Raw genomic sequence first — 50,527 nt, forward strand, 5'->3', positions numbered from 1 at the left:
TTAACTGAACGGCATTAGGGCTCGTGCCGGGTTTTTTTATCCGGCCGCCGCTCGCCCGCCGCCTACGCGAGCGCACCCAGTTCGCGCAGCCGCGCCTCGGTCGCCGCCGCGCTCGTGTGATGAATGCCGTGCCAGCCGAGCGCCGTCGCGGCCGCCGCATTCTTCGCGTTGTCGTCGATGAACACGAGTTCGTGCGGCGCGATACCCGGCAGGTGCGGGTCGATCCGCGCGTGCATCTCGCGGTAGATCGCCGGATCGGGTTTCACGAGCTTCACGCGGCCCGACACGACGATGTCCTTGAAACGCCGCAGCACCGGAAAGTTTTCCCACGCATACGGAAACGTCTGCGCGGACCAGTTCGTCAGCCCGAACAGCGGCATCCCCTGCGCGTCGAGCCGGTCGACGAGCGCGGCGCCTTCGTCGAGCACGCCGCCGATCATCTCGTGCCAGCGTACGTAGAACGCCCGGATCAGCGCCTCGTGCTCGGGAAACTTCGCGACGAGTTCGGCCGTGCCTTCCTCGATCGTCTGCCCGCCGTCCTGGCGGATCACCCAGTCCATCGCGCAGACGTGCGTGAGAAACCAGCGGCGCTCGGCGTCGTCGGGAATCAGTTCCCGGTAAAGGTACTCGGGGCTCCAGTCGATCAGCACGCCGCCGAAATCGAACACCACGGCCTTGATCGTCATGCGAACTCCGTGGCAAGCACGTCCGCGAGCGGACGCGGTGTCACCGCGTTGCCCGACAGTGAGTTGTTCTGCCAGACGAAGTGGTGGTGCGCGACGATCTGCGCGGCCGACAGGTGCGCACGCTCGTTCGTCGTGTGCAGGTCGGACACGACGGTCGTCCGGTAGCCGAGCAGCGCCGCACGGCGCGCGGCCGAATCGACGCAGAACTCGGTCGCATAACCGCAGATCAGCACCGATCGGATGCCGTGGCGCTCGAGCTGCGCCGCGAGCGGCGTATCGTGGAACGAGTCGCTCACCTGCTTGCGCACGCGCCAGTCGTCGCTCCCGACGACCAGCCCCGCATGCAGCTCCCAGCCCGACGTGCCGGGCACGATGTCGTCGTCCGCATCGCCGTCGTGCTGCACGAAGCATACGGGTGCGTTCGCCGCGCGCGCCGCCGCCGTCAACCGGTTGATGCCCGACACCACGTCGTCGAGCCGGTAAGCGGGCTGCGCCCGCTCCACCAGCCCGCGCTGCATGTCGACCACGATCACTGCGGTGTCCGCCATTTGTTGCCCTCGCTGTTGTTGTTCGGCCGTCGCCCGGCCGCTGAAGCGCGTTGCGTCAGATCGGCTGCGTGCGCGCGTCGAGCCACGCCCTGGCATCGCCGCTCAGATGCCGGCCGACGCGCTCGCGCACCGTCGCGTGATACGTGTTCAGCCACGCGCGCTCTTCGTCGTGCAGCATCTCGATCAGCACGCAGCGCGTGTCGATCGGGCACAGCGTCAGCGTCTCGAACGCGAGGAAATCGCCGAACTCGGTCTTCCCGGCCGCGCGGTTCACGACCAGGTTCTCGATCCGGATACCCCACTGGCCGGGACGGTACACGCCCGGCTCGATCGACGTGATCATGCCCTCTTCCATCGCCGTGTACGGCTCGGCCGGTGCGTAGTGCGAGATGACCTGCGGGCCCTCGTGCACGTTCAGGAAGTAGCCGACGCCATGCCCGGTGCCGTGGCCGTAGTCGAGCCCGGCCGACCACATCGGCGCGCGCGCGATCGCGTCGAGCATCGGCGAGCGGATGCCGCGCGGAAAGCGTGCGCGCGACAGCGCCATCATCGATTTCAGTACGATCGTGAAATCGCGCCGCTGCAGGTCGCTGACGGTACCGACCGGCACGACGCGCGTGATGTCGGTCGTACCCGTCGTGTACTGCCCGCCCGAATCGATCAGCAGCAGGCCGTCGCCGGCGATCGTCGCGTGCGACTCGGGCGTCGCGTGGTAGTGCGGCATCGCGCCGTTCGCGTTGAAGCCGGCGATCGTCGCGAAGCTCGGCGACACGTAACCGGGGCGCCGTGCGCGCGCGGCCGTGAGTTTCTGCTCGATCGTCAGCTCGGTGATCGTCTCGCGGTTCACCGCCTGTTCGAACCACGCGAAGAATTCCGCGAGCGCGGCGCCGTCGTGCTCCATCGTCACGCGCACGTGCTCGATCTCGGTGGACGTCTTGCGCGACTTCGCGAACGTCGACGGATTCACGGCCTCGATGAGCTTCACGCCGGCCGGCACGGCCTCGAGCGTGCCGAACGTCACGCGGCGCGGGTCGACCAGCAGCGTCGCGCCGTCGGGCAGGGCCGCGAGCGACGCGCGCGCGGCGTCGTACGCACGAACGTCGACGCCGTCTTGCGCGAGCGACGCGGCCAGCGCCGGCGACACCTTGCCGCTGGCGACGAACAGCGTCGCGCGATCGGCGCCGATCATTGCGTGCGCAACGAACACCGGATTGAAGTTGACGTCGGCACCGCGCAGGTTGAACAGCCATGCGAGATCGTCGAGCGTCGACACGAAATGCCACTGCGCGCCCTGCGCGTGCATCGCGCGGCGCACTTCGGCCAGCTTGCTCGCGCGCGTCGTATCGGCCTGCGGCGCGGCGTGCTCGAACACCGCATCGCCGGGCAACCCCGGCCGCTCGGGCCAGATCGCGTCGAGCAGGTCGAGATCGGTGCGCAGCGCGATGCCGCGTGCGCTCAGCGCGGCCGTCAACCCGCGCGCGGCCGCGACGCCGAGCACGGCGCCGTCGACGCCGACCGTCGCGCCCGCCGCCACGTTCTGCGCGAGCCAGTCGACGTGCGGCGCGCTCTGCTGCCCGCCCGTCATCTTCATCAGCTGCACGCCCGTGCCGGCCAGTTCGGCGTCGGCCTGCACCCAGTAGCGGCTGTCGACCCACAGCCCCGCGAAATCAGCGGTCACGACCAGCGTGCCGACCGAACCCGTGAAGCCGGACAGCCAGCGGCGGGCCTGCCAGCGCTCGGGCAGGTACTCGGACAGGTGGGGATCGGCGGACGGCACGAGATAGGCGGCCAGGCCCTCGCGGGCCATGGCGCCGCGCAGCAGCGCGAGGCGGGCCGGCACCGACGAGACTTCGGGGAGACGGGCATTCATGATTTCACCTGAGAGCATTCAGCGACGGGCCGACAGTGCGACCGTCACGGCTACGGCGAGGAACGCGACGCCGGTGCAGACCGGCCATTCGAGCGTCTCGCCATCGTAAAACAGTCCCGAGAGATTGCCGGCCATTCGGGCGGCGGCCGCGCCCGCGATGCCGACGAGTACCGCGATCCACCATGCCGGCCGGCTCGTGCGCCGCATCGGATGCAGCCATCGGCCGAACAGCCCGACGGCCGCTCCCAGGACAAGGATTCCAAACCAGTTCATTCGACGCCTTCGATAAATTCGGATTCGTCCCATAGGCGTGAACGTTGCCAGCGGCTAGCATCGATTCATCCATCGAACCCGAGACCAGCCGGGTGCCGCCAACATTCGAGTGTAGGGGCCGACTCGACGTTATGGCAAGCGCGCACCGGCTGCCGTAATGAAGAAATTCTCATGCGAATCGCTCTGATCGATCCGGAGGCGCGTCATGCCGCACTCCTGAATCGCCTGCTCTTTGCAGGCGGTCACGTGTGCCACGCGTTTTCGTCCAGTACGGCGTTCTTCGAATGGCTCGCCACCGACACCTGCGACATGCTGATCACCGGCAACTGGGCCGGCGACCAGCCGGCCGAGGAAGTCATTCCGCGCGCGCAGACGATCCTGCCCGGGCTGCCGGCCATCGCCGTGATGCAATTGCCGCGCGAAAGCGAAATCGTATCGTGCCTGCACGCGGGGGCCGACGATTGCCTCGTTCGCCCCGTGAGCGGGCCCGAGCTGCTCGCGCGCGTCAACGCGCTGAGCCGGCGCGCGGGCGTGCGCCGGCCGCCGACCCGCTCGCGCGAAATGTATGGGGAATACGCGTTCGACGCCACGCACGGCCTCGTGCGCTTCGGCGAAGCAATCGTTTCACTCACGCCCAAGGAGTTCCGCTTCGCGCAGCTGCTGTTCGCGAACCTGTCGCGGCCCGTGTCGCGCGCCCATATCCTCGAAACGGTGTGGGCATGCCGCCGCGACATGAAGTCGCGCACGCTCGATACGCACGCATCCCGGCTGCGCAGCAAGTTGCGGTTGCTTCCGGAGCGCGGCTACCGGCTGCTGCCGCTCTACGGCTACGGTTATCAGCTCGATCGCGTGCCGATCGAACCCCCAAATTCTCGCCCCCGCCACGCTGATGCCCGGTATGCATCGAGTGAGGAAATCGCTGAAACGCTATAATATGGGGCTAAACGATAGCCCTCGATATGCAACTCCTCACGATCGGAATCAATCACCACACTGCGCCTGTCGCCCTGCGCGAACGCGTGGCGTTTCCGCTCGAGCAGATCAAGCCGGCTCTCGTCACATTCAAGAACGTATTTCTCGGCCCCCAGGCACCCAATACGCCCGAAGCGGCGATCCTCTCCACCTGCAACCGCACCGAACTGTATTGCGCGACCGATGATCGCGCGGCACGCGAGGGCGCGATCCGCTGGCTGTCGGAGTATCACCGGATTCCGGTCGACGAACTCGCCCCGCACGTCTATGCGCTGCCGCAGTCGGAAGCGGTTCGGCACGCGTTCCGCGTCGCATCCGGCCTCGATTCGATGGTGCTCGGCGAAACCCAGATTCTGGGCCAGATGAAGGATGCGGTCCGCACCGCGACGGAAGCCGGCGCGCTCGGCACCTATCTGAACCAGTTGTTCCAGCGCACGTTCGCGGTGGCGAAGGAAGTGCGCGGCACGACCGAGATCGGCACGCAGTCGGTGTCGATGGCCGCCGCCGCGGTGCGCCTCGCGCAGCGGATCTTCGAAAAGGTGTCCGATCAGCGCGTGCTGTTCATCGGCGCCGGCGAAATGATCGAGCTGTGCGCGACGCACTTTGCCGCGCAGGGCCCGCGCGAACTCGTCGTCGCGAACCGCACGGCCGAACGCGGCCAGCGCCTCGCGGAACGCTTCAACGGCCGCGCGATGCCGCTCGCGGATCTGCCGGCCCGCATTCAGGAATTCGACATCATCGTGTCGTGCACGGCGTCGACGCTGCCGATCATCGGCCTCGGCGCGGTCGAGCGCGCGGTGAAGGCGCGCCGCCATCGGCCGATCTTCATGGTCGACCTGGCGGTGCCGCGCGACATCGAGCCCGAAGTCGGCAAGCTGAAGGACGTATTCCTCTACACCGTCGACGATCTCGGCGCGATCGTGCGCGAAGGCAACGCATCGCGCCAGGCCGCGGTCGCGCAGGCCGAGTCGATCATCGAGACGCGCGTGCAGAATTTCATGCAATGGCTCGACACGCGCAGCGTCGTGCCGGTGATCCGTCACATGCATACGCAGGCCGACGCGCTGCGCCGCGCCGAAGTCGACAAGGCGCAGAAGCTGCTCGCGCGCGGCGACGATCCGGCCGCCGTGCTCGAAGCGCTGTCGCAGGCGCTGACCAACAAGCTGATCCACGGCCCGACGAGCGCGCTCAACCGCGTGAACGGCGCCGATCGCGATTCGCTGATCGACCTGATGCGCGGCTTCTACCAGCACGCACCGCGCTCGAACGACCAATCCGGCCACTAGCGCCGGCCAGTCGCCCTGCCGCCGGCCGCGAGCCGGCCTATCCTTTCCGAATACCCTTGCCCGGGAGCGTCGCTCCACACCATGAAGACGAGCATGCAACGCAAGCTCGACCAGCTGTCCACACGGCTGGCCGAACTGAACGACCTGCTGAGCCGCGAAAACGTCACGGCCGATCTCGACCAGTACCGCAAGCTGACCCGCGAACATGCGGAACTCGGTCCGGTCGTCGAGCAGTACGCGCTGTGGCGCCAGTCGCGCAACGACGAGACGGCCGCGCAGGAACTGCTCACCGATCAGTCGATGCGCGATTTCGCCGAGGACGAGATCCGCAGCGCACGCGAAAGCATGACCCGCCTCGAGGTCGAGTTGCAGAAGATGCTGCTGCCGAAGGATCCGAACGACGACCGCAACATCTTCCTCGAAATCCGCGCGGGCACGGGCGGTGACGAATCGGCGCTGTTCGCGGGTGACCTGCTGCGCATGTACCTGCGCTTCGCGGAACGCCGGCGCTGGCAGGTCGAAATGATGTCGGAGAGCGCATCGGATCTCGGCGGCTACAAGGAAGTGATCGTGCGGATCGCGGGCCAGGGTGCGTATTCGCGCCTGAAGTTCGAATCGGGCGGCCATCGCGTGCAGCGCGTGCCGGCGACCGAGACGCAGGGGCGCATCCATACGTCCGCCTGCACGGTCGCCGTGATGCCGGAAGCCGATGAAATCGGCGAGGTCGAGATCAACCCGGCCGACCTGCGGATCGACACGTTCCGCGCGTCCGGCGCGGGCGGCCAGCACATCAACAAGACCGATTCGGCGGTGCGCGTCACGCACATCCCGACCGGGATCGTCGTCGAATGCCAGGACGACCGTTCACAGCACAAGAACAAGGATCGCGCGCTGAAGGTGCTCGCCGCGCGCATCAAGGACAAGCAGTATCACGAGCAGCACGCGAAGGAAGCCGCGACGCGCAAGAGCCTGATCGGCTCCGGCGACCGCTCGGAGCGGATCCGCACGTACAACTTCCCGCAGGGCCGGATGACCGACCACCGGATCAACCTGACGCTGTACCGGCTCGAGGCGATCATGGACGGCGATCTCGACGAACTGATCGGTGTGCTCGTCACCGAGCACCAGGCCGAACTGCTCGCGTCGCTCGGCGAAGCCGACTGAGGCCGCGATGCCCGACACCACCGCCGACGAACTGCTGCGCGCGTCGCCGCTCGACGCGGTCGATGCGCGTGTGCTGCTCGCGCACGCGCTCGGCTGGACCCGCACGCAGCTGATTACGCGCGGCGACACGCCGCTCGACGCGGCCGCGGTCGAACGCTACCGTGCGCTCGAAGCGCGCCGCGTGGCCGGCGAGCCCGTCGCGCAGCTCGTCGGAATGCGCGAATTCTTCGGCCGGCCGTTCGACGTGACGCCCGACGTACTGATCCCGCGCCCCGAAACCGAACTGCTCGTCGATGCCGCGCTCGATGCGATCGACGGGCTGCCGCAACCGGCCGTGCTCGATCTCGGCACCGGCAGCGGCGCGATCGCCGTGTCGATCGCCGCCGAGCGTCCCGATGCACGCGTGTGGGCGCTCGACCGTTCGCCGGCCGCGCTCGCGGTCGCGCAACGCAACGCGGACAAGCTGCTCGACGCGCACCGCCCCGGCGGCCCGCTGCACTGGCTGCAGAGCGACTGGTACGCGGCGCTCGACCCGGCGCTCGCATTCGACACGATCGTCAGCAACCCGCCGTACATCGCGCAGCACGATCCGCACCTCGCGCAGGGCGACCTGCGTTTCGAGCCGCGCGGCGCGCTCACCGACGATGCCGACGGCCTCAGCGCGATCCGCGCGATCGTCGCGGGCGCCGGCACCTATCTGAAACCGGGCGGCACGCTCTGGATCGAGCACGGTTACGACCAGGCCGAAGCCGTACGCGCGGTGCTCGTCTCACACGGCTTCGTCGCGGTCGAATCGCTTGCCGATCTGGCCGCGATCGAACGCACGACCGGCGGCCGCCTGCCGGGCTGATGCCCGGCCCGCCCGGTTGAAATCCGCTATCATTTCGATCTAACGCCCCGCAAACACGCAAGGTCAGTCATGGACACCCAACAACGTATCAAGCAAATCGTCGACGAAAACCAGGTCGTGCTCTTCATGAAGGGCAACGCGCAATTCCCGATGTGCGGCTTCTCGGGCCGCGCAGTGCAGGTGCTGAAGGCCTGCGGCGTCGACCAGTTCAAGACGGTCAACGTGCTCGAGGACGACGAAATCCGCCAGGGCATCAAGGAATTCTCGAACTGGCCGACCATCCCGCAGCTCTACGTGAAGGGCGAATTCGTCGGCGGCTCGGACATCATGATGGAGATGTACCAGTCGGGCGAACTGCAGCAACTGTTCGCCGCCGCGTAACGCTCCCCGTTCGATGGCATCTCCCAGCGCGCCGCCACGCCGGCTGATCGTCGCGATCACCGGCGCCACCGGCGCGATCTACGGCGTGCGGCTGCTCGATCTGCTGCGCGCCGCCGGCGGCGTCGAAACGCACCTGCTGATTTCGAACGCCGGCTGGCTCAACATCCAGCACGAACTGAAGCTGTCGAAGGCCGATGTCGAAAGCCGTGCGGACGTCGTGCATTCGGTGCGCGACGTCGGCGCGACGATCGCATCGGGATCGTTCGCGACCGACGGGATGGTGATCGCGCCATGCTCGATGAAGACGCTCGCGAGCGTCGCGCACGGGCTGTCCGACAACCTGATCACGCGCGCGGCCGACGTCACGTTGAAGGAACGCCGCCGTCTCGTGCTGATGGTGCGAGAAACGCCGTTCAACCTCGCGCATCTGCGCAACATGACCGCCGTCACCGAAATGGGCGGCATCGTCTTTCCGCCGTTGCCCGCGTTCTACGCGATGCCGAAGACGATCGAGGAACTCGTCGACCAGACCGTCACGCGCGTGCTCGACCTCTTCGCGCTCAGCGCACCGTTGACCACGCCGTGGGCCGGTATCCGGCACGCGCAATAAGCGGCCTGTCGCAGCCCGTTCTTCGCGCATCTTCGCCGATTCCTCCGGCAATTCATTCGAATTCACGCCTACGGACGCCTGCCCGCATCGGTGCGCGTCGCAGCGCCTCGATTATCAACAAATAAGCGTTAATCAAATTCCACGGCGTGGATTTATCAATACTCGGTGCGCGCCTATAGTCACAGGCAAATCCTTTTGCAGGCCACCACCATGAACCGCTTGCCTTCGCTCTACCTGTCCCACGGCGCCCCGACGCTGCCGATCGACCCGTCGCTGCCGTCCGGTGCGTTCACGCACCTCGGTGCCGAATTGCCGCGCCCGCGCGCGGTGCTGATGCTGTCCGCGCACTGGGGCACGCAGCAGCCGGTCGCGAGCGTCGCCGCGCACCCGGAAACGATCCACGACTTCTATGGCTTTCCGCGCGCGCTGTACGAGATTCGCTACCCGGCGCCGGGCGCGCCCGACGTCGCCGAGCGTGCGGCCGAGCTGCTGAACGCGGCCGGCATCGCGACCGCGACGAACGAACACGGTCTCGACCACGGCGCGTGGGTGCCGATGCTGCTGATGTTCCCGGAGGCCGACGTGCCCGTCGCGCAGTTGTCGATCCAGCCGCGCGCGGATGCAGCCCACCACTTCGCGCTCGGCCGCGCGCTGCGGCCGCTGCGCGACGAAGGCGTGATGGTGATCGGCTCGGGCCAGATCACGCACAACCTGCGCGCCGCCGATTTCGGCGCCGCGCCCGAGGATGCGGACCCGCGCGTCAAGGCATTCACCGACTGGTTCGAGGCGAAGCTTGCCGCGCGCGACGTCGACGCGTTGCTCGACTACCGCCGGCAGGCGCCGCATGCGGCGCTGATGCATCCGACCGACGAGCATCTGCTGCCGGTATTCACCGCGCTCGGCGCGGCGGACGACGACTACCAGCTCGGCATCCAGTCGCTCGGCACCTACCAGCGCGTGCTCGCGATGACGAACTACGTGTTCGCGAGCGCGGCCGCCTGAGCTCCGCGAGACAACCGGCGACCGCAAACAAAAAGCCCGCCCGAGCATTGCTCGGGCGGGCTTTTTTTGCCACGTTCCGCCACCGCCGAATCCGGCGACAGATCAGGCGTCAGGCACCGACCCCTTCGAGGATCTCGTCGTGCGACTCGCGCTCGTCGAGATACTTGGTCCGGTAGCCGGATTTCGCACCCCAGAAGTAGAACATCAGCGCGATTGCCGCGACGATCAGCATGTCCCAGCCGTACGGCAGGACGCCGTGACCGCCGAATTCCTTGCTGCCGATCAGCGACAGCACAGCCATCGTCGGCAGGTACGCGACCAGCCACCATGCGGCCCGCAGGTCTTCACCCCAACCGGTCCAGCCTGCCTTCGCCTGGAAGAAGAAGTACACCGGCAGCGCGACGATCATCAGCAGGATGATTTCGCCGGTCAGCGGCCACTTCGCCCAGTACAGGATCAGCGACGCGCAGACGAACGCGAACGGTGCAATCAGCTTCATGCCCGGGATCGACAGCGGCCGCTCGATATCGGTCGCCGCACGGCGCAGCGCCATCAGGCTGATCGGACCGGTCAGGTAGGAAATCACCGTCGCGACCGAAATCACCGCCGCAAGCGAACTCCAGCCGCGGAAGAAGAACAGGAAGATGAACGAGACCAGCAGGTTGAACCACATCGCCTGACGCGGCACGCCGTAGAGCGGGTGCACGTTGCCGAACATCTTCGGCATCGTGTTGTTGCGCTCCATCGCGTAGATCATCCGCGTCGTCGTCGCCATATAGGTCGTGCCGGTGCCGCTCGGGCTGACGAACGCGTCGACGTACAGCATGATCGCGAGCCAGTTCAGGTTCAGCGCGATCGCCAGTTCGGCGAACGGCGACTTGAAGTTGAAGTGCGACCAGCCCGCCGCGATGTCGGTCGGATTCACCGCGCCGATGTACGCGACCTGCAGCAGCACATAGATCACGAGTGCGATCAGGATCGACGTAATCACCGCGAACGGCACGCTGCGCGACGGATTGCGCGCTTCGCCCGCGAGGTTCACGGGGCTCTGGAAGCCGTTGAACGCGAACACGATGCCGCTCGTCGCGACCGCGGTCAGCACCGCCGACCAGCCGTACGGCGCAAAGCTTGCATTGGATGCGGTGCCGAGGTTTTCCGAGTGGAAGCTCGTCAGCATCAGGCCGAGGATCGTGAGGCCGGGGATCAGGAACTTGAAGATCGTGATCGCGGTGTTCGCCCGCGCGAAGGCCTTCACGCCCCAGTAGTTCAGCATGAAGTAGATGACGACCAGCACGGCCGACAGCAACAGGCCTGGTGTCGTCAACTCGCCGTTCACGAACAGCGCGTGCGCCCACGGATACGGCCACGTGCTCATGTACTGGATCGACGCTTCGGCCTCGATCGGGATCACGGATACGATCGCGATCCAGTTCGCCCATGCACTGATGAAGCCCACCAGCGAACCGTGCGAGTAGCGCGCATAACGCACCATGCCGCCCGACTCGGGGAACATCGCGCCCAGTTCGGCATACGTCAGTGCAATCGCGAGAATCACGACAGCGCCGATGATCCAGGCGCAGATCGCCGCCGGACCGGCGATCTTCGCGGCCTTCCAGGCGCCGAACAGCCAGCCCGAGCCGATAATCGAACCCAGCCCCGTCAGCATCAATGCAAACGGGCCGATGTTCCGTTGAATAGAACTCTTCACATCCTCTCCTGTGTCTCAAAAAGCATGGTCGGCCTGCGGTCCGGGATCGGCTCGGACAGCACCGCGCACGCATTCTTGGGGGGACGAGCCATCCGATCGGGGCAACCCGTCCACGCGGCGCGTAGTTTAACGGTTGCACCTCAAACGTGGCGCCTAAATCGTTCGGCCCCTACAAAAAATTCGCATCGCCTGCAAGCTTTGTAAACATGATCTACGCAATAACCCTGAGAGCATGGGATTACGGTTGACCATACGATCGATTAGCCGTATAAAGGACTTCGCAGGATTTCAAGCGGCGAGTGAATTGGTTCTTTCGTAGTTCGCCCATCAACGGTACTCCGGTTGGTCCTATTACCCCTTCCTTGATTTTCCGCACCCCATGGGCCTCGGCCCCGTTTTATCTTTTTAGGAACAAGTAACATGGCAACCGGTACCGTCAAGTGGTTCAATGACGCAAAGGGCTTCGGCTTCATCACCCCGGAAGGCGGCGGCGACGATCTGTTCGCGCACTTCTCGGAAATCCGCGTCGAAGGCTTCAAGACGCTGCAAGAAAACCAGAAGGTTGAATTCGAAGTGAAGACGGGCCCGAAGGGTCTGCAAGCTGCGAACATCCGTCCGGTCTAAGCTTGGCGCGATAATTCGTGTAAAAAAGCCCCGCTTCGGCGGGGCTTTTTGTTTTTCTGCGCTAATTCGGCACGGCGGTAATACCACCGCCTACGTTTAGCCAAACAGCCGCTGCGCGTGAATGCCGAGCCCCGTCGCGACACTCGCGAGGCGATCGCCGAACACCGGTTGCGCCTCCGGAAACGCGCCCGCAAGCGCGCCCGACAGGAACGCGAGGCCCGTCGAGCCGCCGGTGAAATACAGCGCGCCGACGTCGCGCGGCGCGATGCCCGCAAGCCGCACCGTCTCGCGCGCGGCGTCGACGATGCGCGCGGTGTCGTCGTGGCTCGCATCGACGAGGCGATCGGCATCGAACGCGATCAGCAGGTCCTCTTCCACGTCGTTCAGGTCGATCATCGTCTCCCCGCCCGCCGCGACGCCGATCTTCGCTTCTTCCGCGCGCGCCATCAGCGCATGCCCAAGCCGCTGCTCGACCACGCTCGTGAGCCGGTCGTACTGTCGCGCATCCTGGTACAGATGCTTCATCAGCTTCAGCTCGCCGACCCGCTTCGGCGTGTAGACCGTGTTGATCAGGTGCCAGGTCGCGAGATCGAAATAGATCTTGTTCGGCAGTTCGCGCCCTTCCGGGTCGAGCGAACGGTAGCCGAACGCGGGCAGGATTGCCGCCAGCTCGACACGCCGGTCGTAGTCGGTGCCCGCGACGTGCACGCCGTGGTGCGCCAGCACGTCGTCCTTGCGCTCGAGCCGCGCCATCCGTTCGGGCCCGACGCGCACCAGCGAGAAGTCGGACGTGCCGCCGCCGATGTCGGCGACGAGCACGAGGCGCTCGGCCTGCTGGCGCGATTCGTAATCGAATGCGGCGGCGATCGGTTCGTACTGGAAGTGAACGTCCGCGAAGCCGACCGATTGCGCGGCCGCCTCGAGCTGATCCTGCGCAAGGCGGTCGGCGCGCGGATCGTCGTCGACGAAGAACACCGGCCGGCCGAGCACCGCGCGGCCGATCGGCGCACCCGCGCGGGCTTCGGCCTTGCGCTTCAGGTGCGTCAGGAAGCGCGCGATGATTTCGGTGTACGCGATCGCGCTGCCGTCGCCGAGATCGGTCGTCGTTTCCGCGAGCGGCGAGCCGAGGATGCTCTTCATCGAACGCATCAGCCGGCCGTCGAAACCGTCGATATAGGAGGCCAGCGCCGCACGGCCGTATTCGACCGTCTCTTCGTCATTGTTGAAGAAGATCGCGGTGGGCAGCGTCAGGTGGTCGCCCTCGACGGGCGCGAGGCGCATGCCGTCGCCGTCGGGCAGCGCCACGGCGGAATTGGACGTGCCGAAATCGATCGCGCAGTAAGTCATGGGAAGTTGCCGCAGCAGGGCCGGCGCGAAAACGGAAAGGACGGGCTTTTTAACATGAAGCCCGCGGGATCACAACCGGGCCGGCCACCAGTGCCGCGGAACGGGCATCGGTGGCACCGGCGCGCGGCCTGGCGCGCCGGGGAGACGCACAGACGGGTTGCACGACGCAACCCGCCCGCCTGACGGATCAGGCTGCCGCGTCGAAACCCTTCTTCCACGCGCTCGCATACACGACCTCGCCGATCGCATGGCGCGTGCGCGGCGCCTTCTCGCGATCGCGCAGCACCGGATCGAGCTTGTCGACGTTGCCGTAGTGGCCGATCGAGATGATCGACGGGATCGCGACGTCGGCCGGAATCCCGAACGCGTCGCGGAACGCCTTCGCGTCGAAACCGCTCATCTGGTGCGCGGCCAGGCCCAGCGCGTGCGCCTGCAGCACCAGCGACATCGCGGCGGCACCCGCGTCGTACAGCGCGGTCGGCGCCGGCTCGCCCTTCGGCGTGAGCGTGTGCGCGGTCACCGCGATCAGCACGGGCGCCGGCGCATTCCAGCCCTGGTTGAACGGCACCAGCGTCGCGAACGCGCGCTTGAAGGCGTCTTCGTCCTGCGTGCGATCGAATACGATGAAACGCCACGGCTGCGCGTTGTACGCAGACGGGGCCCAGCGCGCGGCTTCGAGCACCGCGTGCAGATCGCCGGCGCTGACCGGCTCATCCGAATACGCGCGCGGGCTCCAGCGGCCCGCGATCAGATCGTGAATCGAAACAGTGGTGGGAGCAGGTTTGACGGACATGCGGTTCCTCGCTGACATCGATGAAGGGGCGCGAACGCCCCGGCAAACCGCAAGCATACCCGCTTGAGCCATTACGCGCCCGATCCTCCCGCGCTATGCAAATCATCGTGCCTGCATAGGCCGGCCGCAGGCCGCGCGGCCAGCCGGGCCGCCGCGGTCAGGCCGCCTGCGCGGCCGCACGCGACGGGCCGCGGTTGATCCGCAGCACGATCAGCGCACCGACGATGCAGAGCCCGCCCGAGATCATCGACGCGATCGTGTAGGTACCGAGGCTCGCGCGCAGCATCCCCGCGCCAAGCGCCGCGAACGCCGCACCGAGCTGGTGGCCGGCGACGATCCAGCCGAACACGACCGGCGCCGCGGCCTTGCCGAACACATCGGTGGCCAGCCGCACGGTCGGCGGCACCGTTGCGATCCAGTCGAGCCCGTAGAACATCGCGAACAGCGGCAACCCGAAGAAATCGATCCCGAACGCGTGCGGCAGGTAAATCAGCGACAGCCCGCGCAGCCCGTAGTACCAGAACAGCAGCACGCGGTTGTCGTAGCGGTCGGACAGCCAGCCCGACAGCGTCGTGCCGAACAGGTCGAACACGCCCATCGCCGCGAGCAGCGACGCGCCCTGCACTTCGGTCATCCCGTAGTCGCTGCACATCGCGATCAGGTGCGTGCCCACATAACCGTTGGTGCTCGCACCGCAGATGAAGAAACTGAAGAACAGCAGCCAGAAGTCGCGCGAACGGCTGGCCGTCAGCAGCGTGCGGAACGCGACCGCGAGCGGGTTCTCCTTCGTCGTGTCGGGCGCGGGCGGCGCATCCGCCGGCTCGCCGTACGGGCGCAGCTTCACGTCGGCCGGCCGTTCGGGCAACAGGAACGCGACCAGCGGAATCACGATCGCGGCCGCAATCGCGACGACCAGCACGACCGGCCGCCAGCCATGGTGCTGCGCGATCGCCGCCAGCATCGGCAGGAACACGAGCTGGCCGGTGGCGGTGCTCGCGGTCAGGATGCCCATGATCAGGCCGCGACGCGCATGGAACCAGCGCGTGACGAAGGTCGCGGACAGCGTCAGCGCAACGACGCCCGACGAGCAGCCGACCATCAGGCCCCAGATCAGTACCATCTGCCAGCTGTGCGTCATCATCGACGACAGCGCAACGCCCGCGCTCATCGTCACGAGCGCGGCGAGGATCGTCGGGCGCAGCCCGAAGCGCTGCATCGCGGCGGCCGCGAACGGGCCCGTCAGGCCGTACAACGCGATGTTCACCGAGATGGCCAGCGAGATCGTCGCGCGGCTCCAGCCGAGTTCGCGCTCGAGCGGCACCATCAGCACGCTCGGCGTCGCGCGCGTGCCGGCTGCCGCCAGCAGGATCAGGAATACCACCGCCGCCGCGAGCCATCCGTAGTGGAAGCGCCCGCCGATTCGTGTCACCACCCAATTCATCTTCATGCTCTCCCGTTGGCGGCTCCGGCGCCATCGCACCTGCTCCACCCCACCCAGGCCACCTCCGCCGCACACCGCATCGGCTGACCCGGGCCGATGCTTGGCATTTGTCTGTCGATCCGGCCGGCATTGTTACCGATCGGTCACAACTGTGTTGCGATCGTAGTTACCAGTCGGTAACATGTCAAGCAATTCATCACGCAGTCGAGGGTCATCATGTCGGGCATCGAGATCGCCAAACCGCTTGCGCGCCGCACGCGCCGGTCGATCGACGGAGCCACCGCGCAGGAGCACCTGCTGCGCGCCGCCGAGGAGCTGTTTTACAAGGAAGGCGTTCGCTCGGTGGGCGTCGAGGCGGTCGTGGAGCGCGCGGGCGTCAACAAGATGAGCCTGTACCGTCAGTTCTCGTCGAAGGACGAGCTGATCCTCGCGTATCTGGAGCGGATGGATGCGTGCTTCTTCGAGCGTCTCGATACGAGCGCCGCGAAGCATCCGGGCCAGCCGAAGGCGCAATTGATCCAGTATTTCGTCGATCTTGCCGAGCGCGCAACACAGAAGGACTACCGCGGCTGCCCGTTCGTCAACGTCGCCGCCGAATTCCCGGATGCGTCGCACCCGGCACGCGAGCGCGTCGCGCAGAACAAGGAGCAGTTGATGAAGCGGCTCGTGTCGCTATGCGAAGGTGCCGGCGCACGACAGCCGAAGGCGCTCGCCGATGCGCTCGCGCTGGTGGTCGAAGGCATCTACGCGGCGAGCCAGACCTACCGGCACGGCGAAACGCCGATCGGCACCGCGCCCGCGCTCGTCACGCAGTTGATCGAAGCCGCGTGCGCGTGACGCGCCACGCACGCCCGGCCCCGGCGTGCCCGCTACAATGCGGCCCTCGCCGCTCTTCCGCCCGACTGGTTTCACGATGACCGACACCCGCCCCGAATCGCACGACGACATCCTCGCCGCCACGCGGCACTGGCTCGCGCGCGCGGTGATCGGGCTCAATCTGTGCCCGTTCGCGAAAAGCGTCTATGTGAAGGAACAGGTGCGCTACGCGATCAGTGAAGCGACGACGCTGGAAGACGCGCTCGCCGAGCTCGAAACCGAGCTGCGCGCGCTCGACGCGGCGGACCCGCAGCAGGTCGACACGACGCTCGTGATCTTCCCGCATGCGTTCGCCGATTTCGTCGACTACAACGATGCGCTGTTCTTTGCCGACCGGCTCGTGCGGCAGTTGCGGCTCGACGGCGTGCTGCAGATCGCGAGCTTCCATCCGCACTACCGGTTCGAAGGCAGCGAACCCGACGACATCGAGAACTATACGAACCGCGCGCCGTATCCGATCCTGCACCTGCTGCGCGAAGACAGCATCGCGCGCGCGGTCGACGCGTTCCCGGACGCGTCCGCGATCTACGAAAGGAATCAGGAAACGCTGCGCCGCCTCGGCCACGATGGCTGGCGCGAATGGATGCGCCGGCCGGGCGACGACGTCTGACGCGGCGTGCAACGTGCGCCGCGCGGCACGGCGCCCGCCCGCGCGTCAGCCCTCGACCGGCTCGACGGCGTCGCCGTCCGCCGCCGTGGCTTCCGGCACGAAGAAGCGCTCGTTCAGTTCGGCCAGCCCGAACATGCCGAGGATCTCGTTCAGCCGCTCGCCGGGTCGCCGGCGCGGCAGGTTCTTGTACTGCGCGATGATCAGCTCGTTCTTCATCGAATGCTCCCAGCCGACCAGCTCGGTCACGCTCACCTGGTAGCCGTGCGCCTCGAGCTGCAGGCAGCGCAGCACGTTGGTGATCTGGCTGCCGAATTCGCGCGTATGCAGCGGATGCCGCCATACCTCGGTCAGCGCATTCGCGAGCGACTTGCCCTTGTTCCGGCGCAACACGCCCGCGACTTCCGCCTGGCAGCACGGCACGAGCACGATGTGCTGCGCGCGCTTCGCGAGCGCGAAGCGGATCGCGTCGTCCGTCGCCGTGTCGCACGCGTGCAGCGCGGTGACGACGTCGACCGTTTCGGGCAGCTGCGGCGACGTGATCGAATCGGCGACCGACAGGTTCAGGAACGACATGCCGCCGAACCCGAGCCGCGCGGCCAGCTCGGCCGAGCGCGTGACGAGCTCCTCGCGCGTCTCGATCCCGTACACGTGCGACGCAAACGCCGGCGTGCCGTGCCCCGGCTGCTGCTTGAAGAACAGGTCGTACAGGATGAAGCCGAGATACGACTTGCCGGCGCCGTGATCGACGAGCGTCACGCTGCCTTTGTCGGCCTGCACGCCGGCGAGCAGCGGCTCGATGAACTGGAACAGGTGATAGACCTGCTTCAGCTTGCGGCGGCTGTCCTGGTTCAGCTTTCCGTCGCGGGTGAGGATGTGCAGTTCCTTCAGCAGCTCGACTGACTGCTCCGGACGGATTTCGTGGGTCTTGTTCGACATCTGGAAGCGGCGCCGGGCCACGGTCGGTCGACCACGGCCCGGCGGCGGGAATTCGTGAGGAATGGCGACAGTTTACCGAAAATACGCGGTCAGGCTCGGGCGCCGAGCCGCCAGAGCGATGTGACCTCGGCGCGGCGCGCCGCGTGCAGCGGATCGTCGGCATCGGCCGACTTCGGATGCGCGGGGCGGATATCGTCGCGGCCGAGCACGACGAGGCCCGCTTCGTCGATCCATTGCAGCAGCGTGTCGCGCGATCGCAGGCCGAGATGCTCGGCGAAATCGGACAGGATCAGCCAGCCCTCGCCGCCCGGTTCGAGATGCGCGGCGAGCCCCGCGAGGAAACCGCGCAACATGCGGCTGTCGGGATCGTAGATCGCGTATTCGATCGGCGCGCTCGGCCGGGCCGGCACCCACGGCGGATTGCAGACCACGAGCGGCGCGCGGCCGGCCGGAAACAGGTCGGCTTCGACCACGTCGACCCGATCCGCATGACCGAGCCGCGCGACGTTCTCGCGTGCACAGGCCAGCGCCCGCGCATCCTGGTCGGTCGCGACGACGCGCTCGACGCCGCGCGACGCGAGCACGGCCGCGAGCACGCCGGTGCCCGTGCCGATGTCGAACGCGAGCGACGTCGCCGGCAGCTTCGCGCGCGCGACGAGTTCGACGTATTCGCCGCGCACCGGCGAGAACACGCCGTAGTACGGATGGATCGGCGCGCCGCCGAGCGCCGGGATCGGCACGCCCTTCTTGCGCCATTCATGCGCGCCGACGAGGCCGAGCAGTTCGCGCAGCGATACGACCGACGGCGCGCCGCCCGGCCCGTACGCCTCCTCGCACGCGGCGCGCACGTCGGGCGCGCGGCGCAGCGGGATCGTGTAGTCGGCGTCGAGCGGGATCAACAGCATCCCGAGCGTGCGGGCCCGCTGCGACTGCGCGAGACGATGTAGGTTGAACGCGTCGACGCCGGCCACGGCTTTCGCCTCTTTCGCCTTCTTCGGCTTGCGTTCGACACGGCGCGCCATCGCCTGCACGAGCTGGCGCGCATTCTGGAAATCGCCCTGCCAGACGAGCGCGGTGCCCTCGCAGGCAAGGCGGTAGGCCGCGTCGGCAGTGACGCGGTCGTCGGCGGACACCGCGCGCTTCGGCGGTTGCACACCGGCTTCGGAGCGCCAGCGCACGGCATGATCGGCGCCGTCGGCGTCGGTCCAGTGGAAAACGGGGAAATCGGTCACGCGAGCTCGGTTACGGTTGGCTTCAACAGGCGGCGGCGTCGCGCCGCGCGGCTCACACCATACCGTGCTTTGCCCGCGCGGCAAAGCGCGCGCACGGGCCCGCGACCGGGCGCGCCGTTCAGCCGCCCCACCCCGGCATCGCGGGCATGCGCAGCGTCCCCGCGTCGTTGAAGTGCACGGTGCCGAGCACGCCGCCCGCGAGCCGGCCGCGCAGCGCATACGGCAACTCGCCGTTCGCGGCCGCGCCGGGCAGGTTCCACGCCTGCCGCGCGGCCGCGAATGCCGACACGGAAACCGGCACGTCGAGCACGGCCTCGCCGAAACGCGGCACGGTGCCCGAGCGATCGCTGACGCCGCTCGCGAACGCCGTGCCGTTCAGGTCGAGCGCAACCGAGATGCCGTCGTATTCGATCGGCGCATCGCTCGGGTTCTGCACGCGCAGCTTCAGGCTGAAACGCATCTCGAGCCCCTGCCCGACGAGCGGGTCGAGCCCGACGACCGACACGCGCAAGGGTTCGCGCGACAGCGCCGCGCAACCACCGAGCAGGAATACCGCGGCGCACAGCAACAGCACGGCGCGCAGCGGCGCGATACGGAACAGGGCGTGTGACATGGGAGGGCCTCCTCGCGGCAATCGATGATCGAGTCGTCGATGCATTGTACCGAGCACGCCCCGGCGCGCCGGGATTCGTAGTTTTCGCGTCCGGACAAGATCGTTAATAGATTAAAACTACGAAAACACCAACTAAACGGAAAGCGCATTAATGACTTCCAGCATTCAATGAAGCGCGCAGAAATCAATAGGCGCACTTTCTAAATTTTTCGTTTCCTTTACCTAAAACCATCAAGTATATTTACGCATCCTTCGAGCAAGCCGACAAACCTTGAAGCCGCATGACGGTGATTTTACGGAATGGCGACACGCCTTCCTGCCGTCCGGCGGCCGGGCCCGGCCAGCCCCGTAGGTCGTCGATTCAAAGGGATTGCGCGCCCGTGCCGGGCGTGCGGCCCCGTGTCGTGCGCGCGAAATCAATTCAGTACAACACGCGTCCGGCCATTTTGAACCGGCAAGTTAACCGACATCCGGAAATCCAGAGGGGGCAGTAAACCATGATTACCTATACGTAGTCGGCCGCCGTCTTTTCGAATAATCCGTCATTAGCATTTTCTTCGCTGTTGATTAACGGCGAGGGGCTTGCTTTTGCCGGCGCTTTCGCAGCACTGAACGATTCTTTCTACAATCGAGGTTTCAGTCATGTCGATCAACATTCGCAAGATGCGTTATCTGCCGCTCGTTGCCGCACTCGCGCTCGCCGGGTGCGGCGGCGACGATGGCGGCGTGGGCTCGGCTTCCGCGCTCAGCTCCGCCGGCGCGCCGCAACCGGGCTCGTCGCCCGCCGTCAACGCGCCACCGAGCGCATCCAACGTCGACAAGAGCGTATCGCCTGTCGAACTGCCGGACACCGTGGTGCCCGTGAACTACCGGCTGTGGTTCCGCCCGAACGAAGCGCTGAACGCGTTCGACGGCCGCGCCGACGTCGAGATCAAGGTGCTGAAGCCGGTCAACAACATCGTGATCGCCGGCCACCGGATCAAGTTCACGAACGGCCGCATCACGCTGCAGCCGGGCAACATCCAGCTGATCGCGACGCCGCAGGACAAGGGCGACTTCTACCAGCTGCGCCCCGTGAGCGGTTCGATTTCGCCGGGCACCTATTCGCTGCACATGGAATGGTCCGGCATCATCAACTTCAAGTCGTATGACGATCCCGTCGCGAAGACGGGCGGCAGCTGCGGCAACGATCCGTATCCTGGCTGCTCGGCCGCGGAAGGCATCTTCCGCGTCGACCTGAAGGGCACCGACGGCACGACGAGCGGCGCGATCCTCACGCAGGGCGAAACCAACCTGTCGCGCCAGTGGTTCCCCGGCTGGGACGAGCCGGCGTTCCGCCCGACCTATGAAGTGACGGCCGAAGTGCCGCAGAGCTGGCGCGTCGTGTCGAACGCGGCCGAGAAGCCGTCGACCGGCATCGGCGGCGGCTACAAGCTCGTGCAGTTCGAGAAGACCCCGCCGATGCCGTCGTACCTGCTGTTCTTCGGCGGCGGCCTGTTCGACACCTACGAGGACGACTTCACCAGCCCGCTGCCTGGCGGCAAGGGCGGCCTGCACCTGCGCGTGTTCACGCCGCCGGGCATGAGCGACTGGGCGAAGCCGGCGATGGACCGCACCAAGCAGGCGCTCGACTTCTACTACCGCTACACGGGCATCGCGCTGCCCCTCACGAAGTTCGACACGGTGGCCGCGAACGACGCGTTCAAGGCGCAGAAGGACCTGAACTTCGGCGGGATGGAGAACTGGGGGTCGATCCTCGAGTTCGCCGACGACATCCTGCCGCAGCCGGGTCAGCCGATGTCGCACTACGGCAACGAGGTGCTGACGCACGAAGTCGCGCACCAGTGGTTCGGCGATCTGGTCACGACCGACTGGTGGGACAACGTGTGGCTCAACGAGTCGTTCGCGACGTTCTTCGAGACGAAGACGACGATCCAGTTCTTCCCCAACGAGTTCAGTTGGCTCGACCAGGTGAAGAACAAGTACCGCGTGATCAATCGCGACATCGGCCCGAACGCGTTCCCGGTCGCGCCGAACTTCAACGGCTGGGCGTCGAACGACTTCGTGCTGAGCGCGAGCGCGTTCACGTACGACAAGGGCGGCCACGTGCTGAAGACGCTCGAGAACTATCTCGGCGAACAGACGCTGCGCAAGGGTCTGCAGCAGTACCTGGTCGACTACTCGTTCGGCAACGGCACACCGAAGCGCCTGTGGGACGCGCTGTCGAAGGAGAGCGGCCAGCCGATCGGCCAGATCGGCGACAGCTATGTGCGCCAGACCGGCGTGCCGCTGATCTCGCTCGACACGCAGTGCGACCTGACGAAGAACCAGACGATCGTCACGCTGAAGCAGCAGCCGTTCCCGAACAAGAACGCGTATCCGGGCCTGCAGTGGACGGTGCCGATCACGCTCGCGTACGGCCAGGGTCTCGCGAAACGCACGACGCTCGCGCTGAAGGATACGCAGACGCAGACGCGGATCGACGGCTGCACGGGCGTGGTCGCGGACCCGAGCGGGCTTGACTACTACGTCGTGAACTACAGCGACGCGGCCTGGAGCGGGCTGCTCACGCAGGTCAACCGCTCGACCGATCCGGTGCTGCTGTCGAACCTGCAGAGCGAAGCCGCGCTGCTCGTCGCGAACAACCTCGCACCGGCTTCGCGCTCGACGTCGATCGGCTCGGTCGCTTCGCCGGCCGCGATGAAGCTGCGCCAGACGCCGACCTTCGACGGCATCGCGCCGACGACGAAGGAACGCCCGGCACTGCAATACCAGGGCATCTTCAAGCCGCGCAAGGTAGTGACGCAGTAACGGGTCGCGCCCGGCCGGTGCCGCCCAACTTGCGGCGCCGGCCGGCGTACCAGTCTCCCCGACCTTTGACGGGCCTCGCGAGCGAGGCCCTTTTTTTATTTCCGCGCGGCCCTGCCGCCGCACCGCCCCACGCGCCCGCTCGCCGTCACGCCCATGCGGCGTCCCACGCCGGCTGTGCGAACCACGTCGCCAGGAACGCGACGAGCCGCGACGCGCGGGCGCTGCCGCGCGCCTGCTGGCGCAACACGTGGATCGTCGCCGGCTCGGGTGCCGCCGCGTATTGCGGGAGCACCGCGCGCAGCCGTCCGTCACGCAGCGCGTCGCCCGCAAGCCAGGTCGGCAGGTGCGCAAGCCCGAGACCATCGATCGCGGCTTCGAGCAACGCTTCCGAATGATTGCTGCGAAACCGCGGCCGCGCCGGCACGTGCCGACGGTCGCCGAAGTGCCACGCGCCCGGCGGCGGTGCGCCCTGCCACGCGAGGCAGTCGTGCGCGGCGAGCGCGTCGGGCGAGTCGGGCTCGCCGCGCCGCGCGAGGTAGGCCGCGCTCGCGCACAGCACGCGCCGCTGTGGCGCCAGCACGGTCGCGACGAAACGCGTGTCCTCGAGCGGGCCGATGCGCACCGCGAGATCGACGTCGGAACCGAGCCGTGCGCCCTGCAGATCGACCATGCTGTCCGTCAGCATCAGGTCGACCTGCAGCGCCGGATGATGCTGCATGAACGCGGCCAGCGCGGCCATCAGGTGCAGCCGGCCGAACGGCGCCGGACAGTCGACGCGCAGTAGCCCGCTCGGCTCGTCGTGCTGGCTGTGCAGGTCTTCCTGCAGGCCGCGCAACTCGGCCAGCATCCGCGTCGCGCGCCCGTACAGCAACTGCCCGGCCTCGGTCGGCCGCAGCGCATGCGTGGTGCGATGCAGGAGGCGGATGCCGAGCTGTGCCTCGAGCCGATCGATGCGCCGCGTGACCGATGACGCGGCGACACCCAGCCGGCGCGCGGCCGCCGAGAAGCTCTGCTGGTCGACCACGTCGACGAACAGCGCCAGATGCGGGGAAAGGAAGTCGTCCATTCGGGGGCCTCGGGTTTTGCTATGCGTAAATCGCAAAACAATCATCCGCCTTTGCATATTTCCGCGTCAAATCGGGCCGACTAGACTGCATTCATCCTTTTCATCCGTTGCACGCGCCGGCCCGCCGGGCCGCACGGCAACCATCCTTCACGGAGATCATCATGCGCAGCATCCGCTTCGACGCGCCCGCCGCCGACATCGAGTCGCTCGACGCGCGCGTCAGGGAAATCGACCCGCCCGTGCCGGCCGACGGCCAGCTCCTGATCGAGGTGCGCGCGGCCGGCGTCAATCCGAGCGACGTGAAGGCCGCGCTCGGGCGCATGCCGCATGCGGTGTGGCCGCGCACGCCCGGGCGTGACTGGGCCGGCATCGTGCGCGGCGGTCCTGCCGAATGGATCGGCGCGCCCGTGTGGGGCTCCGGCGGCGACCTCGGCGTGGGGCGCAACGGCTCGCATGCGGAATGGCTCGTGCTCGACGCGGCACTGGTGCGCCGCAAGCCGGCCGTGCTGACGCTCGACGAAGCGGCCGGCATCGGCGTGCCGTTCGTCACTGCGTACGAGGGCTTGCGCCGGGCCGGCATGCCGGCCGCGGGCGACGTCGTGCTCGTGTTCGGCGCGAACGGCAAGGTCGGCCAGGCCGCGATCCAGCTCGCGACCGCGCGCGGCGCGACCGTGATCGGCGTCGAGCGCGGGCCCGGCGGCTATCGCGGCCATGCGTCGGGCGACGTGCACATGATCGACGCGTCGAGCGGGCCGGTCGCCGACGCGGTGCGCGCCGCAACCGGCGGCCACGGCGCGGACATCGTCTACAACACGGTCGGCAGCCCGTATTTCGAAGCCGCGAACGCGTCGATGGCGATCGGTGCGCGGCAGATCTTCATCTCGACGATCGACCGCAGCGTGCCGTTCGACATCTTCGCGTTCTATCGCGGCCAGCACACGTACGTGGGGGTCGACTCGATCCAGCTTGACGGCGCCGCGGTCGCGCAGATCCTCGACACGCTCGCGCCCGGCTTCGGCAACGGCACGCTGCGCCCGTTTCCGATCGGCGACGACTACGTGTACCCGCTCGAACGCGCGCACGACGCGTATCGCGCGGTGCTGGCCGGTGCGCGCGAGCGCGTCATCCTCAAGCCCTGACGCCCGACCGCACGGGAGACCGCCATGATCGATTACGTGACTTCGCTCGCGGTGGGCCTCGGTGTCGGCGTGCTGTACACGCTGCTGCACGTGCGCTCGCCGGCCCCGCCGCTCGTCGCGCTCGTCGGCCTGCTCGGGATGGTGATCGGCGAACGCGCGATCGCGCTGCTGCGTTGATGCGCCGATGCGGCGCCGGCGCTAACGGTCGTCGCGACGACGGAACGCCCACCATGCGGCGAGCCCGGTGAAGCCCGCGACGAGCAGCACCATCAGCCAGAAGCCGTGCTTGTTCTCCGAGAACGGCACACCGCCGACGTTCATCCCGAAGAAGCCGGCGACGATGTTGATCGGCAGCGCGATCACGGTCACGAGCGTCAGCGTGAACAGCGTCCGGTTGTTCTGCTCGTCGAGGCGCGACCCGATCTCTTCCTGCAACAGCTTGATCCGCTCGTTGAGCCCCGACAGATCGGCGAGCACCAGCGAGAACTCTTCGGTCGATTCGCGCAGTTCCTGCACGTCTTCCGCGTGCAGCCACGCGGGCGGCTTCGCAAGCAGCCGGAAGATCGACCCGGGCTCGGGCGCGAGCATGCGCTGCAGCCGCGTCAGCGTGCGGCGCATCGCACCGAGCTCGATGCGGCTCGACGTGAGCCGCTGCGACAGGAAGCGATCCTCGATGCGGTCGATGTCGACGCTCGTGCGCCGCATGATCTGGATCAGCAGATCGGCCTGGTCGCGCAGCAGGTGCACGAGCAGTTCCGCAGGCGACCGGAACTGCTCGCCGTCGCGCACGCACGCGCGCAGCGTGTCGACCGAGCGCAGCGGCTTGAGCCGCGCGGTGACCATGATGCGCCGCTCGACGTGGACGAACAGCGTCGCGATCTCCGACGGCGTCAGTTCGAGGTTGAACATCACGTCGTTGACGATCGCGCGCAACGCGCCGTCCTCCTGCTCGATGCGTGTCGAGCGGGAACCTTCGTGGAGGAATGCGAAGAAGCTGTCGGGCAGCGCGAGATGGGAGCGCATCCAGCGCTCGCTCGCGCCATGCGCGAGATTGAAGTGCAGCCAGACGAAATCGCCCGACACGGCTGCATCGTGCGCGCGGCACGTGTGCAGCCACTCGGCGGCCGCGTCGGCATCGAGCAGCGCGCCGGATCCGCCCGGAACGAAGCGGAATCCGCACACCATGCCGGACGTATCGGCGCCGTAAGTCTGTACGATCAGGTCCATCGTGTCGAAGGTCGTGCGGCGCGCGGCGCGCCGCATATCGCGGGTCGCGGGCCCGCGCCGGGAAGAGAAAGGAGACGTATGCCCGACGGGCGTGACGCACGCGTGACAGCGTCACGCGGCATCATACCGGCCGCTACCCTGCCCCAAAAGCAACGCGCCGCCCAACGGGCGGCGCAGGTACGGCATGACGGCTCGCGCAAGACGGGTTACTGCCGCGTCTCCGACTGCGCGGCGCTCGGGCACGCCGGATCCTTGCCCCAGTGGCCGTCGCAGACGCGCCAGCGGCACAGCTGATCCTCGAAGAAACCGCGCTCCGAACACTCCTTCACGCGCGCCCCGAGCGAGCCGGCCGTCGCCGCCGTCTTGGTCGGCACGGCCTGCCCCTTCTGCGCGGCGAGTTTCTTGTCGGCCGGCTTCGTGCGCGCGACGAGCGCCGCGAGCAGATCGGCATCCGGATCGTCCTTCCCGGCTGCCTTCGCGCTCGCGGTACGGGTCGACGTCGCATCGCGGCGCTTCTTCGCCTGTGCGAGTTCGGCCTCCTGTTCCTTGCGATGCTTGCGGGCTTCGGCCTTCGCATCGGCCTTCGTCTCTGCCTTGCCGTGCGCCGCGACCTTCGCGCTCGTCGCGGCGTCGGCCTTCGCGGTTTTGGTCGTCGCGGCCGCGGCGGCCGTGGCGGCTGCGGCAGCACCGGCCGTGGCCGCGCCCGATGCGTCGTCGGCGCCGCTGGCGAGCGCGCGCGACAGGCGGCTGTTGTCCGCGGCGGACGCGGACGATGCGGACGCAACGGTCCGGGAGGCCGAATCGTCGTTGACGATCGTGGCCGGCTGCGCGGCGGGCGCGGTATTCTGCGCGACCTGGACGGCGGTATCGCTGGCCGGTGCGGCCTTGGCCGGTGCAGCTGCCGCAGGCGCGGCGGCCGTGACGACGGCGGCCTGCTCGCCCGTATGCTGCTGCATGCGCCACGCGCCCCAGCCGCCGACGGCAACCACCAATGCGACGACGGCCGCGATCGGCGCCTTCAGCGAACGGCGCGGAGATTCGGCCGGCGGCGTGACACGTCCTTCCAGATTCGCGAGAATGCGCGACTGCTGAGCTCCTCCGCCGCCTGCCGGTTTAGTATCCGACAGCAGGCTGGGCGGAGTTTTCGAATTTGAATTTTCCGGCGCACTCATTCAGCGTCTCATTGAATCCTGGTTTAATTCACCGCGATAATATAGCCCGGCCTCTCGAAGCAGCCTGATTCTAAGAGCAAGCATTGCAAAACACAATCAATTCCAATTTCCGGGGATTTCGTTGATTGCCGTCGCACTCGTCGCCTATTTCGCCCTTGCCGTCGCGGTTGCGGCACTGTTGCTTTTACCGGGTATCCGCGCGACCGTTTTCGAATCGGTTGCCCAGTTTCACGGCCGTCTTACGCGCCGTGCGAACGATCGCGCCTCGCGCACGCGAAGTCAGATTGTTAAATCGGCAAGCGTTACGCGCGGCGCATTAAACGATGTGCAAAATTTACTGGTTCGGCGGCGCTTGATGATTACGGTATCGGCAGGTATTCTTGCGACGCCGCCATTGGTCGCCATTGCGTTACGCGGCCGGCAATTGTTCCAGTACGACGACACGGCGCGCGTGCCCGACGAGAAGATCGCCGCGCTGCTGCAGGGCGAACAGCTCGTGCCGCCGCCGCCGCTGCCGCCGGAAGTCTTCGCCACCAAGGAAGTCGAACAGGTGCGCCCGGCGCTGAAGGATGCGAGCCGGGACTGGAACCTGCTGGATCCGGATTTCCGTACGCGTTTGTTGCTGGTCTACAAGATCATGCACGAACAATATGGTTATGAAATGGCGCTGCTGGAAGGTTACCGGAGCCCGGAACGGCAAAACCGGCTGGCGCAGATGGGCGGCAACGTGACCAACGCGGCGGCCTTCCAGAGTTATCACCAATTCGGGCTGGCGGCCGACAACGCATTCCTGCGCGACGGCAAGCTGGTCATTTCCGAGAAAGATCCGTGGGCGATGCGCGGCTACCAGTTGTACGGCCAGGTCGCCGAGCAGGTCGGCCTGACCTGGGGGGGCCGATGGAAAATGATGGATCTCGGGCACGTGGAATACCATAAACCCGGTTTTAAACTGGGACGCGGCAGCTAGCCATGGCTGCCGGACAAGAAATAATGAGGGCGGCATGGGGCTTTTTAATATCCCGGCAGGAAACGATATGGGCGGCGTAAAAGATCGGGCATTCCGGTGCGTGATTTTTTTCGGCCGCCACTTCCGTTTTAAATCTCACAGCGTCCTTTCATTATTGCGCGCGCCTTCTCCGATGCCGCGAGCGCATTGATGCCAGCCCCCTTCTTCATCCCGTTTGACAGCGTGGCGACACATCGCGGCGCCACCCTTGCCGCTCGGCGCGCCTGCGTCGCCTCACCGAATCGCACCGGAACCTGAACGTCCTATGCAACGCATCCTCAACGTGCTGACTCATCCGCGTACGCTCTCGATTGTCGGGATCGTCGCGCTAGCGGCCATCCTCTTCATCGTCGCCGACATGCTGCAGCTGCCGCTCCTGTGGGCGGCGATCGCGTTCGCGGCGATCCTCGCGCTGTGGCTGGTCGTCGCGCTGTGGCGCCGCTGGCGCGTGAAGCGCGCGAACCAGCAGCTCGGCCAGATACTGGAAGAGCAGGCGGAAACCGGCAAGATCACCGCGCCCGCCGCCGCCGCGCTCGCGCCCGACGCGAAGACGGCCGACCTCGACGTGCTGCGCACGCGCCTGTCGGACGCGGTGAAGACGATCAAGACGTCGAAGATCGGCCAGGTCTCGGGCGGCTCCGCGCTGTACGAACTGCCGTGGTACATCGTGATCGGCAACCCGGCCGCGGGCAAGAGCAGCGCCGTGCTCAATTCCGGCCTGCAGTTCCCGTTCGCGGACAAGAACAGCGCCGTGATCCACGGCATCGGCGGCACGCGTAACTGCGACTGGTTCTTCACGACCGAAGGGATCCTGCTCGACACGGCCGGCCGCTATTCGGTGCACGAGGAAGACCGCAGCGAGTGGCTCGGCTTCCTCGGCCTGCTCAAGCGCTATCGCCCGAAGGCGCCGATCAACGGCATCATCGTCACCGCGAGCATCGCCGAACTCACCGGCAACCGCCCCGAATTCGCGATCAACCTCGCGAAAAACCTCCGCCAGCGCGTTCAGGAGCTGACGGAAAAACTCGAGGTGTTCGCGCCGGTCTACGTGATGTTCACGAAGGCCGACCTGATCACCGGCTTCACCGAATTCTTCAGCAGCAACGACAAGCACGAGTACGACCGCGTGTGGGGCGCCACCCTGCCCTACGAGCCGGACGACAAGCGCGATGTCGTCGCGCAGTTCGACACGCACTTCGAGGAACTCTATGAAGGGCTGAAGGAGATCAGCGTCGCGCAGCTGTCGCTGTCGCGCGGCAACCAGCTGTCGCCGGGCCAGTTGAGCTTCCCGCTCGAATTCTCGACGATCAAGCCGTCGCTGCGCGCGTTCCTCGCGACGCTGTTCGAGAACAACCCGTTCCAGTACAAGCCGATCTTCCGCGGCTTCTACTTCACCAGCGCGCTGCAGGAAGGCGAAACCAACAGCGCGGCCGCGCAGCGCATCGCGCACCGCTTCGGCCTCGACGCGAACGCGCTGCCGAAGCCGCACAGCGCGTTCTCGAAGAACGGCTTCTTCCTGCGCGACCTGTTCTCGAAGGTGATCTTCGCGGACCGCCAGACGGTGCGCCAATTCGCCAGCCCGAACAAGACGCGGCTGCGCTACGCGACCTTCTTCGGCTTCGTCGCGGCGCTCGCGATCGCGCTCGGCGGCTGGACCTGGTCGACGATCGGCAACCAGCAGCTCGTCTCGAACGTGCAGGCCGACCTCGACAACGTCACGCGCTTGCAGCAGGGCCGCAACGACCTGCAGTCGCGCCTGCAGGCGATGGACATCCTGGAAGACCGGATCGAACAGCTCGAGCAGTTCCGCCGCGACAAGCCGCTGTCGGTGTCGCTCGGCCTGTACCAGGGCGACCGTCTCGAGCAGCACTTGCTGACGGAGTACTACAACGGCGTGCGCCAGATCCTGCTGGCCCCCGTGTCGCAGAACCTTGCCTCGTTCATGAAGGACGTGAACGCGCACCCCGAACAGCTCGTGCCGATGACGCGCCCGCCCGAGTCGGGTGCCGTGCAGGCCGGCGCGCTGCCGGTCTCGACGAACGCGGCAGGCGCCGCGCCGCTGGCCGGTGCCGCACTGGCCGCGTCCGGCACCGCGCCGGCCGCCGCGCCGCAACAGGCGGCCGCACCGCAGGGCGGCCTCTACAGCGACGCGTCGCCGACCAACGTGCAGGACGCGTACAACGCACTCAAGACGTACCTGATGCTGTCCGACAAGCGTCACGTCGAGCAGGCGCACCTGACCGACCAGCTCGCCCGCTTCTGGCGCGGCTGGCTCGAGACGAATCGCGGCAACATGCCGCGTGACGAGATGATCAAGAGCGCGGAGCGCATGATCTCGTTCTACCTGTCGCGTGTGAACGACGACGACTGGCCGATGATCGACGCGAACCTCGCGCTCGTCGACCAGACCCGCGAGAACCTGCGCCGCGTCGTGCGCGGCATGCCGGCCCGTCAGCGCGTCTACGAGGAAATCAAGGCACGCGCGTCGACCCGCTTCGCGCCGATGACCATCGCGCGCATCGTCGGCGACGGCAACCAGGGGCTCGTTGCAGGCAGCTACGCGATTCCGGGCACGTTCACGCGCGAAGCGTGGTTCGACTACGTGCAGCCGGCGATCCGCGACGCGGCGACCAAGGAACTGCAGGCGAAGGACTGGGTGCTGAACACGTCGACGCAGGACGACCTGACGCTCGAGGGCAGCCCCGAGCAGATCCAGAAGACGCTCGTCGGCATGTACAAGACCGAGTACGCGCAGCACTGGCAGAAGTTCATGCAGGGCATCGCGGTGCAGGGCTTCAGCAGCTTCGGCCAGGCCGTCGACGGGATGAACCGCCTCGGCGACCCGCAGGATTCGCCGATCCGCAAGATCCTCGAAACCGCGTACGACCAGACGTCGTGGGACAACCCGTCGCTCGCGAACGTGACGATCAAGAAGGCGCAGACCGGCGTCGTGAACTGGGTCAAGCAGTTGTTCTCGCGCTCGCAGGCCGGCCAGGTGGCGGCCGCCAACATCGACATCAACGGCAATCCGGCCGAGGTGCCGATGGGTCCGATCGGCCAGGAGTTCATCGGGCTCGCGCGGATCGTCGCGACGCATGACGGCACGTCGATGCTCAAGGGCTACATGGATTCGCTGTCGAAGGTCCGTACCCGCTTCAACGTGATCAAGAACCAGGGCGACCCGGGCCCCGGCGCGCGCCAGCTGATGCAGCAGACGCTCGACGGCAACGGCTCGGAACTCGCCGATTCGCTGAAGCTCGTCGACGAGCAGATGCTGACGGGCCTCACCGATTCGCAACGCAAGTCGCTGCGTCCGCTGCTCGTGCGGCCGCTGATGCAGGCGTTCGCCGTCGTGATCCAGCCGGCCAGCGCCGAGGTCAACAAGGTGTGGAACGCGCAGGTCTACCAGCCGTTCCAGAACTCGCTCGCGACGAAGTACCCGTTCGCGGCGAACGCGAAGGTCGAAGCCGGCGCCGGCGAAATCGCGCAGGTGTTCGGTCCGGACGGCTCGATCGCGAAGTTCGTCGGCACGACGCTCGGGCCGCTCGCGGTGCGCCGCGGCGACACGCTCGCCGCCCGCACGTGGGGCGACATGGGCGTCGGGCTCACGCCGGACTTCACGAACGGCTTCGCACGCTGGGTCGCGCCGCTCGCGGGCGGCGCCGCAGGCAGCGCGGCCGCGGCGTCCGAGCCGCAGACCGTGTTCCAGATCCTGCCGCAACCGAGCACGGGCACGACCGAATACACGATCGCGATCGACGGCCAGCAACTGCGTTACCGCAACACGCCGCCGCAGTGGACCAACTTCGTGTGGCCGAACCCGCAGGGCTCGCCGGGCGCGACGCTGTCCGCTACGACCTTCGACGGCCGCACGGTGCAGCTCGTCAACGAGCCGGGCCGCTACGGTCTCGAAAAGCTGATCAACTCGGCGCAGCGCAAGCGCCGTCCGGACGGCACCTTCGACCTGACGTGGGTGCAAGGCAGCGTGAACGTGTCGGTGACGATGCGCATCATCAGCACGTCGCAACCGTCCGGCGGTGGCGGCGACCAACCGCAGCAGCAGAGCCTGCGCGGCCTGCAGCTGCCGTCGTCGGTCGCCGACGCGAGCGCGGGCGCCGCTCAGAACGCGACCCAGTCCGGCACGGGCACGCCGGGCGCAGCGCCGGCCGTCGCGGCCGCCAACGCAACGAATGCACAGGGGGCGCAATGACGCAAACCGTACAGGCGCAAATCGCCTACTTCGGCAAGATTCCGTCGCGCGGCGACTTCGTGAAGAGCCCGCACAATCCGCAGTTGCTGCAGACGCTCGATCGCTGGATCGCGCAGGCACTCGAACTGCTCGCGGAAGATCCGCGCTGGAAACTCGTCTACGAGGATGCGAAGCCGATGCATTTCGCGTTCCTCGGCTCGCGCAGCAAGCTCGCGATCGCGGGCCACATGGTCGCGAGCCACGACGTGTCGATGCGCCGCTTCCCGTTCCTCGGCGCAACCGCGCTCGAGGTCGACCGGCCGCTCGCGTTCCTCGCGCGCAGCCCGCTCGCGTTCGCGCGGCTGTGGTCGCGCGTCGCCACGCAGATCCCGCCGCTGCTCGGCAAGGACGAGCCGCCCGGCGCGCTGCAGGCGCTCGGCGACACGCAGGTGCCGATCGACGTCGGCGGCCCCGGCACGTCGCATGACGGCACCTTCAACGATTTCGTCGAACACCAGTCGCTGTATGGGCTCCAGCAGATGCTGCTCGAAAGCGGGCACCCGGTGCGGCTGCGCGGCGCGATGCTCGCGCTCGGCTCGCTGCTGCGGCCGGTGATGCAGAGCGGCTCGTCGCACATTGAACGCGGCCTCACGCTGCCGCTGCCGGTCGATCCGTTCTACCGCAGCCTCGTCGCCGCGTTCTGGCTCGAACTGATCGCGCCGTTCGTCGCGCAGGCCGATTTCGAGCTCGCGATCTTCATCGGCACGATCGCCGAGCGCGAACGGCTCATCATCGGCTTCAACGGTGCGTCGGCGAAGACGCTGCTGAGCGTTGTCGACCCGCAGACCTACGCCGCCCACAACATCGACATCGACGATCCCGAGTGGATCGACGCCCATGCGCAAAACGATCACCAGATCAGCAAGCTCGTCAGCTACCTCGACCAACCGCAACTCTCGCTGCGGGTCGCCATCGACGCGTTCCGCGAAGCGTTCATCGGAGGCTGACGGGATGCATCGCACGATTCACGTCCGGCGCGCACGCTTCTCGCCCGCCCTCGCCGCCCTGCTCGCCGCCGGCCTCGTTGCCAGCGGCGCGAGCTTCGCGCAGAACACCGGCGCGACCGTCACGCCGGTCGGCAACGGCACGGTCACGACGACCGCGCTGCCGTCGTCGAACACGAACCCCGGCGCCGCGCCGTCGAGCGCGTCCGGCACGGTGGTGCGCGGCACGGCCGGCACCATCACGCCGCCGCCCGCGAACGCGGCGCCCGGCCAGGTGGTTGTCGGCGGCAAGGTGCCCGACGAGGCGACCAAGGCCGCCGTGCTGCAGAAGCTGCGCGACACCTACGGCGCGACGAACGTCGTCGACCAGGTCGAGGTCGGCGACGTCGCGACGCCGCCGAACTGGAGCGCGAACGTGCAGAAGCTGCTCGGCGCGCAGCTCAAGCAGATCAGCAAGGGGCAGCTGAAGATCAACGGCACGCAGATCGAGATGAAGGGCGAGGTGCACAACGAGGCGCAGCGCCAGCAGCTCGCGAGCGACATGGCGAACACGCTGAACCCGACCTACACGATCAAGAACGGGCTGCGTGTGTCGGCGTCCGAGCAAGGTGTGCTCGACCAGACGCTCGCGAACCGGACGATCGAGTTCGAGACGGGCAGCGCGACGCTGACGCCGCAGGGCAAGCTGATCCTCGACCAGATGGCGGCCGCACTCTCGAAGATGCAGAACCGCACGGTCGACATCATCGGCCACACCGACAACTCGGGGAACCGGACGTCGAACATCGCGCTGAGCCAGGCGCGCTCGGACGCGGTGAAGGGTTACCTGATCACGAAGAGCATTCCGCCGCAGCAGATGACGACGACGGGCGTCGGGCCGGATCAGCCGATCGCGCCGAATGACACGGCGGATGGACGGGCGCGGAATCGGAGAATCGAGTTCCGGGTGGGACAGTAACGGATCGACACGGGCCGCTCCGCATGGGGCGGCCCGGCAGGCAACGGGCGGCGGCAGTCATGCGCCGCCCGTTGTGCGTTTACGACTGCTCGTCCGGCCGCACGCCCAGCAACTCGCGAATATGCGACAGCGAGCCGTCGTCCTTGACGACGCTCTCGAGCCACTTGTGCAGCGGCATGTCGGCCCATTCGGCCGCCTTGTCGGCAAGATACGCGACCGGGCTGTGCGGCTCGGTCTGGCGGAAATAACGCGCCACCGCACGCAGCTGGTCGACGGCCTGCGCACGGTTCTGGATGCCGGCGATCATTTGCGTCATCGGGGGACGCGGAGCGGTCTGCGACTGCACGTGAGTCTCCTCGGTCTGGATCGAATTGCCGAAAACCGGCTCGATGCGCTCGGGCTGCGCCTGCGGCGCCGATGGCGCGTGCGGCGCGCTGCCCGTATAACCCTGCTCGCGCGCAAAGCGCTCGGCGAGCCGGTACACCGTCTCGAACGCGTCGCGCGCCTGCCGGAAGCTCGGCGCCGAATCGCCGGCGCGCTCGACGAGCCGCTCCTCGAATGCATCGAGCGCGAATTCGAACGCCTTCAGGTTCGCCAGCAGCGCCGTGTAGAACGCGATCGGCGTCACGCGCCGCGACGAATCGATCTGGTCGACCGTCGGCTTGCCGCGCGCGATGTCGTCCGCGTGCTCGGGGTCGCGCTTGATGGACTGCGCGACGTGCTGCGCCACTTCCCAGTCGAGCGTGCTGAACGCGTTCGACGCGCCGTCCGTCATCGGCACCGCGCGCAGCAGCTCGGCCGTGCGGCCGGAGAGCCACGCGACGTTGCCGAGCCGGTACTCGGTGTCGTCGCCTTCGGGCAGCGGATGCACGGTGTCCCAGAACTCGCGGCACAGGCCCTCGAGCAGCGCATAACCCTCGGTGAGGCCGGTGAGGCCGTCCTCGAGCGCGAGCGCCTCGGTCAGCCACACGCCGAGCCGCAGGTCCTTGGTGCGCGTGCGCAGCAGCTCGCCCGCATGGTCGACGACGAAGCCCCAGTCGGCCTCCTTGATCTCGGTCACCCATTCGCCCTGGTCGAGCGTCGGATCGTCGTAGCGCCGCGCGTCCTGGATCGCGTCGAATTCGTTCGAAAACAGCATGTCGTCGCCGCTGGGCGACACATCGCTGATCGGTGTCAGCAACTCGGGGAGATTGATCGGCATGGTTCGGTCAGTTCATCAATGCTTGCGTTGCGCGGCCGCGCTCATTCGACGGTGTACGCGAATTCGCCGGCCTCGTCCGCGCGCACCGCGATGCGCGCGATGGCCGCGCCGTCGGCGATCCGGCCGAGCACGTGGCCCGCGATCTCCGGCAGCAGCGTGCCGTTCAGGATATGGTCGACGTTGCGGGCGCCCGAATCGACCTCGGTGCAGCGCGCCAGCACCGCATCGACGAGCGACTCGTCCCATTCGAACGCGGCCTTGTGGTGCGCCTCGATCCGACGGCGGATCCGCTCGAGCTTCAGGTCGATGATCTCGGCCAGCACGTCGTCGGAAATCGGATAGTACGGCACGACCTTCATCCGGCCGAGGAACGCGGGCTTGAACGTCTTGTACAGCTGCGGGCGCAGCGTCTCGGCGAGCGCGTCCGGATCGGGCAGCTCCTCGGCCGGCTTGTTCAGGCACGCCGCCATCACCGCGGTCGAACCGACGTTCGACGTCAGGATGATCAGCGTGTTGCGGAAATCGATCTCGCGCCCTTCCGCATCGTCCATCGTGCCCTTGTCGAACACCTGGAAGAACATCTCGAGCACGTCGGGGTGCGCCTTCTCGACCTCGTCGAGCAGCACGACCGAATACGGGTTGCGGCGCACGGCCTCGGTCAGCACGCCGCCTTCGCCGTAACCGACGTAGCCGGGCGGCGAGCCCTTCAGGCCCGACACGCTGTGCGCTTCCTGGTACTCGCTCATGTTGATCGTGACCATCTTGCGCTCGCCGCCGTACAGGATGTCGGCCAGCGCGAGCGCGGTCTCGGTCTTGCCGACGCCCGACGGCCCGACGAACATGAACACGCCGCGCGGCTTGTTCGGATCCTCGAGGTTCGCGGTCGCGGTGCGCACGCGCTGCGCGATCGCGTCGAGCGCATGGTCCTGGCCGATCACGCGCGCGGTGAGCAGCGGCTGCAGGTTCAGCACGGTATCGATCTCGTCCTTCACCATGCGGCCGAGCGGAATGCCCGTCCACGCGGCGACGATCTCGGCGACGACATGGCCGTCGACCTGCAGCGGCACCATCGGCTCGGCGCCCTGCAGCGCATGCAGCGCCGCGACGCGTTCGGCGAGCTGGTCGCGCGTCGCCTGCACGTCGACCGGCTGGCCGTCTTCCGACGGGCCGCGCGCCTTGTCGAGCGTGTCGCGCAATTCGGTGATCTCGGCGACGATCACGCGCTCGGCTTCGTAGCGCGCTTCGTCCTTCGCGAGTTGCTCCAGCGCCGTGTCGCGCGTGCCGCGCAGCTCGGCGAGCCGCTCGTCGTGCGGCGCGCCGCCGGCCGCCTCGCGCTCCAGCGACGCGATTTCCGCGTCGATCCGCTCGATGCGCTTCTTCGTGTCGTCGATCGCCGCTGGCGTCGCGCTGTGCGCGAGCGCGACCTTCGCGCATGCGGTGTCGAGCACGCTGATCGCCTTGTCGGGCAGCTGGCGGCCGCTGATGTAGCGGTGCGACAGGCGCACGGCCTCGGTGATCGCATCGTCGAGGATCCGCACGTTGAAGTGCTTCTCCATCAGGCCCGACATCCCGCGCAGCATCGCGGCCGCGAGCGGCTCGCTCGGCTCCTCGACCTTCACGACCTGGAAGCGCCGCGCGAGCGCCGCATCCTTCTCGAAGTACTTCTTGTATTCGCTCCACGTCGTCGCGGCGATCGTGCGCAGCTCGCCGCGCGCGAGCGCCGGCTTCAGCAGGTTCGCGGCATCGTTCTGGCCGGCCTGACCGCCCGCGCCGATGATCGTGTGCGCCTCGTCGATGAACAGAATGATCGGATGCGCGCTCTTCTTCACCTCGTCGATCACGCTCTTCAGGCGATTCTCGAACTCGCCCTTCACGCTCGCGCCGGCCTGCAGCAGCCCCATGTCGAGCACGTGCAGCGCGACGCCACGCAGCGGCGGCGGCACGTCGTCGGCCGCGATCCGCAGCGCGAGCCCTTCGACAACCGCCGTTTTACCGACACCGGCTTCGCCGGTCATGATCGGGTTGTTCTGGCGGCGGCGCATCAGGATGTCGATCGCCTGGCGAATCTCGGCTTCGCGGCCGATCACCGGATCGATCTTGCCGTCGCGCGCGCGCTGCGTGAGGTTGGTCGTGTACGTGTCGAGCGCGGGCGTCTTCGACGGGCCGGCTGCGGGCGCCGTGCCATCGGCGGCCGGCGCCACGCCGCCGTCGTCGCTATCGGCCTGGCGCGGTTCGGCTTCGCTCGACCCGGCCACGATCTCGTCGAACTTGTGCTTCAGGTCCGTCACGTTCACTTCCGCGAACTGTGACGACATGCGCTGCGCGAACTGCGCGAGATCCGGCGCGGTCAGCAGTGCGAGCAGCAGGTGCCCCGAACGGATGCGGCCGAGATGCGAATCGAGCGATGCGATCAGCCAGGCCTGCTCGAACAGCGCGATCAGGTGCACGGAAAACACCGGCGTGCGCGTATTGCCGGTCTTCAGGCGCGTCAGTTCGCGCTCCAGATCGGCGCGCAGCGCATGCGGATCGACGCGGCTCGCGCGCAGCGCGAGCGGCAGGTCGCCCGCCGGCTCCTCGAGCAACGCGAGGAACAGGTGCTCCAGATCGACCTCGTAGTGGCCGCGCGCCAGGCACGCGCTCGCCGCACGCTCGGTCGCGTGCCGGCTCAGCGGGTTCAGTTTCGTGATCAGGGTCTTCAGAGGCGTGCTCATGGCGTCGATCTCAGGTTCGATTGTGTGTTTGTTGTTAGGGTCTGTTTACATATGGAACGCGCATGCGTTGCCACGAGAACGGCCGCTCGCGAGGCGCGCGACGCCGCGAATACTGACGTATTCGCAAGAAGCGCAACGCGGCGAGCGGCCGTTCTCGTGGCAACCCCAAATTAAAAAATTCATGTCACGGGAATGCCCGAAATCGCCCGCATGGCGGCGTCGCTCGTCGCTTGTCCCCCAAGGGGACTTCCTTCGGGGCGTTTGGCAAGGCCAAACGGCGCTCCTCACTTCTTGCCCGCGCCCCGCAAGGAAGTCCCCTTGGGGGACGAGCGATTTCGGGCATTCGCATGCGCGTTCCATATGTAAACAGACCCTTGGAATCAGTGAATCACGTGCAGTTCGTAGCGTGCGTCCGAGCGGTCGTCGATCGCGTCGCGCGTGCAGAGGAATGCGTCCCAGCCGAGCCGCGAGCCCGCGCCGAGCACGCTCGCGCCGACCTCGGTGCGCTTCAGCACCAGCTTCACCTCGTATTCGAGCGTGACGCCAGCGAGCAGCGTCAGCATCCGTTCGAGCGCGACAGCCTGCGGGCCGCCGGGCAGGAACGCCTCGTAATCGCGCTTGGACAGCGGGCCGACGACGATCCGCGCGCGCATGTCGCGCTGCCACACGCGTTCGCCGACCAGCGCCGTCGCGCCGAGCACCGCATTGACCTCGCCGAGCACGCTCAGCTGGTCGGGCGGCACGTCGTACCACTTGCCGACGAACTGATCGATCTTCACCGGCACGCGGAAATAGTCGGACAGCGTGCGCTGCAGGTATGCGGCCGACATCGGCCGGTGCCGCGCGGCCAGCGCGTAACCGGCGACGGCCTCGTCGAGCACGCCGCCGACGCCCGCCGCGAGGCTGTCGCGCACCTCGTCGCTCGGCACGCCCGCGATCGCGAGCAGCAGCGGCAGGTAGCGCTCGTCGCGGTCGAGCTCGTAATGGAACGGCAGCCGGTATTTCTTCCACGCCGCATAGAACAGCGCGGTCGCGCGGTTCGAAAACACATCGAAAAACGCGCGCGCCGCGTGGTCGCGCTTATGGTGCTCGCGCGCGACGATCTGCTCGGTGTAATGCAGCGGCAGCGCGCCCTGTGCGCCGAGCAGCCCGAAGAACGCGGGCGTCAGCTCGACGTGGCCGAGTTCGCCGGACGCGAGCGCGGCTTTGCGCTGCTCGTCCGAGTCGAGCAGCGCGCCGTCGTCGTCGAACGAGCGCACGCCCTCGATCTCGCTCGGCGGAAAACCGAGCGACAGCGTGTTGCGGAATTCGATGCGCTGCGCGACCACGTCGCCCTGTCGCCATGCGCCGGGCGCATCCGACGCCTGCCGCGCAAACAGTCCTTCGAGCACGCGCACCGCCTGGAAGAATTCGAAGCGGTGCGGTTCGTCGAGCAGCGCGTCGACTACGCCAGGATCGACTCGCCGGTCCGGGGCTTGCATCGGATGATCTCCTCGCCGGTGCGCTTCGACACGACGACTAGTTGAACGAAACTGTTGAGGTGGACGTAAAGCCCGAAGAAGCTGTCGAGCACGCGCACGAACGACGCAAGGCTCGCGCCGACGAAGTGCTCCTCGTCGATCGTCAGGCAGATCTCGATGCCGCGCACGAAGGTCGCGAACGGTTTGCCGGGCAGCCACTGCACGGCGCCGCGCTGCTCGATGCCGGCCAGGCCGTCGATCTGACGCATCGACACGGCGGTGCGCCGCAGGTCGTACAGCGTCAGCATTTCCTTCAGCGGCGCGAGGCCGTGCGCGACCAGCGACACGTGATTGAGCGCGAGGTGCGACACGAGCCGCCAGTGCGCGGCGCGGCCGCGCTCGAAGCGCACGCTCTGCGTCGGGCGGCGCAGCAGCGAGATGCCGCTCGTCTGCGCACCGCCTTCCTGGAACAGGTCGCCGCCCTCGAGGCCGAACGCGAGCATCGCCGGCAGGTCGCGGTTCGTGCAGGTGAGGTCGAGGCTCAGCGTGTCGGTTTGCGGCGACGTCGGCTCGAAGTCGATGTCGACGATCGAGATCTCCGTTTCGTAGCCGGGGCTCTTTTGCGCAACCCAGTCGTTGCGGCGCGCGAACCAGTAATGGCCGATCCGCGCCGATTCGCCGTGATGCAGCGAATAGAACGGTCGGAACTCGATCACCGATTCTTCATGCGCCTGCTGCCGCACGAGCTTCACCGAGTCGATCGAGTACACCTCGTACGCGAACGCACGGCGCGCCTCGGCAATCACCGGGTACGACACCGCGCGATGCGTGATGCGGATCGGCTCGCCGTGCTGGCGAAACAGGTTGACGATAGGCGTGCAGAACAGCCGGAAGTGGCTCGCCGTCAGCAGTTCGAGCAGCCGCGCGACGTGCGAATCGCTGCGCACGTCCTGCAGCACCAGGTGCAGCGTCGCGCGCTGGCAGCGGCCCGACGCACGCGCGATCGCCGCGAGGTCGAAATCGACGAAATCGAACTTGTCGGGGAACGCGAAGTATTCGGTGAGCAGGCGGTACGCGGGATGCGATTTCGCCGGGTAGTCGATCAGCGCGTCGTCCTCGCCGAAGCCGGCCTGCGCGATCGGCAGCTTGCGCAGCGCGGTCCAGCGGCCGTTGCGTTCTGGCTCGACATACGCGCCGAGCACGTTGACGAACAGGCAATCGGTCAGCGCGGCGACGAACGACTGCTCGCCGTGCAGGTGCGCGCGCAGCGTCGGCACCTTCAGCGCGCCGAGATCGAGCTGCGCGGCGAGCGATTCGAACGTGATCGAGATCACACCCGTCGCGTTGGACGGCAGCACCGTCGCGCTCGGCGCGAGCGCGACCGGCGTGTAGCGGGCTTCCGAGATACGGATGGGCGCGAGCGTCACGTCGTAGGCAGTGCGGAACCGGCACTGCACGCCGCGGATCGGGCGACTCTTCAGCTCGGTGCCGCGATCGATCACGACCGGTTCGGTCTGCTGGCCGGGCGACGCCGGCGTGAACTGCGCGATCGAACACGACGGAAACGGCCGCAGGTAGTGCGGATACAGCACTTCCAGCAGCGCTTCGGTGAATTCGGGATAGTCGTCGTCGAGCTTCTTGTTGATGCGCGCGCCGAGCAGCGCGAACGACTCGATCATCCGCTCGACGTGCGGATCCTCGCAATGCTCGCCGGATAGCGCGAGCCGTGCCGCGATTTTCGGATAGCGTTCGGCGAAATCTCGCGAATAGCGCCGCAAAAACGATAATTCGCGCTCGTAATACGGCAGCAATTCTTCCATCGACGACCCCGAACCTCAATATTTCCTGCCGGACCTGATCAACCACCGGGCGGTCCGGCCCGCTCGGCGGCTTGATTTACTGCATTCTCGCGGCGCGTGCGCGCGTGACCGAATACTGCAGCGTCGACGGCTGCAGCATCGCGTCGAAACTCACCGGCTCCTCGGCCGGGTGCACGACGAGCAGCGCCTGGATCGCGAAGTAGAGCGCGTTGGTCGCCTGCTCGTTCAGCTCGAACGCCACCTGGACCTGCTGCAGGCGCGGCTCATGGCGCGCGATGGCCTGCTGGATCGACTTGCAGATGAACGCGCGGTCGTAGTGACTCGCGAGGCTCAGCCCCGCGAAATCGTTCAGCCCGTAGGTCAGCACCGATTTCTGGCATTCCGGCAGCGCGGCCAGTTCGTTCTCGGTGTGCGCGATACGGGTGTTGAGGATCGCCTCGACGTCGCGGGCGACCGTGTTCTTGAGCTCGTCCAGCGACAATTGCCGCATCGCTGCCGAGGCCGGCAGGTGCGGTTCGTCGTCGAACAGCTTGTCGAGAAAACTGGGTTCGAATCGTTTCATCAGCCGGCATGCACTGCTAAAACGGCAACGGGTCGCCGCGCGCCCCGTTGCCGCAACCGACCTTAGACCGCGTAGGTCTTGTCGTTCTTCGTCAGGCTCCAGGCGCCCTGCGTGTTGCCGCCCTGGTTGCCGCCGATCTTCTGCTGGGTCTGCTTCCACTGCACGGCCGCGTACTTCAGCGAGAACGTCTCGATCGGCAGGCCTTCCTCGCGGACGCTCGGCGCGATGCTCGAGATGATCACGTACTTGAGCTTGACTTCCAGATACTGCACGCGCTTGCCTTCACCGTCCGCGCGCGAGAAATGGATCGTCACCTCGTCGAACGTCGTGCCGCCCGACGCGTGCTGGTACAGCAGCGGGCTCGCCGAATCGATTTCCTTCGAGAACACCATGTCGCCGTGTTCGCAACGCGTCTGCGTCAGGCCGCCGGCCGACGAAGCAGTCGCCGAGCGCGGCTGCAGGATCGAGTGATCCCACGACTTCAGCTCGAGCCAGCCCTGATGGTCCTTGTCCGCGGACTCGCCCTTGACTGCCGGGCTACCAAACTGCAAGTGAATGTGTAACATGGTCCTTCTACTCCCCAAAGAGGTGGTTTTAACGTCCTACCCAGGCGGCCCGCCCGGGCGATTTTGCTCGCTTATGAATTTGCCGATTTGGGCAGATCAGCGACAAGTCGCAGAGAAATCGAGAGTTCGTCGAGCTGAAAGTGCGGGCGCAGGAACGCGACCGAACGATACGAGCCCGGCTTGCCCGGAATCTCCGACACTTGTATGGATGCCTCACGCAGCGGGAATTGTGCTTTCTGTTCCTGCGAGGCGTTGTCGTCGAGCAGGACGTACTGCGAAATCCACCGGTTGAGGAAAGTTTCCACGTTCTGCGCCGATGCGAAGCTGCCGATCTTGTCCCGCATCATCGCCTTCAGGTAGTGCGCGACGCGCGATACCGAGAAGATGTACTGCAACTGAGCGGACAGGACGGCGTTCGCATTCGCGCTGTCGGTGCTGTATTTCTTTGCTTTCTGCACCGACTGCGCAGCGAAAAACGCGGCGTAATCGGAATTCTTGCAATGCACGAGCGGGATGAAGCCGAGGTCGCTCAGCTCCTTCTCGCGGCGATCGGTGATCGCGATCTCGGTCGGGCACTTCAGCGCGACTTCACCGTCGTCGGTCTTGAACGTGTGGGTCGGCAGGTCCTCGACGAGGCCGCCGCCTTCGACGCCGCGGATCGCCGCACACCAGCCGAAGTCGTCGAACGCGGCCGTCAGGCGCGCAGCGAATGCCCAAGCAGCGTTGCACCACAGGTACTTGTCGTGCTCGGTGCCGTCGACGTCCTCGACGAAGTTGAAGCGTTCCGCGGTCTGGCCATCCTTCGGATTGAACGGCAGGCGGCCGAGGAAGCGCGGCAGCGTCAGACCGACGTAGCGCGAATCCTCGGAGTCGCGGAACGACTTCCACTTCGCGTATTCGACCGTGTCGAACACCTTCGCCAGATCGCGCGGCTTGCCGAGATCGGAGAACGTCTCGAGGCCGAGCAGCTCCGGCGACGCCGACGCGATGAACGGCGCGTGCGCGGCCGCCGCGACGCGCGACATCTGCTCGATGAAGTAGAAGTCTTCCGGCTGGCGCGAGATCTCGTAATCGCCGATCAGCGCACCGAACGGCGAGCCGCCGAACGTGCCGAATTCTTCTTCGTAGACCTTCTTGAACAGCGCGCTCTGGTCGAACTCGCTCGCGCCCTTGAAATCGCGCACGAGGTCGCGCTTCGGCGCGTGCAGCGCCTTGATCTTGATCGTCTGGCCGGTGTTGCTTTCCTTGACCAGGTAATCCATGCCGCGCCACGTGCTTTCGAGGCGCTGGAATTCCGGCGCATGCATCACCGCGGAAAGCTGCGTGGAGATCAGGCGGTCGAGTTCCGCGACGCGCGCGTCGATCGTCGCCGACAGGTTGTCCGACACGATCACCGTGCCGTCGAGCACCTGGTGCACGAGTTCGCCGATCAGGTCCTTCGCACGTGCATGCTCGGAATCGGATTTCGCGACCTTGCTCTTCTCGACGATGTCGTCGAGCAGCGAGGTCCCGGCGGCGTATTCCGCGCCGCTGGCTTGGGCCGCAGCCGTTTGCTGGTTCATCTCAACACTCCGTCGTCATTCGCCGTCTTTGTCGCCGCCGGTGCCCTTGGCGAGCTCCTGCAGCTGCTGCGTGTTCTTCAGCACCTCGGACAGCAGATCCTCGAGCTTGTCGTTGCCGGCGAGCTTGTTGCGCAGGTCGGCGAGCTTCGAGCGTGCCTCGAGCAGGCGGCGCAGCGGCTCGACCTGTTCGACGACTTCGTCCGGGCTGAAATCCGACAGCGAGCGGAACTTCAGGTCGACCGCGAACTTGCCGCCTTCCGGGCTCAGGCGGTTTTCCACCTGGAACGCGGCACGCGGCTCGATCGCCTTCATCACGTCGTCAAAGTTGTCGCGGTCGATATTGACGAACTTGCGGTCGCGCAGCTTCGGCTGCTCGATTTCGGACTGGCCCGCCAGATCGCCGACAACCCCGACGACGAACGGCAGTTCCTTCACCTCGATCGCATCGCCCTTTTCGACCTCATAGGTCAGCTGGACGCGCGGCGGCCGTATTTTCTGCAAGCTTTTCTGAATGCTTTCTTTCTTGGCCATCGACGGCTCCCAGGTTGGTTGTAGTTGTCGCGTCAGTTGCGCAGTGCGCCGAACGGATCGCCGCCGCCCTTTTGCGGTGCGGTGGGCGGCGTCGGCGTGGTGGTCGCCGCTGCTTCGGCTGCCGGTGCGGCGGCGCCCTTCGGACGATGGACGATCCGGCGCGGCGGGCGCGGCTTCACGGCCTTCGTTTCAGGCGGGAACAGCGCCGATTCGCCCAGCGTGTCGCGCAGCTGCTTCGCGAGCGCCTGCGCATCGGACTTCGCGTCGCCCGCGAGCGACGAATCCTGGCGCAGTTCGCCGAGCGACTGCGTCGCGATCCGCAGGCCGGCGACGGCCAGCACGCTCTTCGCCTGACGGTCGGTTGCGTCGCGCTGCAGTGCTTCCTGGGCGGCAACGATTGCCTGGCCGTAATGGTTCTGGGCGAACTGGATTTGCGCGATGCGCGACCACGGTTCCTCGCGCGTCGGATCCGACTTCGCGAGCTGCTGGTACAGGCCGAGGGCCTTGTCCTGGTCACCCGCCTTCGCAACCGCGTCCGCATCGGCCAGCGACTTGTTGAACACCTCGGCAGTCGGCGGCGCGGGAGGCTGGCTCGCACAGCCGGCGATCACGCCGCAAGCCACTACTACCCCAGACAGTTTTGCGAAGAGACGGTCTTTCATCGTTATATCCACCGGCGCGTGAGTTTTAAAATCGTTGAGAATCTGGTTCTTTTGCTTTGCAAGAAGCGCGCGGGTATAGTACCGATCAATTTTTCATAATTCAATCGTCGTGTGAAGAGTAATTCCTTTTAAATCCGGGCGCTACCCCCTCGAATGGCCTTTCGCTGCGGGCTCGCAGCGGTTTTTCTTTCGGCCGGAATGCGCAAGTTTTACTGGTCTCGCGACGCGCCGCCCGGGCGGCGGAAAAAATTTCCGAGCGCTTGCCACGACGCGGGCGTGCTTAATAGTTGAACAGTGCAATGCCGGGGATACGCATTGAACGCGGAAATACCCAGCAGTTCTGACAGGGACAAAGGCGGCACGCCGGAAACACGATGAGATCGTCCATGATTCGCTACGCGCTGCCGCTGGTTGCCTGCGCCCTTCTGGCCGGATGCGCGGCCGCCCCGCTGCTCGGCTCGGCCGCGAGCGCTGTGTTGCAGGCTGCCGGCGTCGGCAAGCCCGACCTGCCGGACGCGCAAAAGCCGCCGCGCAATATCGGGCTCACGCTGGCCGCCGCGCCGAACCTGAATGCCGCGACCGACAACAAACCGCTCGCGCTCGTCGTGCGGCTCTACGCGCTGAAGGACCCGACGTCGTTCCAGCAAGCGCCGTTCGACGCATTTACCGATCCGACCAAGGAAAAGGCCGCGCTCGGTGCCGACCTGCTGAACGTGCGTGAAATCACGCTGATTCCGGGCCAGCGCTACACGGCGACTGAGAAGGTTTCGCGCGAAGCGCAGGCATTCGGCATCGTCGCACTGTTCCGCGATCCCGCACTACAACGATGGAAACTGACGTTCGATCCGGTAAAGTCGGAGAAATCCGGCATAATTATCGGCCTGCATAATTGCGCGATGACGGTCACCGACGGCACCGTCATCGCACCGCAACAAGGTGCGCCTTCGCAACCGCTGAATATGCTGTCTTCGGTCTCTTGCGGTTAAGCATGACGCACGAATGTCAATTAACAAGAGTTAACAATTGGCGATTTAATTCGGGCACGAACAAATCGATTACTTCGCAACGCGACATTAACCGGATTTGACATGAGTTATTCGGCCAAGGTGCTGTGGGGGGAAGGGCTGTTCCTCCGGCCTCAACACTTCCAGCGACAGGACGCGTACCACGAAGCGCGCCTGTTCGAATCGATCCAGGCGATCCAGCCTTACAACTGGGGCGTGCGCTCGGTGCGCATCGACCGCGACGCGCTCGGCAGCAACGTGCTGCGGGTTGCCGAACTCGCGCTCGTGTTCCCGGACGGCGCGCTGTATGCCGGGCCGCAGGCCGACGAGCTGCCGCCGCCGATCGCGCTGGACACGCTGCCCGAGGGCATCAACGAATTCGTGTTCTATCTCGCGCTGCACCCGCTGCGCGAGAACAGCACCAATTACAGCGACGATCCGGCCGCCGGCTTCATGACGCGTTTCGTCAGCGAGCAGACGAGCGTCGCCGACAATTTCACCGACGCGGCCGAAGCCGACATCACGTTCCTGAAGACGCAGGTCAAGCTGATCGCGCATAGCGAACCGCGCGACCAGTTGCTGTCGGTGCCGCTCGTGCGGGTGCGCCGCACCGCGACGTCCGGGTTCGAGATCGACGACAGCTTCGTTCCGCCGTGCCTCGCGATCGAGGCTTCGCCGATCCTGCACCAGCGGCTGCGCCAGCTGGTCGACGCGTTGCAGGCGAAGGTGAACGCGCTGTACGGTTTCCACCGCGAGCCGTCGAAGAACATCATCGAGTTCCGTTCGGGCGACATCGCGTCGTTCTGGCTGCTGCACACCGCGAACGCCGCGTTCGCGACGCTCGCGCACCTGCACCAGCACGCGGCGCTGCATCCCGAGCGGCTGTACCAGGAACTGCTGCGCCTCGCGGGCCAGCTGATGACGTTCTCGAAGGGCTATACGCTCGCCGACCTGCCCGTGTACCGCCACGACGATCCGGGCCCGAGCTTTGCGCGTCTCGACCTGATACTGCGCGAGCTGCTCGACACCGTGATCTCGACGCGCTACTTCTCGATCACGCTCGATGAAGTGCGTCCGTCGTTCCACCTCGGCCGCCTCGATTCGGGCAAGATCGACGACAAGACCGAGTTCTATCTGGCGGTGTCCGCGGACATGCCGAGCGTCGAGCTCGTCGATGCCGTGCCGGCCCGCTTCAAGGTCGGCGCACCCGACGACGTCGACAAGCTCGTGCTGTCGGCGATGCCCGGCGTGCGGCTCTCGTACACGCCGCAGGTGCCGCCCGCGATCCCCGTGCGACCCGGCGCCTGCTACTTCTCGCTCGATTCGCGCGGCGCGCTGTACGAGCGCATGCTGCAGGCCCAGTCCGCGATGATCTACGCGCCGACTGGCATCAATGACCTGAAATTCGAACTGATCGCGGTCACATCATGAGCTACGCGCCTTCCCTGTTCGGCGACAACGCGCCGGCCCCCATGCATACCCCGGCGTCGACGGATTCCGCATTCCAGGCCCGTTCGCTGGTCGACCTGCTGTACGACGGGTTCTTCATGCTGTTCCTGCTCAAGAACGGCCGCGAGCCGGACAGCGCGAGCGAGTTCAGCACGAAGATCCAGGAATTCCTGTCGGATTTCGAGCGCGGTGCGAAGAAGCTGAATATTGCCGCCGAGGACGTGTACGGCGCGAAGTTCGCCTTCTGTGCGGCCATCGACGAGATGGTGCTGTCGTCGCAGTTCAAGATCCGTGCAGACTGGGAACGGCGGCCGCTGCAGCTCGTGCTGTTCGGCGAACAGCTCGCGGGCGAGAAGTTCTTCCAGTATCTCGAGGAATGTCGTGCGCAAGGTGCGGCGCGGCTGCAGTCGCTCGAGGTGTTTCATATGTGCCTGCTGCTCGGGTTCCAGGGCAAGTATCTGCTCGAGGGGCCGGAGAAGCTCGCTTATCTGACGGCACGGCTCGGGGATGAGATCGCGCATATGAAGGGCAAGCGCGCGCCGTTTGCGCCGCATTGGCCGTTGCCGGATCAGATTGCGCATCGGTTGAAGCGCGAGGTGCCGGTGTGGGCGATCGGGGCGGTTTTTGCGCTGGTTGCGTTGCTCGGGTTCCTCGGGCTCAACACGTATCTGAAGGACAAGACGCTGCAGGCGCTGGCGCCTTATTCGCAGGTGATCAAGGTGGGGCCGGAGTCGGCTAATTTGACGATTTCGTTGCCGTGAGGGGTGCGGGTTGCTGCGCGCGAAAAGGACCGCTAAGCGGTCCTTTTTTGTTGCAGCGTGTCGTGGGCCGTCGAGGGCTTACCGCGATGCGTCATCGGCAGGCAAATCCACCCAGACATCTTCGTAGCCGGCGCCGTCGATGATGAAGCGCGCGCCGGGCGGTAACCTCAGGTACGGTCGAACCAACGGCAAGTACGTGGGCAGATGCGCGGCGTGCAGCGGCTGGTAAAAATCGGCGGCGTCGGAAAATTCGCCGCAATGAAAAAACCAGCCGATGTTGTCGCCTTCAGATAGCGCGATACGCGTGCCGTAGACAGGCATCTGCCCAAGCGTCGACATCGCGATGGCAACCATGTCTTCGGGTTCGGCGGCAGATAGGCCGTATCGCGTGCAGATAGCTTCCTGATGCGCAAGCAGTGCCGACGGATCGTCTGCCATGTTCATTCCATTCCTTTTCCTGTCGTGCGACGAGTTAGCCCGAATGAAAAGTAGGCCGGCGCCCGACGCGTGGTCGTTCCGGTCGCTCGATCGGTGCTGTTCCGTTATCGGTCGATCCACCAGTCGAGCAACGTCTCGTCGTCGGGATCTTCGAAGTTCAGGTAGATGTTCGCGTAGTACCACGCGAGACCGGTTCTCGCGGTAAAGCCATCGAATACTGCGCGAATTCGCTCGTCACCGGCCTTCGACGGCACCGATAGCGCAAGCGATCCACCGTGACGACCGTCGAGTTCGATCTCCACTTCGTGTGCGAGCCGGTCGATTTCGTCGTGTGGAATGGTGTCGCCGTAGACCTGGATGCAGTAGTTGCCGCCGCGCTTCACTACGGTCGCGGGGCGATCGGGATCGTCGATGCGGATGATGTCGCCTTTGGCGAGATTCAGCGTGAGCCGGGGGACGCCAGCAGTTCGTGGTCGCCTGGGGCGATTTCGCGCGCGGGGAGTTCTTCGTGAACCGGATGCCCGTCGCTGGAGCGGCCTGCGTAGACGTAGATCACTTCGAATTCGTGGTCGCGCATATCATTCGCACCATGTGTGAGGTCGTATTCCGGTCAAAAGCTTGCCGCACGTGCATAGCCGGCGCGTCTCATCGCGGCACGCGGGCGAAATCCATGAGGGATGGCGCGACGCGTAATGGTGCCCAGGAGCTGGCGCCGTAGCGGTCGAACAATGGGCATGCAGCACATCGCCGGGGATCGTCATCGCGCGACTAGCGCATCATCAGAACAGGATAAATGCGTCGTTCTCGACATAGAAGACGAACGCGTCGAGCAATTGCGTAACGCTCGGCTCGTCGACCTGGTCGTGCGCATTGATCACGATGTCCTCGATTGTCGCGCTGTCCAGAGTGACTTGCCAGCCGGGTTGGGTCGCGATGACGGGCGCCGTGTTTTCGTCGGTGTCTGCGTCCTTCGTGTCTTCGGAGAAGATGCCCTCGGTATCGAGCGTCCACGGCATCGGTGGCAGGCAGAGCCATCCGGAGAAATCGCCAGGGTGTTCAAGAATGTGCTTCAGCGACACTTCGGTCGCGGTGGAGATCGACATGGGTATTGCAGTTGTAACTGGGTGAATCGTCGGGGTTGCCGAGAAATCGCGGCGGCAAGCCATGATTATGCCAATTCCACGCTGATGGGCTTGGCCGGCTGTCTTTGGTCACGGACATTGCACGTTGCCCGGATGCTCCACAGCGCATTCCCGACGAACCGCAATCCGCTAGATCGGTTGCCCGAAATACACGATGTCGAATGCATCGATCCAGTCCGAGAATTCGTCTGGCAGCACATCACGCCAGATCCTGTCGGTGTCGATCCGTCTGTCGCATGCGAACTGCGGATTCAACCGGTCGAT

At 66.4% G+C, this 50,527-nt stretch carries 47 protein-coding genes; 20 read left to right on the forward strand and 27 right to left on the reverse strand.

Translation table 11 applies throughout. The annotated features are described in order from the left end of the window. Nucleotides 1-62: 62 nt before the first annotated feature. The 4 genes from VL15_RS32955 to VL15_RS32970 are packed head-to-tail and all read right to left on the reverse strand — an operon-like array spanning nt 63 to nt 3,377. Entirely contained in the window at nt 63-686 is a 624-nt protein-coding gene (locus VL15_RS32955) for an HAD family hydrolase (RefSeq protein WP_048250999.1), read from the reverse strand. Then, a complete protein-coding gene (locus VL15_RS32960) occupies nt 683-1,234 on the reverse strand; it encodes a cysteine hydrolase family protein (protein ID WP_048251000.1) in 552 nt (183 codons plus the stop codon). Before VL15_RS32960 ends, VL15_RS32955 begins: the two co-directional genes overlap by 4 nt. Nucleotides 1,235-1,289: 55 nt before the next feature. Continuing rightward, complete coding sequence (locus tag VL15_RS32965) at nt 1,290-3,104, reverse strand: aminopeptidase P family protein (protein WP_048251001.1); 1,815 nt, start codon at nt 3,102-3,104, stop codon at nt 1,290-1,292. An 18-nt stretch (nt 3,105-3,122) separates the two neighbouring features. Next, nucleotides 3,123-3,377, reverse strand: coding sequence for a hypothetical protein (locus VL15_RS32970; RefSeq protein WP_048251002.1), 255 nt, complete (start codon nt 3,375-3,377; stop codon nt 3,123-3,125). A gap of 171 nt (nt 3,378-3,548) precedes the next feature. Between VL15_RS32970 and VL15_RS32975 the strand changes: the two genes are divergently transcribed. The 7 genes from VL15_RS32975 (at nt 3,549) to VL15_RS33005 (ending at nt 9,642) form a co-directional block, all read left to right on the forward strand. Next, nucleotides 3,549-4,310, forward strand: coding sequence for a response regulator transcription factor (locus VL15_RS32975; RefSeq protein ID WP_048251003.1), 762 nt, complete (start codon nt 3,549-3,551; stop codon nt 4,308-4,310). Nucleotides 4,311-4,336: 26 nt separating this feature from the next. Beyond that, nucleotides 4,337-5,635 carry a glutamyl-tRNA reductase gene (hemA, locus tag VL15_RS32980; RefSeq protein WP_048251004.1) on the forward strand — a complete coding sequence of 433 codons (1,299 nt, stop codon included), beginning with the start codon at nt 4,337-4,339 and terminating at the stop codon, nt 5,633-5,635. An 81-nt stretch (nt 5,636-5,716) separates the two neighbouring features. Beyond that, entirely contained in the window at nt 5,717-6,799 is a 1,083-nt protein-coding gene (gene prfA, locus VL15_RS32985; protein ID WP_048251005.1) for a peptide chain release factor 1, read from the forward strand. Nucleotides 6,800-6,806: 7 nt separating this feature from the next. Beyond that, complete coding sequence (prmC, locus tag VL15_RS32990; RefSeq protein ID WP_048251006.1) at nt 6,807-7,649, forward strand: peptide chain release factor N(5)-glutamine methyltransferase; 843 nt, start codon at nt 6,807-6,809, stop codon at nt 7,647-7,649. 69 nt (nt 7,650-7,718) lie between these two features. After that, nucleotides 7,719-8,030 carry a Grx4 family monothiol glutaredoxin gene (gene grxD, locus VL15_RS32995; protein WP_006753626.1) on the forward strand — a complete coding sequence of 104 codons (312 nt, stop codon included), beginning with the start codon at nt 7,719-7,721 and terminating at the stop codon, nt 8,028-8,030. Nucleotides 8,031-8,043: 13 nt separating this feature from the next. Continuing rightward, nucleotides 8,044-8,640: a UbiX family flavin prenyltransferase gene (locus VL15_RS33000; RefSeq protein ID WP_048251007.1), complete on the forward strand. Its 597-nt coding sequence runs from the start codon at nt 8,044-8,046 to the stop codon at nt 8,638-8,640. Nucleotides 8,641-8,850: 210 nt separating this feature from the next. Further along, complete coding sequence (locus VL15_RS33005) at nt 8,851-9,642, forward strand: DODA-type extradiol aromatic ring-opening family dioxygenase (RefSeq protein WP_048251008.1); 792 nt, start codon at nt 8,851-8,853, stop codon at nt 9,640-9,642. A gap of 109 nt (nt 9,643-9,751) precedes the next feature. Here VL15_RS33005 and VL15_RS33010 read toward each other — a convergent pair whose 3' ends face one another. Then, nucleotides 9,752-11,350, reverse strand: coding sequence for an APC family permease (locus VL15_RS33010; protein WP_048251009.1), 1,599 nt, complete (start codon nt 11,348-11,350; stop codon nt 9,752-9,754). A 420-nt stretch (nt 11,351-11,770) separates the two neighbouring features. On the opposite strand from VL15_RS33010, the gene VL15_RS33015 reads away from it, so the two are divergent. After that, the gene (locus VL15_RS33015; RefSeq protein ID WP_006477070.1) at nt 11,771-11,974 is read left to right on the forward strand and encodes a cold-shock protein; all 204 of its coding nucleotides are present in this window, start codon (nt 11,771-11,773) and stop codon (nt 11,972-11,974) included. A gap of 96 nt (nt 11,975-12,070) precedes the next feature. On the opposite strand, the gene VL15_RS33020 is transcribed toward VL15_RS33015, so the two are convergent. The 3 genes from VL15_RS33020 to VL15_RS33030 all read right to left on the reverse strand — a co-directional run bounded on the left by VL15_RS33020 (nt 12,071) and on the right by VL15_RS33030 (nt 15,555). Continuing rightward, complete coding sequence (locus VL15_RS33020) at nt 12,071-13,321, reverse strand: Hsp70 family protein (protein WP_048251010.1); 1,251 nt, start codon at nt 13,319-13,321, stop codon at nt 12,071-12,073. 187 nt (nt 13,322-13,508) lie between these two features. Then, the gene (locus VL15_RS33025) at nt 13,509-14,114 is read right to left on the reverse strand and encodes a nitroreductase family protein (protein ID WP_048251011.1); all 606 of its coding nucleotides are present in this window, start codon (nt 14,112-14,114) and stop codon (nt 13,509-13,511) included. 157 nt (nt 14,115-14,271) lie between these two features. Continuing rightward, entirely contained in the window at nt 14,272-15,555 is a 1,284-nt protein-coding gene (locus tag VL15_RS33030; RefSeq protein ID WP_048251036.1) for an MFS transporter, read from the reverse strand. Nucleotides 15,556-15,771: 216 nt separating this feature from the next. On the opposite strand from VL15_RS33030, the gene VL15_RS33035 reads away from it, so the two are divergent. After that, entirely contained in the window at nt 15,772-16,392 is a 621-nt protein-coding gene (locus VL15_RS33035) for a TetR/AcrR family transcriptional regulator (protein WP_048251012.1), read from the forward strand. 76 nt (nt 16,393-16,468) lie between these two features. After that, nucleotides 16,469-17,041 carry a DUF1415 domain-containing protein gene (locus VL15_RS33040; RefSeq protein ID WP_048251013.1) on the forward strand — a complete coding sequence of 191 codons (573 nt, stop codon included), beginning with the start codon at nt 16,469-16,471 and terminating at the stop codon, nt 17,039-17,041. 45 nt (nt 17,042-17,086) lie between these two features. Here VL15_RS33040 and VL15_RS33045 read toward each other — a convergent pair whose 3' ends face one another. The 3 genes from VL15_RS33045 to VL15_RS33055 all read right to left on the reverse strand — a co-directional run bounded on the left by VL15_RS33045 (nt 17,087) and on the right by VL15_RS33055 (nt 19,822). Further along, on the reverse strand, nt 17,087-17,977 hold the full coding sequence (locus VL15_RS33045) for a class I SAM-dependent methyltransferase (protein ID WP_048251037.1): 891 nt from the start codon (nt 17,975-17,977) through the stop codon (nt 17,087-17,089). A gap of 89 nt (nt 17,978-18,066) precedes the next feature. Then, nucleotides 18,067-19,209 carry a methyltransferase gene (locus tag VL15_RS33050; protein ID WP_048251014.1) on the reverse strand — a complete coding sequence of 381 codons (1,143 nt, stop codon included), beginning with the start codon at nt 19,207-19,209 and terminating at the stop codon, nt 18,067-18,069. 118 nt (nt 19,210-19,327) lie between these two features. Continuing rightward, the gene (locus tag VL15_RS33055; RefSeq protein WP_048251015.1) at nt 19,328-19,822 is read right to left on the reverse strand and encodes an LEA type 2 family protein; all 495 of its coding nucleotides are present in this window, start codon (nt 19,820-19,822) and stop codon (nt 19,328-19,330) included. A gap of 642 nt (nt 19,823-20,464) precedes the next feature. Between VL15_RS33055 and VL15_RS33060 the strand changes: the two genes are divergently transcribed. Continuing rightward, on the forward strand, nt 20,465-22,633 hold the full coding sequence (locus VL15_RS33060; RefSeq protein WP_048251016.1) for a M1 family metallopeptidase: 2,169 nt from the start codon (nt 20,465-20,467) through the stop codon (nt 22,631-22,633). 145 nt (nt 22,634-22,778) lie between these two features. Here the strand turns inward: VL15_RS33060 and VL15_RS33065 are convergent, their stop codons facing one another. Further along, nucleotides 22,779-23,699 (reverse strand): LysR family transcriptional regulator, encoded by a 921-nt coding sequence (locus VL15_RS33065; protein ID WP_048251017.1) that lies wholly within the window; start codon nt 23,697-23,699, stop codon nt 22,779-22,781. A 161-nt stretch (nt 23,700-23,860) separates the two neighbouring features. On the opposite strand from VL15_RS33065, the gene VL15_RS33070 reads away from it, so the two are divergent. After that, the gene (locus VL15_RS33070) at nt 23,861-24,838 is read left to right on the forward strand and encodes a quinone oxidoreductase family protein (RefSeq protein ID WP_048251018.1); all 978 of its coding nucleotides are present in this window, start codon (nt 23,861-23,863) and stop codon (nt 24,836-24,838) included. 24 nt (nt 24,839-24,862) lie between these two features. Further along, on the forward strand, nt 24,863-25,015 hold the full coding sequence (locus VL15_RS40980) for a DUF1427 family protein (protein WP_080971029.1): 153 nt from the start codon (nt 24,863-24,865) through the stop codon (nt 25,013-25,015). 21 nt (nt 25,016-25,036) lie between these two features. Here the strand turns inward: VL15_RS40980 and VL15_RS33075 are convergent, their stop codons facing one another. After that, on the reverse strand, nt 25,037-26,065 hold the full coding sequence (locus VL15_RS33075; RefSeq protein ID WP_048251038.1) for a transporter: 1,029 nt from the start codon (nt 26,063-26,065) through the stop codon (nt 25,037-25,039). Nucleotides 26,066-26,271: 206 nt separating this feature from the next. After that, nucleotides 26,272-27,237 carry a hypothetical protein gene (locus tag VL15_RS33080; RefSeq protein WP_048251019.1) on the reverse strand — a complete coding sequence of 322 codons (966 nt, stop codon included), beginning with the start codon at nt 27,235-27,237 and terminating at the stop codon, nt 26,272-26,274. 121 nt (nt 27,238-27,358) lie between these two features. Between VL15_RS33080 and VL15_RS33085 the strand changes: the two genes are divergently transcribed. From VL15_RS33085 to VL15_RS33100, 4 genes are all read left to right on the forward strand, one after another. Then, entirely contained in the window at nt 27,359-28,204 is an 846-nt protein-coding gene (locus VL15_RS33085; RefSeq protein WP_048251020.1) for a M15 family metallopeptidase, read from the forward strand. 304 nt (nt 28,205-28,508) lie between these two features. Next, complete coding sequence (tssM, locus tag VL15_RS33090; RefSeq protein ID WP_048251021.1) at nt 28,509-32,453, forward strand: type VI secretion system membrane subunit TssM; 3,945 nt, start codon at nt 28,509-28,511, stop codon at nt 32,451-32,453. Next, nucleotides 32,450-33,439: a type VI secretion system-associated protein TagF gene (gene tagF, locus VL15_RS33095; protein WP_048251022.1), complete on the forward strand. Its 990-nt coding sequence runs from the start codon at nt 32,450-32,452 to the stop codon at nt 33,437-33,439. The genes tssM and tagF overlap by 4 nt, the downstream gene beginning before the upstream one ends. 4 nt (nt 33,440-33,443) lie before the next feature. Continuing rightward, nucleotides 33,444-34,394 (forward strand): OmpA family protein, encoded by a 951-nt coding sequence (locus VL15_RS33100; RefSeq protein WP_048251023.1) that lies wholly within the window; start codon nt 33,444-33,446, stop codon nt 34,392-34,394. Nucleotides 34,395-34,473: 79 nt separating this feature from the next. On the opposite strand, the gene tssA is transcribed toward VL15_RS33100, so the two are convergent. From tssA to VL15_RS33145, 9 genes are all read right to left on the reverse strand, one after another. Continuing rightward, nucleotides 34,474-35,595, reverse strand: coding sequence for a type VI secretion system protein TssA (gene tssA / locus VL15_RS33105; protein WP_048251024.1), 1,122 nt, complete (start codon nt 35,593-35,595; stop codon nt 34,474-34,476). 41 nt (nt 35,596-35,636) lie between these two features. Beyond that, entirely contained in the window at nt 35,637-38,306 is a 2,670-nt protein-coding gene (gene tssH / locus VL15_RS33110; RefSeq protein WP_048251025.1) for a type VI secretion system ATPase TssH, read from the reverse strand. Nucleotides 38,307-38,686: 380 nt separating this feature from the next. Continuing rightward, nucleotides 38,687-39,787, reverse strand: coding sequence for a type VI secretion system baseplate subunit TssG (gene tssG, locus VL15_RS33115; protein ID WP_048251026.1), 1,101 nt, complete (start codon nt 39,785-39,787; stop codon nt 38,687-38,689). Next, the gene (tssF, locus tag VL15_RS33120) at nt 39,751-41,586 is read right to left on the reverse strand and encodes a type VI secretion system baseplate subunit TssF (protein WP_048251027.1); all 1,836 of its coding nucleotides are present in this window, start codon (nt 41,584-41,586) and stop codon (nt 39,751-39,753) included. Before tssF ends, tssG begins: the two co-directional genes overlap by 37 nt. Before the next feature lie 76 nt (nt 41,587-41,662). Continuing rightward, nucleotides 41,663-42,148, reverse strand: coding sequence for a type VI secretion system baseplate subunit TssE (tssE, locus tag VL15_RS33125; RefSeq protein WP_048251028.1), 486 nt, complete (start codon nt 42,146-42,148; stop codon nt 41,663-41,665). Nucleotides 42,149-42,210: 62 nt separating this feature from the next. Then, on the reverse strand, nt 42,211-42,714 hold the full coding sequence (locus tag VL15_RS33130; protein WP_048251029.1) for an Hcp family type VI secretion system effector: 504 nt from the start codon (nt 42,712-42,714) through the stop codon (nt 42,211-42,213). 71 nt (nt 42,715-42,785) lie between these two features. Next, on the reverse strand, nt 42,786-44,276 hold the full coding sequence (tssC, locus tag VL15_RS33135; RefSeq protein WP_048251030.1) for a type VI secretion system contractile sheath large subunit: 1,491 nt from the start codon (nt 44,274-44,276) through the stop codon (nt 42,786-42,788). Nucleotides 44,277-44,291: 15 nt separating this feature from the next. Continuing rightward, a complete protein-coding gene (gene tssB / locus VL15_RS33140; protein WP_006484395.1) occupies nt 44,292-44,807 on the reverse strand; it encodes a type VI secretion system contractile sheath small subunit in 516 nt (171 codons plus the stop codon). A 32-nt stretch (nt 44,808-44,839) separates the two neighbouring features. Continuing rightward, nucleotides 44,840-45,469, reverse strand: a complete 630-nt coding sequence (locus VL15_RS33145; protein ID WP_048251031.1) for a tetratricopeptide repeat protein — start codon at nt 45,467-45,469, stop codon at nt 44,840-44,842. 374 nt (nt 45,470-45,843) lie between these two features. Between VL15_RS33145 and tssJ the strand changes: the two genes are divergently transcribed. The 3 genes from tssJ to icmH all read left to right on the forward strand — a co-directional run bounded on the left by tssJ (nt 45,844) and on the right by icmH (nt 48,683). Continuing rightward, nucleotides 45,844-46,455: a type VI secretion system lipoprotein TssJ gene (gene tssJ / locus VL15_RS33150; protein WP_048251032.1), complete on the forward strand. Its 612-nt coding sequence runs from the start codon at nt 45,844-45,846 to the stop codon at nt 46,453-46,455. Nucleotides 46,456-46,557: 102 nt separating this feature from the next. Beyond that, nucleotides 46,558-47,904: a type VI secretion system baseplate subunit TssK gene (gene tssK / locus VL15_RS33155; RefSeq protein ID WP_048251033.1), complete on the forward strand. Its 1,347-nt coding sequence runs from the start codon at nt 46,558-46,560 to the stop codon at nt 47,902-47,904. After that, nucleotides 47,901-48,683 carry a type IVB secretion system protein IcmH/DotU gene (gene icmH, locus VL15_RS33160; RefSeq protein ID WP_048251034.1) on the forward strand — a complete coding sequence of 261 codons (783 nt, stop codon included), beginning with the start codon at nt 47,901-47,903 and terminating at the stop codon, nt 48,681-48,683. The genes tssK and icmH overlap by 4 nt, the downstream gene beginning before the upstream one ends. A gap of 78 nt (nt 48,684-48,761) precedes the next feature. Here the strand turns inward: icmH and VL15_RS33165 are convergent, their stop codons facing one another. The 4 genes from VL15_RS33165 to VL15_RS33175 form a co-directional block, all read right to left on the reverse strand. Next, nucleotides 48,762-49,121: a hypothetical protein gene (locus VL15_RS33165; protein WP_048251039.1), complete on the reverse strand. Its 360-nt coding sequence runs from the start codon at nt 49,119-49,121 to the stop codon at nt 48,762-48,764. 104 nt (nt 49,122-49,225) lie between these two features. Beyond that, nucleotides 49,226-49,564: a DUF4265 domain-containing protein gene (locus VL15_RS33170; protein WP_329955978.1), complete on the reverse strand. Its 339-nt coding sequence runs from the start codon at nt 49,562-49,564 to the stop codon at nt 49,226-49,228. Continuing rightward, the gene (locus tag VL15_RS43355) at nt 49,561-49,698 is read right to left on the reverse strand and encodes a hypothetical protein (protein WP_230684575.1); all 138 of its coding nucleotides are present in this window, start codon (nt 49,696-49,698) and stop codon (nt 49,561-49,563) included. Before VL15_RS43355 ends, VL15_RS33170 begins: the two co-directional genes overlap by 4 nt. 202 nt (nt 49,699-49,900) lie before the next feature. Beyond that, nucleotides 49,901-50,224 carry a DUF7716 domain-containing protein gene (locus tag VL15_RS33175; RefSeq protein ID WP_048251035.1) on the reverse strand — a complete coding sequence of 108 codons (324 nt, stop codon included), beginning with the start codon at nt 50,222-50,224 and terminating at the stop codon, nt 49,901-49,903. Nucleotides 50,225-50,527 lie beyond the last annotated feature (303 nt).

The sequence above is a fragment of the Burkholderia cepacia genome (genome assembly GCF_001039005.1).
GTDB classification, from domain to species: Bacteria; Pseudomonadota; Gammaproteobacteria; order Burkholderiales; family Burkholderiaceae; genus Burkholderia; species Burkholderia theae.

Coding starts and splice junctions, on each gene's coding strand:
- VL15_RS32955 (WP_048250999.1), bottom strand. CDS start 686: ATGACGATCAAGGCCGTGGTGTTCGATTTCGGCGGCGTGCTGATCGAC.
- VL15_RS32960 (WP_048251000.1), bottom strand. CDS start 1,234: ATGGCGGACACCGCAGTGATCGTGGTCGACATGCAGCGCGGGCTGGTG.
- VL15_RS32965 (WP_048251001.1), bottom strand. CDS start 3,104: ATGAATGCCCGTCTCCCCGAAGTCTCGTCGGTGCCGGCCCGCCTCGCG.
- VL15_RS32970 (WP_048251002.1), bottom strand. CDS start 3,377: ATGAACTGGTTTGGAATCCTTGTCCTGGGAGCGGCCGTCGGGCTGTTC.
- VL15_RS32975 (WP_048251003.1), top strand. CDS start 3,549: ATGCGAATCGCTCTGATCGATCCGGAGGCGCGTCATGCCGCACTCCTG.
- hemA (WP_048251004.1), top strand. CDS start 4,337: ATGCAACTCCTCACGATCGGAATCAATCACCACACTGCGCCTGTCGCC.
- prfA (WP_048251005.1), top strand. CDS start 5,717: ATGAAGACGAGCATGCAACGCAAGCTCGACCAGCTGTCCACACGGCTG.
- prmC (WP_048251006.1), top strand. CDS start 6,807: ATGCCCGACACCACCGCCGACGAACTGCTGCGCGCGTCGCCGCTCGAC.
- grxD (WP_006753626.1), top strand. CDS start 7,719: ATGGACACCCAACAACGTATCAAGCAAATCGTCGACGAAAACCAGGTC.
- VL15_RS33000 (WP_048251007.1), top strand. CDS start 8,044: ATGGCATCTCCCAGCGCGCCGCCACGCCGGCTGATCGTCGCGATCACC.
- VL15_RS33005 (WP_048251008.1), top strand. CDS start 8,851: ATGAACCGCTTGCCTTCGCTCTACCTGTCCCACGGCGCCCCGACGCTG.
- VL15_RS33015 (WP_006477070.1), top strand. CDS start 11,771: ATGGCAACCGGTACCGTCAAGTGGTTCAATGACGCAAAGGGCTTCGGC.
- VL15_RS33020 (WP_048251010.1), bottom strand. CDS start 13,321: ATGACTTACTGCGCGATCGATTTCGGCACGTCCAATTCCGCCGTGGCG.
- VL15_RS33025 (WP_048251011.1), bottom strand. CDS start 14,114: ATGTCCGTCAAACCTGCTCCCACCACTGTTTCGATTCACGATCTGATC.
- VL15_RS33030 (WP_048251036.1), bottom strand. CDS start 15,555: ATGAATTGGGTGGTGACACGAATCGGCGGGCGCTTCCACTACGGATGG.
- VL15_RS33035 (WP_048251012.1), top strand. CDS start 15,772: ATGTCGGGCATCGAGATCGCCAAACCGCTTGCGCGCCGCACGCGCCGG.
- VL15_RS33040 (WP_048251013.1), top strand. CDS start 16,469: ATGACCGACACCCGCCCCGAATCGCACGACGACATCCTCGCCGCCACG.
- VL15_RS33045 (WP_048251037.1), bottom strand. CDS start 17,977: ATGTCGAACAAGACCCACGAAATCCGTCCGGAGCAGTCAGTCGAGCTG.
- VL15_RS33055 (WP_048251015.1), bottom strand. CDS start 19,822: ATGTCACACGCCCTGTTCCGTATCGCGCCGCTGCGCGCCGTGCTGTTG.
- VL15_RS33060 (WP_048251016.1), top strand. CDS start 20,465: ATGTCGATCAACATTCGCAAGATGCGTTATCTGCCGCTCGTTGCCGCA.
- VL15_RS33065 (WP_048251017.1), bottom strand. CDS start 23,699: ATGGACGACTTCCTTTCCCCGCATCTGGCGCTGTTCGTCGACGTGGTC.
- VL15_RS33070 (WP_048251018.1), top strand. CDS start 23,861: ATGCGCAGCATCCGCTTCGACGCGCCCGCCGCCGACATCGAGTCGCTC.
- VL15_RS40980 (WP_080971029.1), top strand. CDS start 24,863: ATGATCGATTACGTGACTTCGCTCGCGGTGGGCCTCGGTGTCGGCGTG.
- VL15_RS33075 (WP_048251038.1), bottom strand. CDS start 26,065: ATGGACCTGATCGTACAGACTTACGGCGCCGATACGTCCGGCATGGTG.
- VL15_RS33080 (WP_048251019.1), bottom strand. CDS start 27,237: ATGAGTGCGCCGGAAAATTCAAATTCGAAAACTCCGCCCAGCCTGCTG.
- tssM (WP_048251021.1), top strand. CDS start 28,509: ATGCAACGCATCCTCAACGTGCTGACTCATCCGCGTACGCTCTCGATT.
- tagF (WP_048251022.1), top strand. CDS start 32,450: ATGACGCAAACCGTACAGGCGCAAATCGCCTACTTCGGCAAGATTCCG.
- VL15_RS33100 (WP_048251023.1), top strand. CDS start 33,444: ATGCATCGCACGATTCACGTCCGGCGCGCACGCTTCTCGCCCGCCCTC.
- tssA (WP_048251024.1), bottom strand. CDS start 35,595: ATGCCGATCAATCTCCCCGAGTTGCTGACACCGATCAGCGATGTGTCG.
- tssH (WP_048251025.1), bottom strand. CDS start 38,306: ATGAGCACGCCTCTGAAGACCCTGATCACGAAACTGAACCCGCTGAGC.
- tssG (WP_048251026.1), bottom strand. CDS start 39,787: ATGCAAGCCCCGGACCGGCGAGTCGATCCTGGCGTAGTCGACGCGCTG.
- tssF (WP_048251027.1), bottom strand. CDS start 41,586: ATGGAAGAATTGCTGCCGTATTACGAGCGCGAATTATCGTTTTTGCGG.
- tssE (WP_048251028.1), bottom strand. CDS start 42,148: ATGAAACGATTCGAACCCAGTTTTCTCGACAAGCTGTTCGACGACGAA.
- VL15_RS33130 (WP_048251029.1), bottom strand. CDS start 42,714: ATGTTACACATTCACTTGCAGTTTGGTAGCCCGGCAGTCAAGGGCGAG.
- tssC (WP_048251030.1), bottom strand. CDS start 44,276: ATGAACCAGCAAACGGCTGCGGCCCAAGCCAGCGGCGCGGAATACGCC.
- tssB (WP_006484395.1), bottom strand. CDS start 44,807: ATGGCCAAGAAAGAAAGCATTCAGAAAAGCTTGCAGAAAATACGGCCG.
- VL15_RS33145 (WP_048251031.1), bottom strand. CDS start 45,469: ATGAAAGACCGTCTCTTCGCAAAACTGTCTGGGGTAGTAGTGGCTTGC.
- tssJ (WP_048251032.1), top strand. CDS start 45,844: ATGAGATCGTCCATGATTCGCTACGCGCTGCCGCTGGTTGCCTGCGCC.
- tssK (WP_048251033.1), top strand. CDS start 46,558: ATGAGTTATTCGGCCAAGGTGCTGTGGGGGGAAGGGCTGTTCCTCCGG.
- icmH (WP_048251034.1), top strand. CDS start 47,901: ATGAGCTACGCGCCTTCCCTGTTCGGCGACAACGCGCCGGCCCCCATG.
- VL15_RS33165 (WP_048251039.1), bottom strand. CDS start 49,121: ATGGCAGACGATCCGTCGGCACTGCTTGCGCATCAGGAAGCTATCTGC.
- VL15_RS43355 (WP_230684575.1), bottom strand. CDS start 49,698: ATGCGCGACCACGAATTCGAAGTGATCTACGTCTACGCAGGCCGCTCC.
- VL15_RS33175 (WP_048251035.1), bottom strand. CDS start 50,224: ATGTCGATCTCCACCGCGACCGAAGTGTCGCTGAAGCACATTCTTGAA.